Raw genomic sequence first — 47306 nt, forward strand, 5'->3', positions numbered from 1 at the left:
AGCTATTAGATAAACTTCGCTATTTACAATCTTGTATGTGTCAGAAAATCAGTTATGTTCATTGGTTTGAGGAGATTATGTTTTGTTGACATATTTAACCTTTTTAGAGCTAGTATAACTAGATATGTAAAGTTTTGTATTAGGATTCAACATTTCTGTTCTCAACCATAAATAATAATCTTGTGCATATAAAGTGTAAGTAGCTGGTGGTATTATTGGTTTAATCATAAAAGAACGTAGTTTTTGCCCTTTTGTGACTTTATATTATCTTAGATTAGTCTATAATTCTATTATGCTCCTGCTAGCTATGCAATTGGCAGCGACATAATAACTATTACTTTCTACTTTGCGTCTTCGCACCAAAAAAAGAATATTGACACAAGATATCTATTAGAGAATTAGTGTCAACCACAGATAACGCGAGTTATTATAGGAATATAGTAATAGTTTCAGCCATGATTAGTAACTTTCTCAAAGATAAAAAACAACTCTTTGACCGTTGGTCAGCTACTTACGACTGGATTATTCCTTCAGTTTACTATCAAGCTATCCATCAAAGATTATTAACCAAAGTTGAATTACCAGCTAATCCTCAAGTTCTGGATTTAGGCTGTGGTACAGGTCGCTTACTCAATCGGTTAGCTCAGAATTATCCTGATTTACAGGGGACAGGATTAGATTTTTCGGCGCAAATGTTGCGAGTGGCTCGACAAAATAATCAACATCATCCCCGCTTAATTTATGTAGAAGGTAATGCAGAATCTTTACCTTTTACTGAGGGTCAATTTAACGCCGTTTTTAACACCATCAGTTTCTTACATTACCCCAATCCCCAGCAAGTTTTCACAGAAGTTGCACGGGTATTAGCTCCTGGAGGGAAGTTTTATTTAGTAGATATTACCAGCAGAAAGCAAGTCTCTCACTTAGTCGCTAATTCACCAACTAGGATGAGATTTTACAATCAAGAACAGCGTCAGGAATTAGGTGCAACAGCGGGAATTTTATGTTTAGGTCATTACTACTTGTTAGGCCCGGTGTTACTGAGTGTTTTTGCTAAACCAGAGTAAATCCACCAGGGAATAGGTAGGGAAATATCTTCCTTTATCTTGATTAACTTGCTATCTGCTGTATGAAACGGGTTGTTTATTTCATGCGTCCAACGGCCCGACCAATGACAGCAAGTTCCTGCATCAATTTATCAAATCGGTCTGGGGTTAAGGATTGGGGCCCATCAGATAAGGCTTTGGCAGGGTAGGGATGTACTTCTATCATTAGTGAATCACAACCTGAAGCGATCGCTCCCATAGCCATAGAAGGGACAAACTCAGACCAACCCACACCATGACTTGGATCAATCATAATCGGCAAGTGGGTGAGCTTTCGCAGCACTGGGATCACCGATAAATCTAAAGTATTGCGTGTGTATTGACGGTCAAAAGTCCGAATCCCCCGTTCACAGAAAATTACATTGGGATTACCTGCTGCCAAAATATACTCAGCGGCCATCAACCACTCCTCAATGGTGGCAGACATACCCCGCTTCAGCAATACAGGCTTAGATTGTGCCCCTACCTTTTTTAACAGGGAGAAATTTTGCATATTTCTCGCTCCCACTTGAATTACATCAGCAACTTCTGCGATTCTCTCCAAATCACTCGCATCCATCACTTCTGTAATCACCCCCAGTCCACTCACTTCCCTTGCTTTGGCCAACAATTCCAAAGCACTTTCACCGTGACCTTGAAAGGCATATGGTGACGTTCTGGGTTTATATGCTCCTCCCCGCAAAAATTGGGCACCAGCAGCCTTGACCCGTCGTGCTGTCTCCACAATCATTTCTTCATTTTCTACGGAACAGGGGCCAGCCACAACTACCAAAGGATGATGTTCACCAAAGACTACAGGCCCATCAGGAGTATTCACCACTACCTCAGAGGCTTCCCCGTGGCGAAATTGTCTGCTCACACGCTTGTAAGGAACTTCAACCCTTAATACCTGTTCAATCCAATCGCTGAGTTCCTGAATTTGTAACGGGTCTAAATCTGCCGTTTCACCAACTAAACCAATAACTACCTTATGACGACCAATAATCTTTTCTGGTGTTAACCCCCAACTAGATAGTTCTTTGTTAACACGCTCTATTTCTGCTTCTGGGGAACCAACTTTCATGACGACAATCATCGGCAAGTTCCTATGAAATTGAATAAATTATGTAAATTATTGAGCAACTAACCTGTACAGTATTGTTGCTTAGTCGTGGAATTATTCATAATTAACCGAGAAAATATATAAAAAATGTAGCGCTAGGTACTTTTTGCTAAATATTGGGTATAAAAAATAATATAAATTTATTAATATTGATGTTTTGATGTTGAAGTGATAAAGTCTCAACTTCAACATTCAAGCTTCAATCTACCCAATATCGCAATTATTGACAAAATACCTGAGCGCTGTTGATTCAGACGTTCTTTTTTCGAGTTTCACGCCAAACTTCGGCCATTCTTCCCCAGTTAGCGCCAAATTCACCTAAACCTAGCAAAGTTCCCGGTCTATTTTCATCCCAAGAAGCGGAAAGAACACCGTAAGTAATACCTAATACCCCTAAACCAAAAAATCCCATATTCACTAGTAACACAGCGATGGGAGGTAATTGGATTTTGGCGTAAATTAACAGGAGATAACTAGCAACTAAAGTAGTAATACCTAAAGCCGTTGGTATACCACAGAATGCTGCTACTCTGCGAATCATTCTTTGGCTAACTACTTCAGGAATGGCCATCTCTTCTTTAGTGAAGGGTGGCTGCTTTTTTGGTGCTGGGCTAGTTTCCTGGGATTTGACGACAGATTGAGTCTTAGATTTCGCAGGTTTTTGGCGCTTTTTCGGCTCAAAGGGTAAGGAAGTACGATCTGATTCTTCAGCAGCCATAGGGGTAATTCCTAACCACGAATGCCAAGACGAGCAATCAAAGCTTGATATTTTTCCCGACTGTCTTGTTGAAGATAGGCAAGCAGACGCTTACGCTGACCAATCATCTTTAACAAACCCCGACGGGAAGAATGGTCTTTTTTATTAGCTTGCAGGTGTTCGCTGAGGCGGTTAATGCGCTCAGTCAGCATTGCAATTTGGACATCTGTGGAACCTGTATCGGTTTCGTGAACTTGGAAGTTAGAAATTAGTTCTTGTTTGCGCTGTTGCGTCAGAGCCATGATCGATCAAACTTTCTTTTTTCTAGATGTATGCAGCAGTCTCCCATGATATCACAGCCATTCATCTGTTTGGTTAATTAGGTGGGAGAACTACTAACTTTTGTCTTTGATAGGCTTGAGATATATTTAATACCAACTTGATAAATGATGACTGTAGTCAAAACGTCTAGACAGTGACTTTTTTGTCCACAATTGGTTTACGCTTGTGCAAGTCAAATTTGTGACCATGGGGTAAGATGTGCAGTTTTGCACCACAAATCGCTAAAGGCTCATCTTTTAATATTTGACCCAAGTTGTTATATGTGGCTTCTGATTCATCGACAATGGTGACTGCACCTTCACCAATTACCTCTACTTGTCCGTCAGTTACCACCATTGCTGTATTTTCATCAATTCCAAATCCCAACACCGCAGGTTCTTGAACTAAAGCAGAAATGAGCCTTCCTAACCGTCCCCGTTGGGAAAAATGCTGGTCTATCACTACCCCCGGTAAAAAGCCTAAACCAGGCCCCATTTCTACAGTTTCAATCCGCGCATGGGTTTCGGAATCACCTTCGACAATCATTTTATCTGGCATCACTGCTGCACCGGCACTAGTTCCACCAATGACTATACCTTCAGCGTATCTTTGATGAATGGCAGCATCAAGTTCTGTATCTTTCATAACAGATGTAATGCGGGCTTGGTCTCCTCCAGTAAAAAATATACCTGTAGCGTTCCTTACTGCCTCTAATGCTGTAGATGAGGATGCGTCATCACGGGTTTCTGTATCCACAATCCTTACTTCTGCTGCACCAATTCTTTCAAAGACTTCTGTATATCTTTCTCCTGCTTCTCTGGGTAATTCTGTCGCTGCTGTCATAATAATGATTTTTGCTTTGACTCCCCCTGCACGACGCACAAATTCCCGCAAAATTGGTGATTCTCCTTCTTTTTCTTCGGCTCCACCAATAATGATTAGTTGTCTAGGATTTTGACTCTCAGCCATGAATAGTATCTCCTGCTTTGAGTGATTTAATTTTACTAAATCATGATATTTGGAGGAGAGAATCATCCTAGCGGCAGATTCATTTTTGCCTATTAACTATTAATAATCAAATCTACGACGATAGAGTAAATCTAATAAAAATAATCGTGCTTGTTCGAGGGAAACATGGCGCGGTTTTCCCTGATAAACTATTTGATATTCATGACTTTCAGGTCCATCTCCATAGCCAGAAATGAGTTTACGATGAAATGCTTGTTCAGCTAAGTAGCGGACTTCATCTCTCAGAGCAGCTTTTTGATTATCCATGGGCTGTCTCCTCAATGCCTCATGTTGTTTATATATGTTTGGTTTGAGGTTTACACCTTTCTAAAGTTAGATTTTGATGATGGTTTCATGGATTTTAAGTAAGCTGATGCTAAATATCTCATCCAGGTTGAGAAATCTTCCTGTAGTGTTGTCGCGTAGCGCAACGCACCTGTATTGATACTCTGTCTGTGGGTAGCTGAAACCTGGGGATGATAGGAGTAGGCTAGGGCGAGATACAGGTGAAAATATAGTTTTTCCATCGTATATTTTTCTTACCAAGACTGATGCCAAATATCTTGTACATCATCTTTCTTTCCTATCCCTACGGGACGCTTCGCTAATGTGTCTTTGTGGTTTATTTTTCCGTTAGTCGTGCGTAAATCATAATTACTCAAAAAAAGTAAAAATTTCAGGGTATCTAACCAAAGGTTGATAGGTAATGATTGAGCAAGAGCAACACAGTGATGTAATTCGTATCAATGCCAGAGAAAATGATGTTTTTGATATTTTCAATTTCAAGTATTATCTTGGACCAAATCCCTACCTAGAGACAGGTGCTGTAGTTTTTGATTTTGCGTTGACAAATTATCGACAGCCATTAGAGATTGAGGAATATGTGCAAGTTGTCAGCGATCGCTATCCTCATTTGGCAGAATACAAGTATAATTCTTACGCTGACCTGTTTGCGCGTGTAGTCTCGGAGGTGTCACAGCTAGATATGGATTTGCATCTCAATCATTGGCGTGTCAAAGCCTATGATGATTATGTGCGAATTAGTATTCAAGCATTGCACGAACGCACTAGTAAAGAAGTTCTATACACTGTCTGGGATTGGTTTGAAAATATCACAGATAACCGGAGTTTTCCCTGGGAAAAAAGCCTGGAAAAATTGCAAAACAGATTTCGATATTCTGTCTATGGTGGGCCAACGGTCTACGCTTTGTTAAGAACTGCTTCTAAACAGGGTATTCCCACCTTCTATTTATGGGAAGAAGGCTTGATGCAATATGGCCATGGGAGAAAATTGGTGCGGGGGGTAGCGACGACCTTTGATACTGATAGCCATATTGATTCAGAATTTACGACCCGTAAGGACGACTGTAAAGCATTTTTGCAAAGCTTAGGTTTTCCAGTTCCACAAGGTGAAATTGTCACGTCAGAAGCGGAAGCATTAACAGTAGCAGAGGATATTGGCTATCCAGTTGCGGTGAAACCTGTCATAGGTCATAAGGGAATTGGTGTGACAGCTGAGGTGCAAACAGAAAGAGAGTTAAAATCGGCTTATCAGCGAGCTTTGTTAGCAATTCCCGAAGAACAGCCAACCAGAGTTATTGTAGAAAATAGCATTGCGGGGAAAGATTTTCGCTTACTGTGTGTGAATGGTAAATTTGTCGCAGCGACAGAACGGTGTCCCGCATCTGTGGTGGGTGATGGCTATTCCACAATTAAAGAGTTAATTAGACGGGAGAACCGCAAACCAGAACGTTGGGATACACCTACTTCTCCCATGAGTAAGATTTTGATTGATGAGGCAATGGAGTTGTATCTAGAGGAGCAGGGATGGACATTAGATAGTATTATAGAGAGCGATCGCACTGTTTCTTTACGCAAAGTCGCGAATCTCTCCGTTGGTGGAGTCAGCATCAATGCTACCAATGCAATTCACCATGACAATATCATTTTAGCTCAAGACATTGCCCAACACTTCCGCCTCACCTGTTTGGGTATTGATGTGATTGCTCCCAATCTTTCTGAATCTTGGAAATCTGGTAAATTAGCGATTTTAGAAATTAATTCTGCACCAGGAATTTTCATGCACCTCAACCCCGCAGTGGGTGAAAGTGTAGATGTTCCCGCACATATTTTAGCCACTTTCTTTCACTCTGCCGAAGATGCCAAAATTCCCATTATTACCTTTAATCACATCGCTATTCCCGAACTTCAAACAACCATAGATCACATTCTTTTTCAACATCCTGAATGGACAATTGGTGCGGTCAGTCGTCAAGGTTTATTTATCAACCGTTCCCAAAAAGTCTTAAATAAAGATTACAACAGTAATGTACAATCTTTGTTGCGTTATCCTAAACTTGATTTACTGATTGCCGAATACCCAGAAGAAATATTAGAAGCAGAGGGTATGTTTTATCAGAGTAGTAATATTGTGATTTTAGATAATCCTAGCGAAATAGAAATGATGTTAGTTAGAAATGTGGCAGATGATGGGATTGTGGTGATTAAAAAAGATAACGATATTTCTATTAATCGTCAAGGTTTAATTGAAGATTACACTTTAGGGATGGGAGAAGATTTTACGAGGGTGTATTTAAAAGAAATCAATTCCATATCCATGACTACACCAAAGAGTAAATATTCACCTATTTAAAGAAGAAAATAGATTTCTGGTGGTAATTAAATGTAAATGATTTGAAACTCTTGTAGAGACGTTCCGATGGAATGTCTCTACATTCATTATTCATTTTCACCAAATATATAGCAACGGACAGCGCGGTTAGGACATTAATTATTCTGCAACTCCTGTAACTTCTGCGACTTCTGAACTTCTGAACTTCTGCAACTTCTGCAACTTCTGTAACTTCTGAACTTCTGAACTTCTGTAACTTCTGAACTTCTGAACTTCTGTAACTTCTGAACTTCTGAACTTCTGAACTTCTGTCACCTGCTGTATATGCTTACTCTCTTTCATCAGGAAGTAGAGATGTTTCTGGTTGAATTTTACTGTTGCTGGGTTTAACCCGATGCAAGTTCGGTTTGATAATCAAACTTACTCCTATAGACCAAGCTAATGCAACCATCCAACCTGCGAGGATATCGCTGGGAAAATGAACTCCTAAATAAAGACGTGTCCAACCGATGAGGAGAAGATACAAACTGCCAATAGCAAGAATTAACCAGCGTCGGGGATGGTGCCAATTTAATACTAATAAGATTGCCACTAAGGTCATACTGGTCATTGCGTGACCGCTGGGAAAAGAATAATCGAATTCTGGTGCTTTGGACTCCCACAGTTGGGGACGGATGCGGTGCATGATTTCCTTTGCTGTCCGGTTAATGGCAACGTTGCCCAGGGCAGTGATGATGACATAGGCCAGCGATCGCCATCTTTTTCTCTGCCATAATAGAAAAGCGATCGCACTCAACACCGGAAATGCCGTCCAAGCTGACCCCACCCGCGTTACAAAGACAGCAAAAATATCTAATTGGGGGTTAGAGTAGCCATGAATTGCTAACAAAGTTGGTACATCCCAAGGAAAACCCCCTTCATTTTGCCAGACCTTCACAGCTAAAATTTGTACTACCTGCAAAGGTAAATACACCCCCAATAACATCAGCAGCAAAGAACGCCAATGTACAATCAACAGATTGCGGAAAAAATGTAGGGTTGATTTAACTTTTTGTGTGATTTTATTTACCTTGCTCATTATTTTCAGTATAATTTATTGCTGTTTGCTTTGATTATTTGTACCCCTCTATTTAATTTAATCTATGCCCATAGATCCATCCATACGCCAACCAATCGCTATTAGCTTGGGTGCGATCGCTGGAGCCTTAAGTCGCTATTATGTTACATTGTGGGTTACCCAACAATTTGGTATTACTTTCCCCTACGGCACTTTTGTGATTAATCTCACTGGTTGCTTGGGTATGGGCTTTTTCACTACCTTAGCAATAGAGAAAATGGCTATTACTTCTCTAGAAATACGTTTAATGATTGCCACAGGATTTTTAGGTGCCTATACAACTTTTTCTACCTATGGTTTAGATACTATTAATTTATTGCGGAGTGGACATTTTTTAACAGCTACTTGTTATTGGGCTGGTAGTGCCATACTCGGAATTATCTGTGTTCAGTTAGGTATAATTATTGCGCGATTATTTTGGTAGTCAGTAATTGACAATTCACATTTTTCATTTCCAAGGACATATTTGGGATTGGATACTGTGGCTGCAAGATATATTTTTTCCTAACTATATCAACCTGGGATATGGTCTGGTCAAGGGATGTTTTTTATGTGATTTTCGATATAATCAACTAACTTGTCTTAAAGTAATGAAACCATTGCTCCAGAATGAACATAGATATAGGCAATTAGGTTAAACTGTAGTAACTAGCAATCATCTGTGAAAAATCTATTCACTTTAACCTGACCTTAACAAAGCAGTGTGTCTACATACAGCAAACTATCACAATTAACATAGTATTGCCTCCCTTAAGCATTTATCTCTAGATAACCATCAAAATTTATTCATGATCATTTTCAGATGATAGACAAGCTGCATCACCGCTTTACCTAGCTTTGAGAGTAATATTCAAGCAGGGTTAAATGGACTTAGATAATTGGCACGATCAACTACAAAGGTTACACCCATGAGTCCCCGCGCACTGCTGTTAGTAAATCATCATTCTCGTCAAGGACAAACTCGTTGTTTAGAGGCAATTCATTGTTTAGAAACACTGGGTTTTCATGTAATTGAACAATCAACAGAACATCCACAAAATCTAGGAGAAACTATTCACCATTATCGGGATGATGTTGATTTAGTAATTGTGGGTGGTGGAGATGGAACTTTAAATGCCGCAGTAGATGCCATCGTTGACACTCAATTACCTTTGGGAATTTTACCCATGGGAACTGCTAATGATTTAGCAAGAACTTTGGGAATTCCTGCTTCTATACCAGAAGCTTGTAAATTAATTGCTGCTGGTAATTTACGTCGGATAGATTTAGGTTGTGTCAATAATAAATATTTTTTCAATGTCGCTAGTTTAGGATTAAGTGTAAAAATTACCCAACGTTTAACGAAAGAAGTAAAACGTCGGTGGGGAATATTTGCCTATGCAGCTACCGCACTACGAGTCATCTGGGAGTCCCGTCCCTTTAGTGCAGAAATTTGTATGAACGGTCAATCTATTCTCGTCAAAACTGTACAAATCGCCATTGGTAATGGTCGTTACTATGGTGGTGGTATGGCTGTGGTGCATGATGCTACAATTGATGACCAGAGATTAGATTTATACAGCATGGAAATAGAACATTGGTGGCAAATTCTGCTTTTACTTCCAGCAATGCGTCAAGGGAGGCATATCCACTGGTCGAATGTCCGCGCTTTACATGGTCAAGAAATCGAGATTTATACCCGCAAACCTCGTCCCATCAATACAGATGGGGAAATTACAACCTATACTCCCGCTTCTTTTCGCGTCATTCCCAGGGCGATCGCTGTATTTGTACCACCAGCATAAACTGGGCCAAGAGTATGCAAATCTGGATAAAGTGACCTTTTGAAGCAATTAGCACCAACTATGCACCTGAGGTTTTCCCACGATATTAAAACGTTGTTACATCGTTTAGCTGAACAACCGCTAACTCTAGGGGATATTTTGGCGGAAACATCAGAACGGGGCTTTAGCTTGGTAATAGCATTATTAGTATTACCATTTTTGTTTCCCATGCCACCAGGGTTAACTGGGCCCTTTGGCGCTGCTTGTTTAATCTTGTCAGTGCAAATGCTGTTAGGAAGGCGATCGCCTTGGTTACCGAAAAAAATCGCTAAATATCAATTTCCCCGTCCCATTACCCAGGTGATTTTAAATAATTTGCGACGGGTGACGAGAATTGTGGAAAAAATCGCCTGTCCTCGCTTAGAAGCGATCGCATCTCATCCTTGGACTTGGCAATTGAACGGTCTTTGCTTCTCCTGGTTAACCATCTTGCTGATTTCTCCCATCCCCTTCACCAATCCCATCCCCACCATTGGGATTTTACTTCTAGCGATCGCCACCATTGAAGATGATGGCTTACTCATGTGCGTCAGTTACTTAATTACTCTTCTGACTACCCTATTTTTTGGCTTCATCTGTTATGCAATCTTGTTAGCACCGACTTTACTGCCTTCTATTGTGCGATAAATCCCTACTTCTAGCTTGTATCATCAAAATTTTACTTTTTCTACCAACATTTGATTTTTTCTAAGTAATAGTTGATATAATAAAATTCCTCAGTGGACAAGACTGAGGAAGATGAATCACTTAAGGTATATTTTCCATCTTATGATTCATCAGTTTCATGACCTGTCCGGGAAAAGTTCTACTTTTGAGAGAACTTGTTTTACTCACAAAATAACACACTCAAACAATTACACTTAAGCAAAATAAAACCCTCAGTTACACTCTGAGGGATATATTTTCATTAAGGTGCATCTACTATTTCTTTATTTCTAAAATTTTTCAAGATATCGGGAATATTTTTGGGCAAATTCAGGAAGAAATAGGTCAAATGATCCTGTTTCTTGATTTGATTGCATGTTTGTGAATTGACGATTTAAACATAGTTGCTCACCAAAAATTAACAACACTAATTTTAAGAGCATCAAAAATGCTTGAAACAAAGCAAGAGCATGTCAAAAGGATTTTAGATATACATTTTGCCTCATTTATGGTAATTGGCATTGGCAAAAGCTAAAAATCCAGAAATTGCAAATCAAGAACTTGATAGTTTTTAGTGGACAGTTCTCAAACTTTCCCATTTCTACATAACTAAGGTGAAGCATTAAATAGCTATCACAAAAAGCACTAAGCAAAATATGCAAATTTGTAAATATATGGTCTTGAAAACAATCTTTGCATTTGTTTACAAATGCTCTAGTTAACTATTGCAGTTTGTAACTATTTTGTTTATCCTCGCGAATTATTCCTTTAGACTAATGTCGATAGAAAAATAAAAATATGGGAATAAAGACAAATGCTCACAGTCAACCTCTTTTGTCATGATTTTGTAGTTGCTGTTTCCTTTGTAGCTTGTATTGTGGGACTATTATTGCTGTGGGGTAATCAGCAAAAACAAGATGAAGCGCAAGAAACAGAGCAAATCTTATTGAGAATGAGCTTTTCTTACTGGCTGGTTTATTGTGTAGCTTTTGGAATTGAGAAGTTAGTTTTACCGAGTTATGAAGGTTTAGCTATGACTCTCAAAATTACTACAGCATTGTCTTATTTTTTAACATTTTCTTGTATCCTCAGTTTGCCACTACATAAATTTGCGGTTCACCATGTTGAGGAATAGTCAAGATATATGGAATTGGGCATTTCTGGGTGGTATTATCCCATCGGGGGAAGGAATAAACCGAAAATCACAGAAATTGAAAATTGCTCATCACAATTGAAGGGTAGAGATACAAAATATTCTACCCTTACATATATTGATGAATATTCATGCTATTTTCATGGCGATCGCGATCGCTTGCTCCAATTGTTCCTGTGCTAGAGTGGTGAGTACAAATACTTCTTGTACCGTTTTACCTTGTCGAGCAATTACTTTATAGCCACCGCGAATTGGTACAGACACCCTTAGCTGCATCTTTGGTACATGACCCTTGACTCGATTAATCACTGCTGGGGTAACAGTTTGAATACCCTCCTGTTGACATAGACGTTCCAAAACAGGAATGAGACCAGAAAGGTGAGTAGAGTGATTCCAAACGAGTCTACCATCTGTAGATTTACCCATAATAATTAAGCAGCTTCCAGGGGAGCCATTGTCAAGCCAGCACGTCGCAATTGTTGATGGTAAAGTTCTGCTGGTTCTTGCGGCCCAACCCAAACAATCGCTTGTCCTTCATAGTGTACTTGATTTGTCAAATCCCAAGCGCGATCGCTGGTCATCCCTGGAATATACTTCATCAAACATTCGGCTACATGTTGAAAGGTATTAAAATCATCATTTAAGACAATGACTTTGTAATTAGGATAGGGTTTTTTGACAACCTGACTGGTTTTTTCAGGAGTTACAGTTGGTGCTGTAGCCATATCATAAACAAAAGCAAGATTGGTCAACATAACTTCAGGAATCAACAACGAGATTGACACATTCGCACTACAAATATCTAGTTTATGTCAATGTCAGTGTTCATTGGTTTATTCCACATCCCAACTGACCACTGACAGTGAAAAACAGAGAATCTAACGCCAATCTTCCCAATTTTGGTTAAAAATGGAAGTATCAGGAAAAGCAGTGGGATTGCCATTTTGCTGCAACAGTTTTTGCAGAGACAGTAGTTGCGGTTCTATTTTCGGTAAATCATCCACTAGCTGGTAAGGTGCGATGTTATTCTTCAGAGCATAGGCAGTAACTGTTCCCGCAGCTGCACCCGCAGACCATTCAAAGGAATGCACCCGATAAGCAGCAGCAGCAATATGGCTTGTAGCAATGCTCTTACCGCCAACAATTAAATTATCAATTTTTTGGGGAATCATTGCTCTTAAAGCAATTTGAAATGGATAAGCTAAACCTGCACCCCTTCTTTCTCCAGGCCGTTCCCTATTGCCAGGTGCTTCTGGTGGACTTTTTTCCATACAAGGATGAAAGTCAATGGCGTAATGACCAATACCAACTGCATCAGGGAAAATAGTGGAACGAGTGCGGCGCATTGCCTGATCTGGTGAGATTTGACCACCAATCACGGCTGTGGCTTCTAAACCAGATAGTGCCGCTTTTAACTGGCGATACATAGCCAGAGGCAGGGTTTGGCGATAATATTCATCATTATAATTGCGGCGAGAAATATCGATTTCCCAAATTCCAAACCCTTCCGGTTGTCCCCAACTGGGACGACCAATAATTCTTCTACCTTCCCGCATATAGGGATATTTCGATAAACCATGCACCGTTCCCATGGGAGATTTGAAACCTCTTAAGAAGCGGTTATTTGGTTGGGGTTGTTTTACCCCTTCTCCTAGTTGGGAATCTGTTGTGCCAGCGACTAACCAGTAATAATAAGCTAAAGCTTTTTCTTCACCTTTGGCCAGGGCTTCAGTTCTCAGTCCCCCCATCCAACCTCCAGGCTTTAATTGTCCAGTAGCTTGTAGTTGTTGACGAGTATAAATGAGATTATCTTGAGCAGTACCAGGACGATAGTCATTACCCCAAGTCCAGTTTTGCATGGAGATGTCTCCAGGGGTAGGGGCTGTAAAATTTACACCACCAAATCTTGTTGGTTGTCCTTGCTTAGGACTCCAAATGCGACGATAGGTAAAGACTAAATCAAAGTTGGCTAACCGCTTCAATTCATAGCTAAAATAAGGAGCATATACAGGATAAAATGGGGGCATTGTTTGCGGTTGTGGCTCTTGAGTTGCCTCCATGGCAAAGGTATAAGTAAAGCCTTGGGTACAATAAGGGTCGTTAGTAGCACTAGAAGAAGAAGGTTCCAAATAGGAGCGAGCATCTATTCCTAAGCGGTAAGGAACATCTGCTAAAGCTACTATTTCTCCTGTTTCACTGGCATCGACTACATACCAATTCGGTGCGTTACGTTGGGATTGCTTGGCAACAAAGCGAATGATGCTTTTCGTGAAGCGAGGGGAGTTTTCATAGCGATAGGCATCTTCAATGGTTTGGGAGAGAGGAAAGGTATTCAGGGGTGGTGTATTTTTAACTGGTTGATGCTGAATAGCGATCGCATTATTAATTATCTTCCCATCTTTACTAATCTCCAACTCCTTAATCACAGTATTGGGAAACCATTGCAACTTCCCTTTTCCCTCCCTTTCGGCATCTTTGAGCATTTGACCCATAACGTTGTGAGCATCACGGGGAAGGAAGCAGGAATCACTCACCCAACAATCACCAGGATTAAGTTTTCCATATTTGCGTTGAATGCGGTTGCGTAATTCTAAATAACCGCGAGAATAGAATTGTTTTTGCCGTTGAGTTGGTCGTTCATCTAATGCAGATGTGCCTTGAGCAGAAATTTGTCCTCCTAACCAGTCGGTTATTTCTGTCAAGCATACTGTTTTTCCTGCCAGTAACCCTTCATATGCTGTGGCAACACCAGACAGTCCCCCACCGACAACGAGAATGTCACATTTATAGGTTTTGTCCACATATCTGGGTGGTTTGGCAAAAGCTGCATAGGGTGTGATGAAGGTAGTAATCAGGACTGTAATTAATAAATTTTTGCGCTTCATTGTCTGTGCACTCTGGATACTAGCGTCAACTTGTAGACGGTAGCATTCAGGAAATGTTCTTTACAAGGTGGGGACATATCCTTACCCAGACTTAAAGCAGTTGCATCACCACTCGATCTGAAGAGTTGTCTAAATCTGTATTGATAGAAACTAACTGTGGATTTTCACAAAATAAAAATCTTATCTGCATCTTCCCATAGGTTGGAGTTAATTTATCCCTGAAGAAGTTGTAGGCTGATTGCTGTTTATGATCTCAATGACCAACTATGAGTAACAGAAAGGAAACACACTATTGTTCAGGACTGTTGTTAACAGGATGTTAATTGATTACACGGATAAAGTATCTACTCCTATCCAACCAGTGAGGGAGTGGCTAGAGGGAGCATAGAAGGGAGAAATCTGTTTTTTGGTTCGCAGTTGATGGGGAATTTTTTGAAAAATGGTTTCTGGTAAAGAATGGGATTTTTCCCTGATAATGGGCATTTCCTGCCAACAGGTACGACAAAACCAATAAGCGTGGGAACCGCGTAAATGTTGTAATAACAAATCGGAACAGCAGGGACAGTAATTCATATTTCTCTAAAATCCTTTATATATAGTTACTTCACCATTTCATCTGGGCAGGTGAAAGGCCGAAAAAAAGTCATAACAGGCTTTTATGTTTTCAATTTAACCTATGAATGTGAGGATTTTGTGAGAATTAGTAGGATAACAATACAATAGTTCATATTTATACATAATTACTGTTAATATAATGTATCTTCAATCACATTTATCTGCAAAATAGATGATTGCATGATTGATATTTAGCCATTGCCAATAGACCTCTGGTGAAAATGAATAATGAATAATGTGGAGACGTTCCGGTGGAACGTCTCTACAAGGGTTTCAAACCACCCGCATTTAATTACCACCAGATGTCTAATAAATTGCCGATTCAGCAAGGAAAACAACAGCAATTATTGGCTGTATATTAGCTGGGATTAAGGCTTTGACTCTCCAATACCTTTGCTGTATCTATTGATGGGTATCCTCACAAGATCCTCAAATTCTTTGAGTATAAAAAAATTGTAGGAAAGAACAGAGCTATTTAGACCAGCTACTTAATTAAAGAACCGTAAGTATTAAAGGAATATTAAATATGTTGGAAATAAGACGCAACCAAGACTGGGATCGTTCAATTCCTAAGGAAGAAGCTTTTGTTTTACCTTTTAATCAAGTAGGGATTGCAGATATTCCTTATGTTGGTGGTAAAAACGCTTCCTTGGGAGAAATGATTCAATCACTCAAGTCTAAGGGAGTGAAAGTTCCGACGGGATTTGCGACTACTGCCTATGCTTATAGGTATTTCATTAAGGCAGCGGGTCTAGAAGCAAAACTCAGGAAGATTTTTGCTAATTTAGATGTGGAAGACATGGAAAGTCTGCGGCAATGTGGCAAACAAGCTAGGTTGCTGATGTTAGAAACACCATTTCCCATAGAATTGCAAGAAGCGATCGCTAGAGCATATCAAGGACTGTGCCAAGAGTATGGTATTGATACAGATGTGGCTGTGCGTTCCAGTGCCACAGCAGAAGATTTACCAGACGCTAGTTTTGCGGGACAACAAGAGACTTATCTCAATGTTCACGGTCTCAAAGGTGTACTCGATTCTTGTCACAAATGCTTTGCCTCTATTTTCACTGACCGCGCCATTTCCTACCGTCAAATCAAAGGTTTTGATCACTTTGAGGTAGCTTTATCTGTAGGCGTACAAAAGATGGTGCGTTCCGATTTAGCTAGTTCTGGTGTAATGTTCACCATTGACACAGAAACCGGGTTTAAAGATGCCGCCTTAATTACTGCTGCTTACGGTTTAGGTGAAAACGTGGTTCAAGGTGCAGTTAACCCAGATGAATATTTAGTATTCAAACCCACTTTGAAGCAAGGATATAAACCGATCCTGCAAAAACGCCTGGGTACAAAAGAAATTAAAATGATTTATGACGAAGGCGGTTTAAAATTAACCAAAAACGTCTCCGTTGCCCAATCTGAACGTAATCAATTTGCCCTCGATGACAATGAAATTTTGCAATTAGCAAAATGGGCTTGCATCATTGAAGAACACTATTCCCAAGTGCGTGACACCTACACGCCAATGGACATTGAATGGGCAAAAGATGGAATTACGAACGAATTATTTATCGTTCAAGCCAGACCAGAAACAGTACAATCTCAAAAATCAAAAACTGTTCTCCGCAGTTATCAACTAAAAGAAAAAGGTGAGGTGTTGCTAACTGGTCGGAGTGTGGGAGAAATGATTGGCCAAGGTAAAGCTAGAGTCATTCTCGATGTACATAACATCAACCAATTTCAACCTGGTGAAGTGTTAGTCACTAACCGCACCGACCCAGACTGGGAACCCATCATGAAGAAAGCTAGTGCCATTGTCACTAATTCTGGTGGACGTACCTGTCACGCAGCGATTATTGCCAGGGAAATGGGCATTCCGGCCCTTGTGGGCTGTGGTAATGCCACCACAGCATTAACTACTGGACAAGATGTTACTGTGAGTTGTGCTGAAGGTGAAACCGGCAAAGTTTATGCAGGTTTGTTGAAATTTGAAGTGCAAGAATTGCCTTTAGAAAACTTGCCCCGTACCCGCACGAAAATTATGATGAATGTGGGCAACCCAGAGGAGGCTTTAGGTTTAACGGCGATTCCTAATGATGGTGTTGGTTTAGCGAGAATGGAATTTATTATTGCTAACCATATCAAAGCCCATCCATTGGCACTGTTGCACTTTGATGAATTAGCAGACGAACTGGCTAAATATAAAATTGCTGAGTTGACTGGTCAATACGAAAACAAGGCTGAGTTCTTCGTTGCCCAATTGGCACAAGGTATTGGTACAATTGCCGCCGCATTTTATCCCAAACCTGTGATTGTGCGCTTGTCTGACTTCAAGAGTAACGAGTATGCCAACCTCTTGGGTGGTAAACAATTTGAACCGAAAGAAGAAAACCCCATGATTGGTTGGCGTGGTGCTTCTCGGTACTATGACCCCCGTTATCGTGAAGGTTTTGCCCTAGAATGTCAAGCGATGAAACGGGTACGGGACGAAATGGGCTTGACCAATATGATTCTCATGGTGCCTTTCTGCCGGACTCCTGAAGAAGGACGGAGAGTATTAGCCGAGATGGCTAACAATGGCTTGGTACGAGGTGAAAATGGTTTGCAAGTTTACGTGATGTGTGAGTTGCCAAGTAACGTTATCCTTGCGGACGAATATAGCCAAGTGTTTGATGGTTTCTCTATCGGTTCTAACGATTTGACACAGTTAACTCTAGGATTAGACCGGGATTCTGAGTTAGTTGCCCATCTGTTTGATGAACGCAACGAAGCTGTGAAACGGACAATTGCCCAAGCGATCGCTACAGCTAAAAAATATGATCGCAAGATAGGTATCTGCGGTCAAGCACCAAGCGATTATCCAGAGTTTGCCCGCTTCCTCGTCGAACAAGGTATAGATTCCATCAGTCTCAACCCTGATTCTGTTCTCAAGACGCAATTGGAAATTGCTGCTGCGGAACAACAGCAGTAGGTGTTAGGTAATTGGTGATAGCTGATTGCATCACCAATTACCAATGATCGAGGATGTGGCAGCAAGAAGTGAAAGTCAAGCAAGTTTGGATTTTGGATTTTACCCACGAGGTATAGCAGGGGACAGGTGACAGTGCTAAAAGCCTTTTTGTGTCTAAGTTTTAGTTGTAGTTAATGTCCTAACTGTCTTGTCTACCGCTATAAAAGGCAGGCATGAAAAAATCCCTACTCTCAAATTTCTAGTCCAGTAAATTTTGGAAAGTAGACTTTACTCATATGCAGTCCACTAAATTAGAACCTCACAAAGATTTAGTCGGTTTGGATCTCTTTGATCCACCGACCTTATTAGCAACATTGCAACAACTGCGTCAGTCAGTGTATACAGAGGGAAGGGAGATTTTTCAAAGCTGGCGATCGCGCATTCACCGAGAAGCTTTTATTAATAGTAGTCTGAATCTTGCCTATTATATGGCATTACGAAGACATGATTTACGTCCACTCCAAGCAGCTTTGATGCCTTGGGGTTTGTCGTCTTTAGGGAGAATTGAGGCCAAAGTCCTACCTAATTTAGATGCGGTAATTGCCACCTTAGCAGCAGTGTCTCAACCACAAATGCGCCCTTTACCTCCTCATCCTCCCATGGAAGCATTTTTTGAGGGCGATCGCTTATTGCAAGAACATACAGAAACCTTATTTGGCAAAACCCTTAAACATCGCCGTGTGAGAATCATGGTGACATTACCCAGCACTGCCGCTAGTAATTATGAATTGGTGCGGGATCTGTTGCGACAAGGCACAGATTGTGTGCGGATTAACTGCGCCCATGATACCACTGCTGAATGGTCGGCTATGATTGCTCATGTGCGGACAGCAGAAATAGAAGTAGGACGCACATGTAAAATCCTCATGGATTTAAGTGGCCCGAAACCACGAATTAAATATGCGATCGCCCCCCATCCCAAACAACGTATATTCAAAGGAGAATCTCTACTCCTCACCCCCGACTTACCCACTACCATTGGTTCTGACTGTTACCAAGCTAGTTGCACTCTTCCCCAAATCCTCAATCACCTCAATGTTGGTGCCAAAGTTTGGATTGACGATGGTCGCATTGGGGCTAGAGTAGAAGCGATCGCCCCAGAGGGAGTATGGTTAAAAATTACCCATGCCCGTCTCAAAGGGGAAAAATTGTTACCAGATAAAGGTATCAACTTTCCCTACACTGACTTGCATTTGAGTTCTCTCACCGACAAAGATAAACAGGATTTAGACTTTATTGCTGCCCATGCCGATGATATTGATATTATCGGTTATTCCTACGTGCAAACACCCTCAGATATCGAACTGTTGCAGCAAGAATTACAAGCTAGACTACCAGCTAATACCCCCTCACCTGCAATTGTCGCCAAAATTGAAACCCCCCTCGCTGTCACCAACCTACCAGAATTAATCGTCCAAGCCGCAGGTAAACAACCCTTTGGGATTATGATTGCCAGAGGCGATTTAGCCATAGAAATCGGCTATCAACGCTTGGCAGAAATTCAAGAAGAAATTCTCTGGTTATGTGAAGCTGCCCACGTACCAGTAATTTGGGCCACCCAAGTTTTAGAAAACCTAGTCAAAAATGGAATGCCATCACGGGCAGAAATGACCGATGCCGCAATGGCAGAAAGGGCAGAATGTGTAATGTTAAATAAAGGTGCTTACATTGTTGAAGCCGTGGGCATTTTGGATGATGTCCTCACCCGAATGCAGGCCCATCAAGTCAAGAAAACACCGCAATTAAGGGCATTACATTCTTGGTAATGTTACAGCAGGTGACAGGAAGATAAATAATACCAATTCGCCAAAAGCAACCAACACATTGAGCAAACCCCTCCCCAACCCTCCCCGCTTGCGGGGAGGGTGCACGATAGTGTGGGTGGGGTAATCATCTTGTTGCCAACATTTTTCGATTTTGTATAAATACTGTCACCTGTCACCTATTCACCTGTCACCTCTTTTTCTGGCTGAATCTCACATACCAACTCATAAACAACTGTAGTAGGAGGTTCAGCAAATAAAGGTGACATTTTCTTGAGAATGCTTTGATACATTTGATTTTGATTTGCGGCCATATCTTCTACACTCTCCCAAAAAATTACAGATATACCTTTATCTGTACCTGGTTCTTGTAGTAAATATGCCCCTTGGAAACCTGTTGTATAGGTGGAAACTGCTTCTTCATACAGTTGCTTGGCAGCTTCAAACTTGCCAGGTTTAAACTCACCAATGGCAACGTGAGCAAACTTATGTCTGAGAAAATCTTGAAAATCCATAATACTTTTACTCCTATGTAAAGTTTCTTTTCAAGAAAATGTCAAATTTAATGATTTGTTTCAATAATTGAACTATTACTATTGCCAACCACAGATTTTTCTTACCTGTCTTTTTGTGAATATGAATGACTTTATATCAAAGTCTTGGTAAGTCATGGCTGATTTGTTAAAAAACGATAGGATTTTTACGCCCAAATTAATCAATGTGGGTACAGTGATGAAAATAGCGATCGCTTCAATGATGTACTCATCAATATTCTTCCACTTCAGATCATTAAAAAAGTAGATGAAAACAAATTAACTGGTACTAGCCTGATCCCAAAAATTAAATATATTCAAATAGGAATTTTCGCTTTAATTCAGTCGTTAATTATCCCCATTTCTCTTGGCGTATCGATTAATTCTATGAGAATTATGGATAGCTCAATTCTGGAAGTATAGTAGGATCAGGAGTTACATTTGTAACTCCATGTAACATAAAAAATGAATTGCAGATAAACTTTTCTTTAATTATGTTGTTATCCTGTCCTCGGTAGGCTAATCATTGAATTTCTGTTGCCTAACCACAGAGATATAGATAAAATATATATCAATGTGTGCCATTTTGACTCGACTGGCGTGGAGATAAAAGTTATCTTGTTCCTATCACTCTTGGGAACTTAAGTTTATTACCAATGACAGTAGACACAAGATTTATCAAGCATAAATCAGGCTATCTATAGTAACCATTAGTTTAATCTATGAATCCCCGTAAATAGCATATCCTAAAACCTGAAAATAAGATTAATTATTAAGAAGTAGTTATTTACTTAGCGAATATAATAGATGGTATTATTAATGAAAACAGAATATTTCGATATTAAATTTTTCATCTCAAGAGCAAAATAATTCATCTTTCATTTTTTAAATGGTTCTGCACTTCCTGTAGTTTACATAGGAGGAATTTATTTTCCTTGCAGCCATGACTATTGTTATTTTTATCCACCCTCTTGACCAATATCAATCTAATCAACAAGTGATTAAAGGTTAAAGATAATCAGAAAACATAGTTTTAGCCATGGAAGTTAATCGTCAACTCATCGCTTTACCTCAATTGAAAGATTTCATCAATTATGATCCAGTCACCATTAGACCTGATCTGCATATTATTGATGCCATCAACTTAATGAATGGTGGTACTGACAAAACCAGTAATTATGTTTTAGTAGTTGAAGCAGAACAATTAATTGGGATATTAACAGCACAGGATATTCTCAGATTGATGAGTTTGGGGATAGACTTGTGCCAAACATCAGTAGGTGATGTGATGATCACCAATATGGTTACTATCCAGCAGTCTGAGATTGAAGATATCAACGCTGTATTATTTATTATTCAACAACATGATATTCAACATCTACCTATTGTCGATCATCAAAATAAATTATTAGGCATCATTACAACTGCTAGTTTGTGGCGTGCTTTTGATGTGTTAAAAATGTTTGGTGTTATCACCGCTTTACAGCAACATTTAGCAGGATTATCTGTCGATTTATCGCCCCATAATGAGCTAGATCAAATCAGATGTCAAACCCATGATATTTTACAACAATGGATAGAGCAAAAGTCTCAACAATTATTGGTAATTAACCAAGAATTGCAACAGACCATAGAAGAATTACAGATAATTGAAGAAGAAATTCGTCAACAAAATGAACAATTAGCAATTACTCGTGAAAAACTAGAACTGGAGAGACAACGTTATCAAGATTTATTTGAATTTGCTCCCCACGGTTACTTAGTCACTGACAAAACAGGTATTATTCAGGAATGTAATCAAGCAACCGCAGCTTTACTAGCTATAAAACCAGAGTATATAGTCGGTAAACCATTAATAGTATTTATTGCTCCAGCAGACCGACATAATTTTATGTCTCGGTTGATGAATTTACAAAATTTGCAGGATTGGGAACTAGAGATTCAACCCCGCACAGGTCAGTTGATCCCTGCTAGTGTGAGGGTAGCAGGAATTTATAATCATCAAGGTGAATTAACTGGTTGGCGCTGGTTAATATGTAATATTAGTCAACGTAAATTGATAGAATTTGAGTTGCGTCAAGCCAGGGAAGATTTAGAACAGAGAGTGAGAGAACGGACAGCAGAATTAGTAGCAGTTAATGAGCATTTGCAACAAGAAATTATTGAACGTCAATGTATAGAACAAGAACTAATTAGGAGTGAAGGTAAATTTCGTTATTTTACCGAAAATATCAATGCTGTGATTTGGTTTGGCAGAGTTAATGCTAATGAGAATATGTATGTTAATCCTGCCTATGAAAAAATTTGGGGACGTTCCTGCCAAAGTTTAAATGAAGATCCCAATTCCTGGATAGAGGCAATTCATCCCGAAGATGTACACTTGATTTGGGAAAAGTTAGAACAGGAAAAACAGGGTAATGCTACTAATTTAGAATATCGTATTATTAAACCTGATGGGTCTTTACGCTGGATTTGGGAACGGAGTTTCCCGATTCAAGATGAACAGGGCAATATGTACTGTTATGGTGGCATTGCTGAAGATATTACCGAGCGTAAACAAGCAGAACAAAAGATTAGCGAACAAGCTGCTTTATTAGATATTGCGACTGATGCAATTTTTGTCCGCGATTTTGAAAATCGGATTTTATTTTGGAATCAAGGAGCAGAAAAAGTTTATGGTTGGAGTAAACAGGAAATTGGGAATAAAAACGTTAATGAAGTATTTTATAATCACCTAATTACTCAACCGGAAGAAATAGCTTTATCCACGGTGATTGAAACTGGAGTATGGCAAGGTGAATTACGTAAATTTACTAAAAACAAGCAAGAAATTTTGGTGGAAAGCCGTTGGACTTTGATGAGTGATGATGGTGGACAACCCAAATCAATTTTGACTGTAGATAGAGATATTACAGAAAGTAAGTTACTGGAAGAACAGTTTTTTCGGACACAAAGATTGGAAAGTATTGGTACTTTAGCAGGGGGAATTTCTCACGACTTAAATAATGTGTTGACACCAATTATTACTGCTGCCCAAATTTTAAAAACGAGAAATAATAAAAACGAGGAACGTCAACAACAATTATTAAATATCATCGAAACTAATGCTAAACGCGGTGCAGCACTAGTGAAACAAGTTTTGTCTTTTGCGCGGGGATTTAAGGGAGAACGTACCATTGTGCAAATCCGCCATTTAATTATGGAAATTGTACAAATTGGACGACAAATATTTCCTAAATCAATCGATTTAGTCACAGAAATTCAAGAAAATTTATCTCCTGTATGTGGAGACAGTACCCAATTACATCAAGTCTTGATGAATCTAGTAGTAAATGCCCGTGATGCTATGCCAGAAGGGGGAAAACTCACGATTTCCGCCAAGAATTTATATATTGATGAGGCCTATGGGAAAATGAATTTGGATGCCAAAATCGGTAACCATACAGTAATTACTGTTCAGGATACAGGCATTGGCATGTCTCCAGAGATATTAGAGAGAATTTTTGAACCCTTTTTCACAACCAAAGAGTTGGGAACAGGAACAGGTTTAGGGTTATCAACTGTGTTGGGAATTGTCAGAAGCCACGATGGTTTTTTGACAGTCAATAGTCAAATTGGAGAAGGTAGTAAATTTCAAATATTTTTGCCTGCGGTAGCAGCACCAATAGAAGAGGAAACAGATAATTTGGAAATGCTACAAGGCCAAGGAGAGTTGATTTTGTTGGTGGATGATGAGAGCTATATTCAAGATGTCACAAAAATGATTCTAGAGAGGTACAATTATCGCACTCTTAGTGCTAGTAATGGTATTGAAGCGATCGCACTTTATGCCCAACATCAGCAGGAAGTCAGTGCTGTGCTCATGGATATTATGATGCCAGAAATGAACGGCGATAATGCCATTAGCGCATTAAGAAAAATGAACTCCCAATTACCCATTATGGCTTGTACCGGACTCAACACCACAGAAGTTTTGCAACCAGTAGTCCAGTATGTGGAAGCAGTGCTAGCGAAACCTTTTACAGCTAAGGACTTATTGCAAAACCTACATCAAATATTGCAAACTACCAGTCTTGCTTAATTATTATCACCTGTAACCTGTAACCTGTCATCTGTAACCTGTCACCTATCACCTGTCACCTGTTCCCCCACATAAATACCTAAAGCACAAGCACTTTGGACAAGATAACCATGAGGGTCTACTGGTGAGGGACTTTTATCTACCACATCTTGAATGGGAACATTCACAACTTGGCCATTTTGCCAGGCTAGCATTTTATCGTACTTTTCTTGGGCGATTAAATCGATTGCAGCCTTACCAAATACTGTAGCAGTGAGACGGTCTAAGGCAGAGGGAATACCACCACGTTGAATATGTCCTAACACAGAAACTCTAGTATCAACTAAATTATGGCTGCAACTGGCGATTTTTTCTGCAATATACTGTCCTCTTCCGCACTTGGGTGTAACAGCCGCAGCAGGGTCAGAACCTTGTAAACCGCAATTATAACTACCTGTATCATCTAACCCAGCCATTGCCCCTTCTGCCACAACTACAATAGCAAATTTGCGGTGCCAGCGATCGCGTAATTGGGCTAAATGGTCACATAAACCTTGAATAGTATAGGCAACTTCGGGGATGAGAATGATATCTGCACCCCCAGCAATACCCGCGTGTAAAGCTAAATGTCCTGCGGTACGTCCCATCACTTCCACAATCATCACGCGATCGTGACTTGATGCCGTAAAGGTGAGACGATTAATAGCATCGACAATAGTATTTACAGCCGTATCAAAACCAATTGAACGTTCAGTCAAAGCCACATCATGGTCAATGGTTTTGGGAATAGCGACTAAATTCCAATTACCTAAAGTTGCTAATTCATGAATAATTTTTAAACTGCCATCACCACCAATAGCAATTAAAGCATCTAAACCCAAAGCTTGATAACCAGCTAAAATTTCATCCGCACAAGCTAAAGTATTGCCTTTATTAATACTACCAAGAATTGTCCCGCCCATATTTAATAAAGGGTCAATTCCCCGCAAATCCCAACCATGCATATTCAGGGGAATAGTTTGTCTTTCTAGCAAACCTTGAGTGGCATAGGGAATCCCTAAAACTTCCCAATCATAGGTAAGTTTAGCATGATTCACAACAGAACGAATCACACAGTTTAACCCAGGACAATCACCACCACTCGTGAGAATTCCAATCCGTTTATGCTTATTCATAAGACAGAAATTAACCCCTTATATCTGTGCAAAACTTTTCTGTATAACCCCAATTTCAACTCTTTAAGGTGTGTAAACTCTTCTGCCCCAATCAGGATTATAAGTTTGCAAAGCTTTCATATATTGAGCACGTTCAAAAGAACTAGGATTAGGGCAATTACGTTGACTCATACTACCTTGCATTTGCTGTACAGATTCATATTCGTGGGTTTCCATCCACCGGATTAGTTCTTCTTGAATCACCTGTATATGTTTAATGCCATGTCGCAATAGTACCGAACAAAGCATCGTCACATTTGCTCCCACCATCAACATTTTCACTACATCATGGGCATTGTGAATGCCACTAGTTGCAGCTAGATGGCCTTGAATATGACCATATAAAATTGCAATCCAACGCAAGGGTAAACGCATTGCTTGGGGCGTACTTAATAATACATGGGGTTCAACCTCTAAATTTTCCAAATTAATATCTGGTTGATAAAAACGGTTAAATAAAACTAAACCGTCAGCCCCGGCTTGGTCTAAACGTTGAGCGATACTTGCTGTATTAGTAAAATAAGGACTGAGTTTGACAGCTACAGGAATAGTAACAGCGGCTTTGACTGCGGTGAGAATATCAATATATGTTTTTTCGATGTCCTGACTACTTAAATTTGGATCTGTGGGCACATAATAAATATTTAATTCTAAAGCCGATGCTCCTGCCTGTTCAATTTGACGGGCATAATTAGTCCAACCACCCAAAGAAGAACCATTCAAACTACCAATAATAGGAATATCAACTTTTTGTGTGGCTTGATGAATATGTTCTAAATATTCTTCTGGCCCGATGCGAAATTTCATTGGTTCAGGGAAATAAGTTAAAGCTTCGGGAAAACTTTCTGTACCATAATTGAGATGATGATGCAGTTCATAAGCTTCTAACCTTAACTGTTCTTCAAATAGTGAGTGCATGACTACGGCGGCTGCACCAGCATCTTCCATTAATTTAATATTGTCGATATTTTCTGATAATGGTGAGGCTGATGGAACCAGGGGAGATTTTAATTCTAAGCCTAGATAATTAGTTGTTAAATTCATAAGAAGTTTAGGAGTTTAGGAGTTCAGGAGTTCAGGAGTTCAGAAGTATGCCTACGGCACGCTGCGCGAACAGGAGTATGGCTAACGCCACGCTACGCGAACAGAAGTTGCAGAAGTTACAGAAGTTGAGGAGTTCAGGGGAGAATTACTTCTTCCCCTGTAGCCCTGCCCCATATTCAATTAATGGGTGCTAGCTTTGATACCGTTGTGGTTGTTAGTTGCATTTGCGGCAACATTCTGTTGAACTGGTTGCGGTTCTTGATGTTGACTTTCTTGCAATTTCCTTGCGGCTAAATATTGATACATTTGCCAACGGGTATTGACATCTGCTTGCGCTTCTTGCAGAAGTTTTTTAGCCGTTTCTGGGTTGATTTTGGTCAGCATCTTAAAGCGGTTTTCCAAGTACATGGAATTTTCCACGGGGATGCGAGGTGTGCGGGAATCAAGCTGTAAGGGGTTTTCGCCCTTTTGCACGCGGTCAGGGTTATAGCGATACAGTAACCACCTTCCAGAGTCTACAACTGCTTTCTGGTTCTGCATGGCTGTACTCATGTTGATGCCGTGGGCAATACAATGGCTGTAGGCAATAATCAACGATGGCCCGTCGTAAGCCTCTGCTTCCAAGAAAGCTTTGAGGGTGTGTTCATCTTTTGCACCCATAGCCACGCTGGCAACATATACGTTACCGTAGGTCATAGCGATTAAACCTAAGTCTTTCTTTGCTGCTGGTTTACCACCTGCGGCAAATTTAGCTACAGCGCCCTTGGGTGTAGACTTGGACATTTGTCCACCAGTGTTGGAATAAACTTCTGTATCTAGGACGAGAATGTTGATATTGCGTCCACTAGCAATTACATGGTCTAGTCCACCGTAACCGATATCATAGGCCCAACCGTCACCACCTATCATCCAGACGCTTTTTCTAACCAAATAATCAGCTAGAGATTTGAGGTTTTGGATTTGAGATTTGAGATGAAGTTCGGTGGTAGATTCGAGAAGTTGGTCTAATCTGTGTTTGAGAATAAATATCCGTTCTCGTTGTTCGTAAATATCGGCTTCGTCTTTTTGTTCAGCTGTGAGAATAGCTGTAACGAGAGAGTCACCAATTTGAGGTGCGAGTTGTTGGAGTAAATAAGCTGCTATTTCCGCTTGTTTATCGATGGAAACCCGGAAACCTAAACCAAATTCGGCGTTATCTTCAAATAAGCTGTTAGACCAAGCTGGCCCCCGTCCTTCGGCGTTTTGTGTCCAAGGTGTGGTAGGTAAATTACCACCATAGATAGATGAACAACCGGTAGCGTTGGCAACGATCATGCGATCGCCAAATAATTGTGTTACCAACTTAATATAGGGTGTCTCTCCACATCCTGCACATGCACCGGAGAACTCAAACAGAGGTTCTTGCATTTGTTGTTGATTAATATGAGTCAGCTGCAAATGCCGGCGGTCTGGGTTGGGTAAACTCAAGAAAAAGTCCCAATTTTCCCGTTCTTGTTCCCTTAATGGCAGTTGCGGGGCCATATTAATGGCTTTTTTCCGTGGTTCTGCCTTATTCTTAGCAGGACAGACATCAACACACAAAGCACATCCAGTACAATCTTCTGCCGCTACTTGAATTGTAAACTTTAACCCGTGCCAATCATGTTCTTTCGCATTGGCACTCTTAAATGTAGACGGTGCAGTTTCTAATTGTTCTGGTTCATATACCTTGCTGCGGATGACACTGTGGGGACATACCATCACACACTTACCGCACTGAATGCAGACATTCGGGTCCCAAACAGGGATTTCTTGGGCAATATTGCGTTTTTCCCACTTGGATGTACCTGTAGGATATGTACCATCCACAGGTAAGGCACTCACAGGTAAATCATCACCCTCACGGGCAATCATTTTACCCAAGACATTCCGCACAAAGGCAGGTGCGGTATCTGGAATAGGTGACAGGTGACAGGTGACAGGTGAGCCAGCGCGGTCTTGGGGGTTTCCCCCATGAGCGACTGGTGAACCCCAAAGGGGTGACAGGGGATAGTTCTGTTCTTTAGGTGTGATTTCGTAAAGATTATCCAAGGTTTTATCAACTGCTTGGATATTCATTTGGACAATGTCTTCACCTTTTTTCCCATAGGTTTTGCGAATAGATTTTTTAATTTGTTCTATTGCTTCTTCCCTTGGTAAAACACCGGATACAGCAAAGAAACAAACCTGCATCACTGTATTGATATGTCCGCCCATTCCTGCTTCACGGGCGACTTTATAGGCGTTAATTACATAGAATTTGAGATTTTTGTTGATAATCTCTGTTTGCAGATCAGCAGGTAAGCGTTGCCAAACTTCATCTTTGTCATAGGGTGCATTCAATAAGAATGTGCCACCAGGAATTATATCTTTCAACATCGGGAATTTTTCCACAAACTCCCATTGATGACAAGCAACAAAGTTGGCTTTGGTAATTAAATAAGTGGAACGAATGGGTTGATTACCAAACCGTAAATGGGAAACGGTAACAGAACCAGATTTTTTCGAGTCGTAGACAAAATAACCTTGAGCAAAATTATCAGTATCCTCGCCAATAATTTTGATAGAATTCTTATTTGCCCCAACTGTACCATCAGCACCTAAGCCATAGAAAATTGCTCTGACAATATTATCTGGTTCAATATTGAATTCGGCATCAAATTCTAGGCTGGTGTGGGTAACATCATCGTTAATCCCAACTGTAAAATGATTCTTTGGTGTTGGTTCAGCCAAATTATCAAATACAGCCTTCACCATTGCTGGTGTAAATTCCTTAGAAGATAAACCATACCTACCACCCACAACTTGAATGTGGTTGAGTTGATTTTCTGCTAAGGCTGTGACTACATCGGTGTACAAAGGTTCACCAATTGCCCCTGGTTCCTTTGTCCGGTCTAAAACAGCAATATTGCGGGTAGTTTTGGGTAAAGCATTTATCAATCTTTGGCTATCAAAGGGTCGATATAATCTAACTTTAACTACACCAACTTTTTCCCCTTTTCGATTCAGATAATCTACTGTTTCATGAACTGTTTCACAACCAGAACCCATGAGAATAATGATACTTTCTGCTTCTGGATGTCCGTGATATTCAAATAATTGATATTGTCGCCCTGTCATTTGAGCGAATTCATCCATTACCCGTTGAGTGACATCTGGACAAGCTAAATAAAATGGGTTAACTGTTTCCCTCGCTTGGAAATAAACATCAGGATTTTGGGCTGTCCCCCGTAACACTGGACGGTCAGGAGTTAAAGCCCGTGAACGATGGGCAATTACTAATTCTATTGGGATGAATTTTTGTAAGTCTTCTGTTGTTAATATTTCTACTTTATCGACTTCGTGAGAAGTGCGGAAACCATCAAAAAAGTGTAAAAAAGGTATACGTGATTCTAAAGTTGCCCGTGTAGAAATCAGGGCAAAATCATGGGCTTCTTGGACAGAAGCTGCACACAGCATGGCAAAGCCTGTACTCCTAGCTGCCATGACATCACTGTGGTCACCGAAAATAGATAAAGCCTGAGCCGCGAGCGATCGCGCCGCAATATGAAATACTGTAGGTGTAAGTTCTCCCGCAATCTTGTACATATTGGGGAGCATCAACATTAGTCCCTGAGAGGCTGTAAATGTTGTCGTCAGCGAACCCGTTTGCAGTGCCCCATGTACAGCCCCAGCAACTCCTCCCTCACTTTGTAACTGTACCACCGAGGGAACACTGCCCCAAATATTTGGTTTTCCTTCACTGGCCCAAGCATCTGCCCATTCAGCCATTGGTGAAGATGGAGTAATAGGATAAATTGCAATGACTTCGTTTAGTTGATAGACAACCAGCGCAACAGCTTCATTGCCGTCTATGGTTGCAGAGATTCTAGTTTTCATGTCATCACTAGCCAACTTATATCTAGAAACTAAACTGAAAACTTGAGGAACTTGTGAGGATGAGAAGCCAGGCAACGATTTATACCAATTTGCAGCATGATGATTGCTAGATGGGTATAGACAATGGTGTGTAAACTGTCAGCCCAAGCGGTTGTGGATTTAATTTTTATTTTCAAACCCTTGTCAAGACGTTCCACCGGAACGTCTCTACATTCATTTTCACCAGATATCTATAGTATCTGTGTTTATCTGCGTTCAATTATTAATTTTATGCAGCTTTATCTAAATCTGCTGTAAGTAGTATTGTCCACATAAATCACTATGCAACCTATCGAAAGTATTTTCTGATAGGAACTGTAATTATAAATTCAGCCCCCCCTTCAGGGCAGTTTTTATAAATCAAACTACCTTTGTGAAGATCCGTAATCACTTGGTGGCTAGTAAATAAACCCAATCCAGCACCCTTGCCTACTACTTTGGTAGTAAAAAAAGGCTCGAATATATGAGCTTGATTTTCTTCTAAAATACCTATACCATTGTCTTTAATACTAATACAAACTTGATGGTAATCATTCACATATGTACTAATGCAAATTGTAGGTTTAAATGAGCTATCAACATTAGTATTAAGTTTCATTTCTAGGGCATCAATAGCATTTTGGAAAATATTCACTAATACTTGATTAAATAAATTAGGATAACCTATCAAGTTAGGTATATCTGTATATTCTTTAATAATTGAAATTTGATGGTCACCTGCTTTTAAAATTAGTTGATGATTAATGATTTTGAGCACACTATCTATATTCTCATGAATATCAAAATTATTAATACCAGATTTATCAAGACGTGAGAATATATGTAAAGCTTGAATCACTGAATGAATTCTTTCTGCTCCTCTGTGCATAGACTTCATAATTCTTGTGAAATCTGTAATCACAAAATCGAGATCAATATCTTTAATGATATTTTTAATCTCTGGAGTAGCATCAGGAAATGCTTGTTGATAATTTTGAATTAGCTTAATCAAATGTTGGCTATATTCAGAAGCAGGATTAATGTTACCTACAATAAAGCTCAGGGGATTGTTAATTTCATGGGAAATACCAGCAACAATTCTACTTGAGTTAACTAATTTTTCTTTTTGAACTAGTTCAGCTTGAGTATTTTGTAATGTTAATAGTGTTTTTTCTAATTGATTATTCCGACTTTCTAATTCTTTTTGCAGTTGTTTGATTTTTAAATGAGTTTGAATTCTCACTAAAACTTCTTCTAAATAGAATGGTTTGGTAATGTAGTCAACACCTCCTACTTGAAAGGCTTTGACTTTATCAACGACTTCATTACCAGCACTCAAAAAAATAATAGGAATTGAATTTGTCTTTGGGTCTTTTTTTAAAGCCTCACATACCTCATATCCTCCCAGGATAGGCATATTAATATCGAGAAGGACTAAATCGGGGGGAATTGCCTCAATAGCTGTTAAGGCTGCTTGTCCATTAATTGCTTTGCGAATTTGATAATTTTGCTGAGATAAAAAATCAGATAAAAATCGAATATTCTCAAGTTTATCATCAACAATGAGAATGTCTGCTAAAAAATTTTCGTTTGGTATATCCATGATAATTATATGAGGGTTATTTTTTGTGAATGAATGCTAAAAATTGGAAAAAATTCTAGTTTAATTGAGAAATTAACTAGTGAATCAAAAAATTACATAGAAAATATGTATAAAATTATCCTAGTCAACAGATAATATCTATGCCTTTCTGAAACTAGCCATGAATTTAGTCATCTCCTCAACATCTAATGGCTTAGAAAACAAATATCCTTGGCCAAATTGACAATCTAATAATTTTAATTGTTCTAATTGATTGTCTGTTTCAATACCTTCTGCAATAATTTTCATACCCATAGTTTTGGCAATTTGCACAATTGCATTTACAAGACCAAAACTGTCAGATTTATCGTTGACTCGCTGCACAAATGACTTATCAATTTTAAGGTTATCAACAGGAAATGAATGTAAGTAACTCAGGGATGAATAACCTGTCCCAAAATCATCAATGCTCAACTGAATATTTCGCTGACGTAAACTGGCAATAACTTGAGCAGCAGCGTCAACATTTTCCATAATAGCTGTCTCTGTAATTTCTAATTTTAAACATTGTGGTGAAATTTGTGTTTCTGCTAAAATTGCATCTATTTGCTCAAGTAAATTAGAGTGGGCAAATTGGTATGCAGATAAATTGACACTTATAGAAAAAGATGAATCAACAATATTATTTTGTTGCCAGAGATGCAGTTGATGACAGGCTTGTTTGATTGTCCAATTTCCTAATTTTAATATTAATCCTGTTTCTTCAGCAATAGGAATAAAATCTGCGGGACTAATCCACCCTTGAGTAGGATGTTGCCAGCGAATTAAAGCTTCTGCACCTATTACATTGCCTGTAATTAAATCAATTATCGGTTGATAATAAAGAATAAATGCTCGTTGTTGAATAGCTTGCCTGAGGTCAGTTTCTATCTGTAACCTTTGGTAAGCTTTTTGGTACATGTGTGGAACAAAAATTTGATATTGGTCTTTACCCAAAGATTTAGCCTGATACATGGCTATATCGGCATCTCGCAGTAAAGTTTCAGGATCAGCATAATTGCCGCAGTCACTGACAATCCCTATACTAAAGGAGAGGAAAATTTCTCTTTCTCTGAGATAAAACGGATGGGCAAAGCTCTGAGAAATGATTTCTGCAACTTGAATAACTGAGTCTATTTCAGTACATTTGCTGAATAAAATTACAAATTCATCCCCTCCTAAACGAGCCAAGAACATATCATTATTTAATATAGATTTGAGGCGTTGAGTTACTGCAACTAATAACTCGTCTCCTGCTAAATGACCTAAAGAATCGTTGACAATTTTAAAGCGATCACAATCTAAATAAAATACAGCAAATTTATAGTCAGGATTGGATTTTTGGAGGGATATGGACTGCCACAATTTATCCATCAATAGGGAGCGGTTAGGCAACTTAGTGAGGGAATCTTGAAATGCCATTTCTGCTAACTGCAAATTGGCAATTTCTAACTGTTGAGTCCTTTCTTTCACCCTTTTCTCTAGCTGGGTATTCAGTTCAGAAATTGTTTTTTGAGCTTTAATGATTGTTAGTTGATGTTTAACCCTTGCTAAGACTTCATCAATATGAAATGGTTTGGTAATATAGTCGGCTCCACCCACTTGAAATGCTTGAATCTTATCACTAATATCGTCCGCAGCACTGAGAAAAATAATTGGTATTTGGGCTGTTTTGGGGTTAGATTTTAACTCTTTACATACCTGATATCCAGTCATATCTGGCATTTTAATATCTAGTAAAATTAAAGTCGGTGGAGCAGCTTCAACGGTAGTCAATGCCATAGAGCCACTAATGGCTTTTCTAGTTTCATAGCCATTACGTTCTAAAATGCTGGATAGAAGACGAATATTTTCTAATACATCATCAACAACTAAAATATTCACTTGATTAGTGGTTGATGGAATTTCATTTTTTACATCTTGAATATTCATACTATGGCAGGTGACAGATGATAGAGTTAAAAGTCTTGTGCTGTCTCCGCTTAATCATTTATTTAGCTATTTATATATGTGCGTAATAGTGAAGACAAAGACTGATCAAAATATAGCTATCAAATAACCTTTGCACCATATTCGGCAAGACATATAAGTTTTATTTTTGACATTTTTCATATATCTTACAAGCAGTTTTATGGCTGTTGGTTAATAGATAATTTTTATTGATGACATGCAGGTCTAGGATGTCTCATAAAAATTGATATTTTCATAGTTTGTATTCCATAGATTTTGCAGGTTTTCCATAGGTTGATTAATTGGTGCTAAGTTTAGTCAATTTAATCAGTTGATCAAATTGATATGTATCAATGAGTTTAGTTAAAGCTGCAATGAGTGAACTTTGTTCAGTGGGAATTTGGGCAATGAGGTTGAGACATTTAGCATCATTGCCTTGAGCGGCAGCAAAATTTAATTGGTTAATCCATTCTGGGGGCATGGTTGTTAAGCTGTGATGATTGAGGGTAAATTCTGGTTGAGGAGAAGAATCAGCCATCTCTGTACTAGAACTAGATTCATAGATATATTCAACTTGGAGATGTTTAGATAAAGTAGTGAGAATTTCTTCCCAGCGAAATGGTTTGCTGAGGAAATCATCACAACCAGCGGCTAAGGTTTGTTGACGCTGCTCGACAAAGGCGCTGGCGGTTAAAGCTATGATTTTAGTGGGATTTTGTATGTGCTGTGTTAATTCTTTCTCTTGCTGACGAATTTGTCGAGTCGCTGCATAGCCATCTAGAACGGGCATCTGCATATCCATAAAAATCAAATGTGGTTGCCATTGTTGCCATAAAGCGATCGCTTCTTCTCCATTTTCAGCTTCTAGCACCTCAAAACCTACCTTGATCATCAGTTGGCTGAGTAGTAAGCGATTGGCCGCATTATCCTCAACAATCAGAATGCGATAATTTTGCCCAGCAGCGATACTTACCGCACCATAAGTCATGACTGTATGAGTAGACATACCTCCTTCAGCCAAACTGTAACGAATATAAAAACTAAAACAACTACCTTGGTTTAATTGACTACGAACAGTAATTTCTCCACCCATCAATTGCACAAATTTCTGGCTGATACGTAATCCTAAACCTGTGCCTTCCTTGGATTTAACGCCAGCCCTTGTTTGATGAAAGGCTTGAAACAAATCTCCTAGCTCTTCTGGTGCAATTCCATGACCTGTGTCTTCAACTTCAAAGTAGAGAGTGGGAGAAGATATTGTTACTGCTGCTGGGTTTTCTTGTTCCTCTGCATCTGGTAGGGCCAAGACATTAGTCACCCGCATAGTCACACTGCCGTGGTCAGTAAATTTGATGGCATTTCCTAAGAGATTGATTAACACCTGACGCAATTTGTTCTCATCGGTTTTAATATACTGAGGTACAGTCAAGTCACAATCAAAACTAAGTTTTAAACCCTTAGATTGTGCTTTGAGTTGCAGCATGGCTTCTAGAGAGCAAAGCAACTGGTGTAAATCAAACTCTGTTTCCAAGAGTTGAACCCTACCAGCTTCGATTTTGGACATTTCCAGAACATCGTTAATCAGTGCCAGAAGGTGTTCACCACTTTGATTAATGATTTCTATATACTCTTGATGATCAGCCTGGAGGGATTTATCTTGCTGCATCAATTGGGTAAAACCCAGGATGGCGTTGAGTGGGGTACGCAGTTCATGGCTCATATTGGCTAAAAATTCGCTTTTTGCTCGACTAGCAGCATCAGCATTTTCTTTTGCCCGTTTGAGTTCTTCCGCTTGTTGTTGAGTTTGAGCAAATAATTCGGCTTGTTGTACTGCTACTCCCAATTGATTCCCAATTTGGGAAACAATATTTATTTCTGCTTCTTGCCATTGTCGGGGACTGCCATTTTGATATACAGCTAACAAACCCCAGAGTTTTTGACCACAGAAGATGGGTGCAATTACATAAGCCCGTGCTTGTAGTTGTTCCAGAAGATTGAGATAGCAAGGATCAAAATTTCTGGTGTAGATATCGTTTACACAACAATAAGTGTTTTTTTGGCGATAAATACCACCTTGGCTTTCCTGTAAATAGGTATCACTGCCCAGAATATCTGAACTATTGAGTTGAGTGGTGACACAATCAGGTTGATTAACGGTGATTTGAGTCAGTGTGGCATCATTAGCCCGTGCAGGTAACAACATACTCCAGTTGTCGGCCACAGATTCAGATACTAATTCTCCACTCCAATCTGGTTGGAAACGATAAATTAAAACGCGATCGCATTTAATGGTTTGGCGTAATTCTGAGGTAGTGGCATTAAATATAGATTCTAGATTGAGGGTTTGCCGCATTCGCAGAATCACACTATTGATTGCCTTTTCGCGTTCTGCCATCACCCTCATTGCTGCCTCTGTGGCAATGCGTTCGCGAATTTCTGCCTCTAGGGCAGTGTTTGCTGCCATCAATGCCGCAGTACGTTCTTCAACCCGAAATTCTAGGTCTTGATAAGCTTGGCGTTTTTCTGCTTCTGCCCATTTACGCTGTAGTTCAGCTGAAGCCCTGGCTGCAAAAACTTTTAGGAGGTCTTTGTGGCGATCGCTGGCTATAAAGGGTTTAACATCAATAATACACAGATTACCAATCACATTCTGGTTAATATCAACCAAGGGAACACCTACATAACTTCTTGCCCCCAACTGTTCAATTAATCCGTTACCGGGAAAATATTCAGGTAAGTGATCAGAATAGACACACAACATATTCTGTTGTACGACATCCTGGCAAGGAGTGTTAATTAACTCATATTCAAAGTTTTCTGCTAAATGATCTATAGACCAAACTTTAATACTTCTTAGCCTTTGCAAGGATTGATCAACTGTTTCAAACACAATTGCATAGGAAACTTGCAAAGCCGTGGCCAGATTCTGTACCAAAGCTGGAAAAAATTCATCCCCAGTGACAGCCGCTGTACCCGATACAATGGTTTGTAGGGTCTCCTCTGCCTGTTGCCGTTCTACTATTTGCTTTTGTAATTCTTTGTTGATCGCTTCTAATTGCTCAGGTGTTTGTAAAGCTAAAAACTGCGGTAGTAATTCTACTAGCTGTAAAGCCGTATAACAAGAAACTAAAGCCGTCAACGCCCTTTCAATCCCGGAAATCCAGTAGTCTGGATGCCAGAGAGTCCAAATATCAAGCAGGTGTCCAGCACCACACAGAACAATAAAGGCACCAAATAAAATAAAGACATTAGAAAAAGGAATATCATCCCGCTTATTGACAAAATAAATCAACATGGCAGGAATGGAGAAATAAGCGATCGCAATCAGGGCATCGCTAATCAAATGTAACCCCACTAAAGGAGTTTGCCACAGATAGCAATGTCCATGGGGTATATAATAATTAAAAGCAAAAATATTATTGATGTTTGGAAACAATGCCAACATTATGTGCATATTGTTAAATTGCTATCATCAATAGAAAAGCTATAGCTAATAGCATAGTTTACCCAACCTACACTAGGTAAATACCATCAATAAAAACTAAGTGTAATATTGACCGAATTAAATAAATTTTTACATTACTAACACCAAAATACCATCCCTGATGGAACTTTAAGCAGGTAACTTAACGATGGAGAGAGGAATTTTATTTAATTGCCAGAAATATTGATAAAATCAGCTACTGGAGAGTTTAATTTGGACAAACACTGTCCGTAGTATTGCGTGTGATTTCCCCTGACGATTTATTTGCACAATCCTCATCCCAAAAACGTAGAAGAGGAGTAATTCTCAGTTCTCAAGGCTGGCAAAGGTTACAAGCAGCAGAACAATTATCAGCAGCGCGAGATAATGGTGGTAATCATTATACTTTGGAACAATTAAGCGATCGCACTGGCATCAGCACCAAAACTTTAACTAAAGTCCGTCGTCGTCTCACTCCCATTGACAGCCCCACTCTAGTCATATACTTTCAAGCCTTTGGACTGTCTTTAGAAGAAGATGACTTTATCCGGCAAGAACCAGACCAAAATACTGGTCAAGCAGTCCTCACAGGCTTATTACAAGCCCCTCTCAAAGGGCAACTGCCCCTAGATTCACCCTTTTATCTTTATCGTCCCCCAGCAGAAAAACTATTTCTGCGGGAAATCTTTCAACCAGGCGCTCTAATTCGTATACGCGCTTCTCGACAATTTGGTAAAACATCCCTTATCGCTAAAGGCTTAAGCCAAGGGCAGGAATATGGATATCGTACAGCAGTTGTGAGTTTGCAACTAGCAGATAGTCAAGTTCTGGGCAGTTTAAATCAATTTCTCCAGTGGCTATGTGTCATGGTTAGTCGTAGCTTAGGCTTACCCCACCGTCTTGATGAATTTTGGCATCCTTTATTTGGCAGTAACTATAGCTGTACTGACTATTTCGAGAGCTACCTACTATCTACATCTGAGAGTCCCCTATTGTTAGTATTAGATGAAGTCAACGTTTTGTTTAGTCATCAAGACTTGGCAACGGATTTTTTTGGAATGCTACGAGCGTGGTACGAACATGCCAGACACAGCACAGGTACTAGCGAAATATGGCAAAGATTACGGCTCGTAATTGTCTATTCAACCGAGGTTTTTTTACCATTAAATATCCATCAATCACCCTTCAATGTAGGATTAGTGATTGAATTACCAGCATTTACTCAAGAACAGGTGGAAGAACTGGCTATTCGCTATGGACTAAAACCACCAGAAGATTATGCTCAGAAGTTAATCAACATAGTTGGTGGTAATCCTTACTTAACACAATTAGCTTTATTTCACCTCAGTCAAAAACTAGTAAATTTAGACCAATTACTAGCAAATATCACCACACCAGAGAATATTTTTCATAGTCATTTGCGTCAACAACTGGGATACTTAGAACAACATCCCCATTTAAAAGCAGCCATGGAGCAAGTAGTCATTTCTCCCCAGGGCATTGAACTACATCCCAGCAAAGCTTTTAAATTACAAGGTGTGGGATTAATTCGTTTTCACAATCAATTTGCAATTCCCAGTTGTCATTTGTATCAAAAATATTTTAGCCAAGTTTTGAAGTAGATAATCAAAAAGCATCAAAAACAGGAATAGAAGGATAGATAAACAGTGTTGATGATATTTTCAATGATTAATTTTTAACTGGGTTTATGCTCACTTACTCTAATTCCCATCCCTTTTATCAAGTTGGTGGTAGTTTACCAGTTAATGCTTCTACTTATGTCCATAGAGAAGCTGATGAAATGCTGTTTCAGGGATTGATGAGTGGAGAATTTTGTTATGTATTTAATGCACGGCAAATGGGTAAATCAAGCTTGCGTGTCCAGACAACTCACCGTCTGCAAGCTGAGGGAGTGCGTTGTGGAGTAATTGATATTACGGCAATTGGCACAAAAGAAGTAACACCAGAACATTGGTATGCTTCTATTTTGGGGCTGTTGATCAAGAATTTTCGCTTAAATCTGCATTTGTTAAGTTGGTGGCGCGATCGCTCTCATCTTTCTGTTGTCAATCGGTTAAGTGATTTTATTGACACTGTACTTTTACCGCAGATTTGTGACCCTATTGTCATTTTTATTGATGAAATTGACAGTGTGCTCAACCTCAATTTTTCCACCGATGATTTTTTCGCTTTAATTAGAGCCTGTTATAATCGCCGTGCGGAACAACCAGAATATCAGCGTCTGACATTTGCTTTATTTGGTGTAGCCACACCCGCAGATTTAATTTCTGATGCCACTCGTACTCCTTTTAATGTAGGACAAGCCATAGAACTAAAAGGCTTTCAATTCCACGAAGCTACACCATTATTACCAGGATTAGCAGATGTTGTACCTGACCCGAATTCGGTATTAGCGTGTATTTTAGATTGGACAGGAGGACAACCATTTTTAACCCAAAGGTTGTGTAAAATTGTCCGTAGTTATTCATCTATGAGGAGCATTGCCGTTGATCAACTAGTAAAAACTTACATTCTGGACAATTGGGAAAGTCAAGATGAGCCAGAGCATTTGAAAACCATCCGCGATCGCTTACTTTATAGTGAACAAAAGATTGGTCGATTACTGGGTATATATCAACAAATTCTGTTGCGAAGTCCCCTGGAGACTGAAGGAGCGGGCATAACCACAGATGATAGCCCAGAACAAACAGAATTGGTACTCACAGGATTAGTAGAAAAAAGAGCAGGACGACTGCAAATTAAAAACCCGATTTATCAGCAAATTTTCAACTTAGATTGGGTTGGGAAACAATTAGCAAATTTACGTCCCTACTCCCAAGCCATCAATGCTTGGATCACATCAGGGTATACAGATGAATCCTGGTTGCTACGGGGACAGGCTTTACAGGAAGTGCTCAGATGGGCCCAGGGCAAAAGTTTAAGTGATTTAGATTATCGCTTTTTGGCAGCTAGTCAAGAATTAGAAAGACAGGAAGTACAGAAAAAACTGGAAGCAGAACGATTACAAGAAGTAGAAGCAAGACTAGAAATCGAACGCAAGCGTTCTGTAGAACAACTGCGGCACTTGAGAAGACAGCGGATGATGCTGGGAATAGTCAGCGTGATGATGGTGGTAGCGATCGCTCTAGGACTTGTAGCTTACAACCAATATCAACAAACAGCAATTAGTGAAGTGAGAGCGATCGCCCTTTCCTCAGAAGCTCTATATGCCTCTAATAAAGCCTTTGATGCCCTCCTCCAAGCCATTAAAGGCAAAGAACGACTCCAACATCTTCAACATGAAGACAAGAAACTAGCAGCACAAGTTGATTCTGCCTTGCAAAAAGTAGTCTTGACTATTCAAGAATATAACCATTTGACAGGACACAAAGCCGCCGTTTTAGCCGTTCACATCAGTCCCGACGGCAAAGAAATAGCAACAGCAGGTGTAGATAAAACCATCAAACTCTGGAAACCAGACGGTACTCTCATCAAAACCCTAACAGGACATCAATCAATAGTGCGAGTTGTTAAATTCAGTCCAGATGGAGAAATTATCGCCTCTGCTGGAGATGACACCACCATCAAACTCTGGAAACGAGATGGTACATTACTCAAAACCATACCTACTAAAAGTGCCGGTATTTGGACTATGGATTTTAGTCCCGATAGTTCCACCATCATCTCTGGGGGAGTTAACACCCTGCAAATCTGGAGTCGAGAGGGTAAGCTATTACACAAAATTCCGTCAGAAACTACAGGAATTAGAGATATTACCTTTAGTCCTGATGGTCAAACCATAGTTGCTGGCTGTGCAGATAATCGCATTAAACTCTGGAACCGCGACGGCACATTAAAAATGATATTAGAAGGACATAATACCCCAGTACAGGCACTAGCCTTTAGTCCTGACGGTAAATTGCTTATTTCTGGTAGTGCCGATGCCAATATCAACATCTGGAACCAAGAAGGTAAAATATTACAAACCATACCCAGCGGTCACGATGCTGCCATTTACCGACTAGCCTTTAGCCCTGATGGTAAAACCTTTGCTACAGCCAGTTGGGATAAAACCATCAAGTTGTGGAATCGGGATGGTAGCTTAATTACTACCTTGAGAGGGCATAACGCTATAATTTGGGGTATAGCTTTCAGTCCAGATAGTAGTTATATTGCCTCAGCCGGAGCAGAAAACATTACTCGCCTGTGGAAAACTCAAAATAACTTTCAGAAAACCCTCTACACTTCCATCGGCACAGTTCGTACAGTTGCCTTTAACCCTCAAGGAACAATTTTAGCTGTAACGGGAACAGACAAAACTATCAAATTCTTTAACACCAACGGCATCAAGTTACGCACCATCAAAACCCTGAATGCTGAGGTGTTCGATTTGCATTGGCATCCTACTGGTAAATTGCTGGTGTCTGCGGGAGAAGACAAAGTTATTAGAATTTGGCAACCAGACGGTACTTTAGTTAGGAGTCTAGAAGGACATCAGACCACTGTGTTATCGGTTTCTTGGAATCTGAAAAATAACACTTTGGCTTCTAGTGATGTAGGTGGTAATATCTTCCTCTGGCAAGCTGACGGTAAACTTCTCAAAACTTGGAAAGCTCATGATGTCGCCATTTGGAATATTCAATTTAGCCCAGATGGCAAAATCCTCGCCTCTGCCAGCAATGATGGTACCGTTCGCTTATGGAATCAAGAAGGCAAACTTTTACATATACTCAAAGACCATGATTCCGCCGTTTGGAAAGTGGCTTTTAGTCCTGATGGCAAAACCCTAGCTTCCGGCAGTGGAGATACCACCATCAAGCTTTGGACTAGGGATGGCAAGTTGTTGAAAACCTTGACAGGTCATACTGCTGCTGTGTGGGGAATTGCCTTTAGTCCTGATGGTCAAATAATTGCCACAGGTAGCATTGATGAATCTGTAAAAATCTGGCATCGAGATGGCACCTTAATTACTACTCTCAACGGTCATATTTCAGGTGTACGCAATGTGGCATTTCATCCCCATTTTCCCATGATTGCTTCTGGTAGCGATGACCAGACAGTTGTATTGTGGAATTTACAGCAAATCCTCCATCTTGACTTGATCAAATCCGGTTGTAAGTGGGTCAAGGATTATTTGCAAACCAATATTTCTCTAGAAAAGAGTGATTCTTTGCTATGCAGAGATATTTTCAAGCTGCAACATCATCAATTTTAATATTTAGGCATCCAGAGGCAATAAAAATAATGGGCAATTGATAAATAGCAAAGACTATTACCTCTCACCCATTTCCCATTTCTCATTAACCATTACCAAATACTAGATTAGCAAATAAAAAACTGATTGATTATTGCCAAAATTGGAAAAGTTTGTTAAATATTCACAATGCAATATTATGACCAGTTGTTTTAAAAATATCTTTGAAGTCAGGTAATTAAATTCAATATGAAAATTATGCAAATTTTTCCAGAATACTAACTCACAAAAAAATAGTTAATTGTAATTTGCTCTGGTTAAAATTTATGCAAATATCACATTTTTTTAATAGCTCCTTACATATTCTGAGAAATTACGCAATATTAACGTATTTTAGTCATTGCGACCGTAGGGAAGCAATCTCAAACCCATATTTTTCTTAGCCGATGGGTAAGTCCTGACCCTGTTAATTAATTCCAGGAATTACGCAAAATATCTCTGAAACTTTGTTTCCTATCCCTACGGGACGCTGCGCGAACGCTTTAGGGATAAGTGGTTCATTCTTTCTTGACCTGTGCGTAAGTCCTAAATTCTTTAGAATTTTATATTTATTAAACAGTGGATCAATGGGGCTTGATAGCAGATTGATAAAGCTGACAAACCTTAATTAAACTTTAAGAGCAAAATTTTTGTTACATTTACTACAGTTTTTATCTCTTGGTAACTGTTGAATACAAAAACGCACTTTTTTTGAAACTAAGGATAAACAAGGAGATTTCCAAGATTAAAATATAGGGATCAGAGTTAACCACAACCAAAATTACTGTTATAGTAAATTTATATATATAACCAGTGACAGTAATCACTCAGAAAATTACCATAGTAGTTGAACAGACTACACTCACCAAGTCTTCATTTTCAGTATCCACAATTAGTCAGTCAGCAACTGATATCTAAGGCTTGTTAGCCGCAATTTGTCTACCAATTTTAGTGATTTTCCTACCAAATCATTCAATCCAGGGATTTTAATATGCAACTAAGACAAAAAATTCACTGTCCTAATTGTGGCAGTGCAGCTGAACGTCACTATATTGATGATAGCCACATCACTAGAACCCAATGTCCAAGCTGTGACTATTTGATGATTAGCTGCACTCGTAGTGGTAGAGTGATAGAAGCTTATGCTCCTGGCATCGCAGCAGCACGTCGTTAAATTGTGAAATTAATTGTTTAGCAATAAATTAGTCAGGTTAATCTTCAGGTCAACTAACAGTACAAACCAGCAATTCAGGATTAGCTAGTGTTTTTTCAGGTGTGAGAATTTTTTCCAAATCAGGTATTAATTTTATTAGACCGCAGTTGTCCACAAGCAGCATCAGCTTCTAAACCACGTGAATAACGGACGCTCACCGCTACTTGTTGTTGTTTGAGAACTTTGACAAAACTTTCGATGCGATCGCGATTTGGTCTTTGATAATCTACTTCCTGAATTGGGTTGTAGGGAATCAAATTAACATGACTTTGAAATCCGCGCACCTGTTTTGCTAGTTGCAAAGCATGTTCTGGTAAGTCATTAACTCCAGCCAAAAGGATATATTCAAAGGTGACTCTACGACCAGTAATTTCTACATATTCTCGACATTCATCTAGTAAATCTTCGATGGGGTAGGGTTTAGCACTAGGAATGAGTTTTTCTCTGAGTGCTTGATTAGGTGCATGGAGACTGACTGCCAAAGTCACTTGCAAATGTTGTTGGGCTAATTGACGAATGCGATCGCGTATTCCTACAGTAGATACAGTAAGCGATCGCTGCCCAATTCCCACATCTTGATTCAAACACTTAATTGCAGAGATGACATTTTCCGTATTCAGCAACGGTTCCCCCATTCCCATAAACACTACATTGCTGACTCGTTCTTGAAAATCTTCTTGTACAGTTAACACCTGATCGACAATTTCTGCACGACTCAAATTCCGCTTATAACCACCCTTTCCCGTTGCACAGAAATCACAAGCCATGGGACAACCAACTTGGGTAGAAACGCAAACTGTCAGCCGTTTCTCGCTGGGTATACCCACAGTTTCCACAATTTGCCCATCTGCCAGTTGGAGAAGATATTTAACAGTCCCATCAGCAGCCACAGAACGATAGTGTATAGTTGAACGACCAACAGGGATATCCGCTACTTTTGCACGCCAACTTTTTGGAAATACAGAAATATCAGCCAAGGACTTTACTCCCTGATGATAAATCCAATCATGCAATTGCTTACCCCGATAGGCAGGTTGTCCCTGTTCCTGTACCCAAGCAGTTAACTCAGCCACCGAAGCACCAAGCAGAGGCGGAACTAGTTCTGATTTTTCCGTTTTGGCAGCATCTACTTGAGACACAAGGGGGGTAGCAGACATAAAAAATCACACAAATTTTTATTCAGGATCTCTATCCTACTGTATTCCGCGAAGGAGTAGGTGAAGCTGTACCAGGTAACAGGTGACAGTTGACAGGTAAGCAGCGCGGTCTTGGGGGTTTCCCCCATGAGCGACTGGCGCACCCCTATGGCTAACGCCACGCTCCGCGAACGGGGTGACAGTGCTAAAAGCCTTTTTACATAGATATGTCCAATCATAAAAAAAGCTCCTGCTGAGTAGCAAGAGCCAAAAAATTGATTATCAGCAATGAAATCCAACTAGAAAATCCTAGTCGAGGTCATTCATAAACATTACTGGTTCGTTCTCACGGTCGATACCTTTTTCAAAGCCGCCAGCAGCAGCACGAGCGCGACCTGCGTGCCACAGGTGACCAACTAAGAAGAAGAAACCTAATACAAAGTGAGAACATGCCAACCACGCGCGAGGAGATACGTAGTTGAAAGAGTTAATTTCGGTAGCCACACCACCTACAGAGTTCAAAGAACCCAAAGGAGCGTGAGTCATGTATTCAGCGGCACGACGAGCTTGCCAAGGCTGAATATCGTTCTTGATTTTGTCCAAATCAAGACCGTTAGGTCCACGTAGAGGCTCTAACCAAGGGCCACGGAAGTCCCAGAAGCGCATGGTTTCACCACCGAAGATGATTTCACCTGTGGGAGAGCGCATCAAGTATTTACCCAGACCAGTGGGGCCTTGAGCAGAACCAACGTTAGCACCTAAGCGTTGGTCACGAATCAAGAAGGTTAAAGCTTGAGCTTGAGAAGCTTCAGGGCCTGTAGGACCGAAGAATTCACTGGGGTAAACAGTGTTGTTGTACCAAACCATGACGGAAGCAATGAAGCCCATCAAGGACAAGGCACCTAAGCTGTAGGATAGGTAAGCTTCTCCAGACCAGATGAAGGCGCGACGGGCCCATGCAAAAGGCTTGGTGAAGATGTGCCAGATACCACCAGAAATACAAATTAAGGCAATCCAGATGTGACCGCCAATGACATCTTCTAAGTTATCAACGCTAACAATCCAACCTTCGCCACCAAAAGGAGCTTTGATCAGATAGCCGAAGATAACCGCAGGGTTGAGGGTGGGGTTAGTAATGACACGAACATCACCACCACCAGGGGCCCAAGTGTCATAGACACCACCGAAGAACATTGCCTTGAGCACCAACAACAGAGCGCCACAACCCAAAATGATGAGGTGGAAGCCGATGATGTTGGTCATCTTGTTCTTATCTTTCCAGTCGTAACCGAAGAAAGAGGAATACTCTTCTAAGGTTTCAGGGCCACGGACAGCATGATAGATACCGCCAAAACCCAAGACTGCGGAAGAAATGAGGTGGAGTACACCAGCTACGAAGTAAGGGAAAGTATCAATAACTTCACCACCAGGGCCAACGCCCCAGCCTAAGGTAGCCAGGTGAGGCAGAAGAATCAAGCCCTGTTCATACATGGGCTTTTCTGGGATAAAGTGAGCAACTTCAAATAAGGTCATTGCTCCAGCCCAGAAGACGATCAAACCAGCGTGGGCAACGTGAGCACCAAGCAGTTTACCAGATAAGTTAATTAGACGAGCGTTACCAGACCACCAGGCAAAACCGCTTGTTTCTTGGTCGCGTCCAGCACCTACGATTGATCTACTAGAGAGCGTTACCACGAGGTAATACCTCCTCAGGGAATACAAATTGTTCGTGGGGCTGATCTTGAGGAGCCATCCAAGCGCGGATACCCTCGTTCAGCAAAATGTTTTTGGTATAGAAAGTTTCAAACTCCGGGTCTTCTGCCGCCCGTAATTCTTGGGAGACGAAGTCATAAGCCCGCAGGTTTAATGCCAAGCCGACAATGCCGACAGCACTCATCCACAAGCCTGTCACTGGTACAAACAACATGAAGAAGTGTAACCAGCGTTTGTTGGAGAAAGCAATCCCGAAAATCTGTGACCAGAAACGGTTTGCTGTCACCATGGAGTAGGTTTCTTCTGCTTGGGTGGGGTTGAAGGCGCGGAAGGTGTT

General features: G+C 40.0%; 31 protein-coding genes and 1 pseudogene. 12 read left to right on the forward strand and 20 right to left on the reverse strand.

The window, feature by feature from the left end:
- Positions 1-455: 455 nt before the first annotated feature.
- On the forward strand, positions 456-1067 hold the full coding sequence (locus H6G73_RS20590) for a class I SAM-dependent methyltransferase (RefSeq protein WP_190607865.1): 612 nt from the start codon (positions 456-458) through the stop codon (positions 1065-1067).
- A 76-nt stretch (positions 1068-1143) separates the two neighbouring features.
- On the opposite strand, the gene aroF is transcribed toward H6G73_RS20590, so the two are convergent.
- The 5 genes from aroF to H6G73_RS20615 form a co-directional block, all read right to left on the reverse strand.
- Positions 1144-2181, reverse strand: a complete 1038-nt coding sequence (aroF, locus tag H6G73_RS20595) for a 3-deoxy-7-phosphoheptulonate synthase (protein ID WP_190607866.1) — start codon at positions 2179-2181, stop codon at positions 1144-1146.
- A 277-nt stretch (positions 2182-2458) separates the two neighbouring features.
- Complete coding sequence (locus H6G73_RS20600) at positions 2459-2926, reverse strand: PAM68 family protein (protein ID WP_190607868.1); 468 nt, start codon at positions 2924-2926, stop codon at positions 2459-2461.
- An 11-nt stretch (positions 2927-2937) separates the two neighbouring features.
- Positions 2938-3207 carry a 30S ribosomal protein S15 gene (gene rpsO, locus H6G73_RS20605; protein WP_190607870.1) on the reverse strand — a complete coding sequence of 90 codons (270 nt, stop codon included), beginning with the start codon at positions 3205-3207 and terminating at the stop codon, positions 2938-2940.
- Between the two features lie 166 nt (positions 3208-3373).
- Entirely contained in the window at positions 3374-4195 is an 822-nt protein-coding gene (locus H6G73_RS20610; RefSeq protein WP_190607872.1) for a cyanophycinase, read from the reverse strand.
- A gap of 99 nt (positions 4196-4294) precedes the next feature.
- Positions 4295-4501: a hypothetical protein gene (locus tag H6G73_RS20615; protein WP_190607874.1), complete on the reverse strand. Its 207-nt coding sequence runs from the start codon at positions 4499-4501 to the stop codon at positions 4295-4297.
- Positions 4502-4940: 439 nt separating this feature from the next.
- Between H6G73_RS20615 and H6G73_RS20620 the strand changes: the two genes are divergently transcribed.
- Positions 4941-6887: an ATP-binding protein gene (locus tag H6G73_RS20620; RefSeq protein ID WP_190607876.1), complete on the forward strand. Its 1947-nt coding sequence runs from the start codon at positions 4941-4943 to the stop codon at positions 6885-6887.
- A 307-nt stretch (positions 6888-7194) separates the two neighbouring features.
- Here the strand turns inward: H6G73_RS20620 and H6G73_RS20625 are convergent, their stop codons facing one another.
- Complete coding sequence (locus tag H6G73_RS20625) at positions 7195-7944, reverse strand: phosphatase PAP2 family protein (protein ID WP_190607877.1); 750 nt, start codon at positions 7942-7944, stop codon at positions 7195-7197.
- A gap of 64 nt (positions 7945-8008) precedes the next feature.
- Between H6G73_RS20625 and crcB the strand changes: the two genes are divergently transcribed.
- The 4 genes from crcB (at position 8009) to H6G73_RS20645 (ending at position 11586) form a co-directional block, all read left to right on the forward strand.
- Positions 8009-8407, forward strand: coding sequence for a fluoride efflux transporter CrcB (gene crcB / locus H6G73_RS20630; protein WP_190607879.1), 399 nt, complete (start codon positions 8009-8011; stop codon positions 8405-8407).
- A gap of 484 nt (positions 8408-8891) precedes the next feature.
- Complete coding sequence (locus H6G73_RS20635; RefSeq protein WP_190607881.1) at positions 8892-9767, forward strand: lipid kinase; 876 nt, start codon at positions 8892-8894, stop codon at positions 9765-9767.
- Between the two features lie 60 nt (positions 9768-9827).
- Positions 9828-10433, forward strand: a complete 606-nt coding sequence (locus H6G73_RS20640; protein WP_190607914.1) for an exopolysaccharide biosynthesis protein — start codon at positions 9828-9830, stop codon at positions 10431-10433.
- A gap of 832 nt (positions 10434-11265) precedes the next feature.
- Positions 11266-11586, forward strand: a complete 321-nt coding sequence (locus tag H6G73_RS20645; RefSeq protein ID WP_190607883.1) for a hypothetical protein — start codon at positions 11266-11268, stop codon at positions 11584-11586.
- A 147-nt stretch (positions 11587-11733) separates the two neighbouring features.
- Here the strand turns inward: H6G73_RS20645 and H6G73_RS20650 are convergent, their stop codons facing one another.
- The 4 genes from H6G73_RS20650 to H6G73_RS20665 form a co-directional block, all read right to left on the reverse strand.
- On the reverse strand, positions 11734-12030 hold the full coding sequence (locus H6G73_RS20650) for a DUF2103 domain-containing protein (RefSeq protein WP_190607885.1): 297 nt from the start codon (positions 12028-12030) through the stop codon (positions 11734-11736).
- A 5-nt stretch (positions 12031-12035) separates the two neighbouring features.
- Positions 12036-12359 carry an ATP-dependent Clp protease adapter ClpS gene (gene clpS, locus H6G73_RS20655; RefSeq protein WP_190607886.1) on the reverse strand — a complete coding sequence of 108 codons (324 nt, stop codon included), beginning with the start codon at positions 12357-12359 and terminating at the stop codon, positions 12036-12038.
- A gap of 123 nt (positions 12360-12482) precedes the next feature.
- Positions 12483-14489: an FAD-dependent oxidoreductase gene (locus H6G73_RS20660; protein WP_190607889.1), complete on the reverse strand. Its 2007-nt coding sequence runs from the start codon at positions 14487-14489 to the stop codon at positions 12483-12485.
- Between the two features lie 327 nt (positions 14490-14816).
- Positions 14817-15062, reverse strand: a complete 246-nt coding sequence (locus tag H6G73_RS20665; RefSeq protein ID WP_190607920.1) for a hypothetical protein — start codon at positions 15060-15062, stop codon at positions 14817-14819.
- A gap of 568 nt (positions 15063-15630) precedes the next feature.
- On the opposite strand from H6G73_RS20665, the gene ppsA reads away from it, so the two are divergent.
- Positions 15631-18072, forward strand: coding sequence for a phosphoenolpyruvate synthase (ppsA, locus tag H6G73_RS20670; protein WP_190607890.1), 2442 nt, complete (start codon positions 15631-15633; stop codon positions 18070-18072).
- A 275-nt stretch (positions 18073-18347) separates the two neighbouring features.
- Complete coding sequence (locus H6G73_RS20675; protein WP_190607892.1) at positions 18348-19877, forward strand: pyruvate kinase; 1530 nt, start codon at positions 18348-18350, stop codon at positions 19875-19877.
- A gap of 176 nt (positions 19878-20053) precedes the next feature.
- Here the strand turns inward: H6G73_RS20675 and H6G73_RS20680 are convergent, their stop codons facing one another.
- Positions 20054-20392 carry an antibiotic biosynthesis monooxygenase gene (locus tag H6G73_RS20680; RefSeq protein WP_190607916.1) on the reverse strand — a complete coding sequence of 113 codons (339 nt, stop codon included), beginning with the start codon at positions 20390-20392 and terminating at the stop codon, positions 20054-20056.
- A gap of 1054 nt (positions 20393-21446) precedes the next feature.
- Here H6G73_RS20680 and H6G73_RS20685 point away from each other — a divergent pair.
- Positions 21447-24488 carry a PAS domain S-box protein gene (locus H6G73_RS20685; RefSeq protein ID WP_190607894.1) on the forward strand — a complete coding sequence of 1014 codons (3042 nt, stop codon included), beginning with the start codon at positions 21447-21449 and terminating at the stop codon, positions 24486-24488.
- Positions 24489-24529: 41 nt separating this feature from the next.
- On the opposite strand, the gene H6G73_RS20690 is transcribed toward H6G73_RS20685, so the two are convergent.
- The 6 genes from H6G73_RS20690 to H6G73_RS20715 form a co-directional block, all read right to left on the reverse strand.
- Positions 24530-25642 (reverse strand): ATP-dependent 6-phosphofructokinase, encoded by a 1113-nt coding sequence (locus H6G73_RS20690; RefSeq protein WP_190607896.1) that lies wholly within the window; start codon positions 25640-25642, stop codon positions 24530-24532.
- 63 nt (positions 25643-25705) lie between these two features.
- On the reverse strand, positions 25706-26725 hold the full coding sequence (locus tag H6G73_RS20695) for a dihydroorotate dehydrogenase-like protein (protein WP_190607897.1): 1020 nt from the start codon (positions 26723-26725) through the stop codon (positions 25706-25708).
- A 180-nt stretch (positions 26726-26905) separates the two neighbouring features.
- Positions 26906-30622: a pyruvate:ferredoxin (flavodoxin) oxidoreductase gene (gene nifJ / locus H6G73_RS20700; RefSeq protein WP_190607899.1), complete on the reverse strand. Its 3717-nt coding sequence runs from the start codon at positions 30620-30622 to the stop codon at positions 26906-26908.
- 328 nt (positions 30623-30950) lie between these two features.
- A complete protein-coding gene (locus tag H6G73_RS20705) occupies positions 30951-32243 on the reverse strand; it encodes a sensor histidine kinase (protein ID WP_190607901.1) in 1293 nt (430 codons plus the stop codon).
- Positions 32244-32381: 138 nt separating this feature from the next.
- On the reverse strand, positions 32382-34193 hold the full coding sequence (locus H6G73_RS20710) for a two-component system response regulator (RefSeq protein WP_190607903.1): 1812 nt from the start codon (positions 34191-34193) through the stop codon (positions 32382-32384).
- Between the two features lie 316 nt (positions 34194-34509).
- On the reverse strand, positions 34510-37656 hold the full coding sequence (locus H6G73_RS20715; RefSeq protein WP_190607904.1) for a GAF domain-containing protein: 3147 nt from the start codon (positions 37654-37656) through the stop codon (positions 34510-34512).
- Between the two features lie 281 nt (positions 37657-37937).
- Between H6G73_RS20715 and H6G73_RS20720 the strand changes: the two genes are divergently transcribed.
- The 3 genes from H6G73_RS20720 (at position 37938) to H6G73_RS20730 (ending at position 44081) form a co-directional block, all read left to right on the forward strand.
- Positions 37938-39296, forward strand: coding sequence for an AAA-like domain-containing protein (locus tag H6G73_RS20720; RefSeq protein WP_244997479.1), 1359 nt, complete (start codon positions 37938-37940; stop codon positions 39294-39296).
- Between the two features lie 86 nt (positions 39297-39382).
- Positions 39383-42889 (forward strand): AAA-like domain-containing protein, encoded by a 3507-nt coding sequence (locus H6G73_RS20725; protein ID WP_190607906.1) that lies wholly within the window; start codon positions 39383-39385, stop codon positions 42887-42889.
- 1009 nt (positions 42890-43898) lie between these two features.
- Positions 43899-44081, forward strand: a complete 183-nt coding sequence (locus H6G73_RS20730; RefSeq protein WP_190607908.1) for a replication restart DNA helicase PriA — start codon at positions 43899-43901, stop codon at positions 44079-44081.
- Between the two features lie 119 nt (positions 44082-44200).
- On the opposite strand, the gene rlmN is transcribed toward H6G73_RS20730, so the two are convergent.
- The 3 genes and pseudogenes from rlmN to H6G73_RS20745 form a co-directional block, all read right to left on the reverse strand.
- The gene (gene rlmN, locus H6G73_RS20735) at positions 44201-45277 is read right to left on the reverse strand and encodes a 23S rRNA (adenine(2503)-C(2))-methyltransferase RlmN (RefSeq protein WP_190607910.1); all 1077 of its coding nucleotides are present in this window, start codon (positions 45275-45277) and stop codon (positions 44201-44203) included.
- 288 nt (positions 45278-45565) lie between these two features.
- Positions 45566-46951 (reverse strand): photosystem II reaction center protein CP43, encoded by a 1386-nt coding sequence (psbC, locus tag H6G73_RS20740; RefSeq protein ID WP_190607912.1) that lies wholly within the window; start codon positions 46949-46951, stop codon positions 45566-45568.
- Positions 46935-47306, reverse strand: a pseudogene (locus H6G73_RS20745) (photosystem II D2 protein (photosystem q(a) protein)); the annotation flags it as partial. The gene psbC and the pseudogene H6G73_RS20745, both read right to left, overlap by 17 nt.

The sequence above is a fragment of the Richelia sinica FACHB-800 genome (assembly GCF_014698825.1).
GTDB lineage: Bacteria > Cyanobacteriota > Cyanobacteriia > Cyanobacteriales > Nostocaceae > FACHB-800.

Coding starts and splice junctions, on each gene's coding strand:
- H6G73_RS20590 (WP_190607865.1), top strand. CDS start 456: ATGATTAGTAACTTTCTCAAAGATAAAAAACAACTCTTTGACCGTTGG.
- aroF (WP_190607866.1), bottom strand. CDS start 2,181: ATGATTGTCGTCATGAAAGTTGGTTCCCCAGAAGCAGAAATAGAGCGT.
- H6G73_RS20600 (WP_190607868.1), bottom strand. CDS start 2,926: ATGGCTGCTGAAGAATCAGATCGTACTTCCTTACCCTTTGAGCCGAAA.
- rpsO (WP_190607870.1), bottom strand. CDS start 3,207: ATGGCTCTGACGCAACAGCGCAAACAAGAACTAATTTCTAACTTCCAA.
- H6G73_RS20610 (WP_190607872.1), bottom strand. CDS start 4,195: ATGGCTGAGAGTCAAAATCCTAGACAACTAATCATTATTGGTGGAGCC.
- H6G73_RS20615 (WP_190607874.1), bottom strand. CDS start 4,501: ATGGATAATCAAAAAGCTGCTCTGAGAGATGAAGTCCGCTACTTAGCT.
- H6G73_RS20620 (WP_190607876.1), top strand. CDS start 4,941: ATGATTGAGCAAGAGCAACACAGTGATGTAATTCGTATCAATGCCAGA.
- H6G73_RS20625 (WP_190607877.1), bottom strand. CDS start 7,944: ATGAGCAAGGTAAATAAAATCACACAAAAAGTTAAATCAACCCTACAT.
- crcB (WP_190607879.1), top strand. CDS start 8,009: ATGCCCATAGATCCATCCATACGCCAACCAATCGCTATTAGCTTGGGT.
- H6G73_RS20635 (WP_190607881.1), top strand. CDS start 8,892: ATGAGTCCCCGCGCACTGCTGTTAGTAAATCATCATTCTCGTCAAGGA.
- H6G73_RS20640 (WP_190607914.1), top strand. CDS start 9,828: ATGCACCTGAGGTTTTCCCACGATATTAAAACGTTGTTACATCGTTTA.
- H6G73_RS20645 (WP_190607883.1), top strand. CDS start 11,266: ATGCTCACAGTCAACCTCTTTTGTCATGATTTTGTAGTTGCTGTTTCC.
- H6G73_RS20650 (WP_190607885.1), bottom strand. CDS start 12,030: ATGGGTAAATCTACAGATGGTAGACTCGTTTGGAATCACTCTACTCAC.
- clpS (WP_190607886.1), bottom strand. CDS start 12,359: ATGTTGACCAATCTTGCTTTTGTTTATGATATGGCTACAGCACCAACT.
- H6G73_RS20660 (WP_190607889.1), bottom strand. CDS start 14,489: ATGAAGCGCAAAAATTTATTAATTACAGTCCTGATTACTACCTTCATC.
- H6G73_RS20665 (WP_190607920.1), bottom strand. CDS start 15,062: ATGAATTACTGTCCCTGCTGTTCCGATTTGTTATTACAACATTTACGC.
- ppsA (WP_190607890.1), top strand. CDS start 15,631: ATGTTGGAAATAAGACGCAACCAAGACTGGGATCGTTCAATTCCTAAG.
- H6G73_RS20675 (WP_190607892.1), top strand. CDS start 18,348: ATGCAGTCCACTAAATTAGAACCTCACAAAGATTTAGTCGGTTTGGAT.
- H6G73_RS20685 (WP_190607894.1), top strand. CDS start 21,447: ATGGAAGTTAATCGTCAACTCATCGCTTTACCTCAATTGAAAGATTTC.
- H6G73_RS20690 (WP_190607896.1), bottom strand. CDS start 25,642: ATGAATAAGCATAAACGGATTGGAATTCTCACGAGTGGTGGTGATTGT.
- H6G73_RS20695 (WP_190607897.1), bottom strand. CDS start 26,725: ATGAATTTAACAACTAATTATCTAGGCTTAGAATTAAAATCTCCCCTG.
- nifJ (WP_190607899.1), bottom strand. CDS start 30,622: ATGAAAACTAGAATCTCTGCAACCATAGACGGCAATGAAGCTGTTGCG.
- H6G73_RS20705 (WP_190607901.1), bottom strand. CDS start 32,243: ATGGATATACCAAACGAAAATTTTTTAGCAGACATTCTCATTGTTGAT.
- H6G73_RS20710 (WP_190607903.1), bottom strand. CDS start 34,193: ATGAATATTCAAGATGTAAAAAATGAAATTCCATCAACCACTAATCAA.
- H6G73_RS20715 (WP_190607904.1), bottom strand. CDS start 37,656: ATGTTGGCATTGTTTCCAAACATCAATAATATTTTTGCTTTTAATTAT.
- H6G73_RS20725 (WP_190607906.1), top strand. CDS start 39,383: ATGCTCACTTACTCTAATTCCCATCCCTTTTATCAAGTTGGTGGTAGT.
- H6G73_RS20730 (WP_190607908.1), top strand. CDS start 43,899: ATGCAACTAAGACAAAAAATTCACTGTCCTAATTGTGGCAGTGCAGCT.
- rlmN (WP_190607910.1), bottom strand. CDS start 45,277: ATGTCTGCTACCCCCCTTGTGTCTCAAGTAGATGCTGCCAAAACGGAA.